This is a genomic window from Stenotrophomonas sp. 610A2 (genome assembly GCF_030549615.1).
GTDB lineage: Bacteria > Pseudomonadota > Gammaproteobacteria > Xanthomonadales > Xanthomonadaceae > Stenotrophomonas > Stenotrophomonas pigmentata.
Map to the genome: position 1 here is coordinate 1,411,640 of NZ_CP130832.1, position 57,671 is coordinate 1,469,310.

Below are 57,671 nucleotides of genomic sequence, written 5' to 3' on the forward strand. Positions count from 1 at the left end.
CCAGCGAGGTCAGCAGTCCGGCGAGTTGGCCGATGCGCGCCTGCAGGGTGCGGTAGTTGAAGCGGACCCTGTCGCCGTAGACGATCTCCTGATCGGGATTTACCGCCAGTGGTGTATGCAGCAGCTGCTTGATCAGCAGCGGGTAGGCGTAGGCGCTGGATTCGGCGGAGCTTGCGTCGGCTGCGAATGACATCTGTATATCCTGGTTGCCAGCGGGTCAGCGGCCGGAGGTTGCGGGAATGGACAGCTGCGCGCGCTGCAACGGCGCTTCCGCACGTGGGGTCGGCTGGATCAAGGCATCCTGCGGCAGGGCGTGCGTTGGATTCTCGAGGTGATCCCACATCTGATCCATTGCCGCGAACATATAAGGCAGCAACGGCACATAGCGCTTGCGGTAATCCGGGAAGGCCAGCAGCGAGTCGAAGTGCTGGCCATTGCTCACCCGCCAGTAGGCGATCTGCGCGCCAGCCTTGCGTGCAAGCGGCACATAGCGGTCGCTGGTCATGCTGATCGGCACCAGCCCGTCGTCGGTGCCGTGGATGACGACGATTGGCAGGCCGCGACGCGGCGCCTTGGCGGCAGCATCCGCGATGCCGGCGCGCACGCGCTTGGCATCGGCGCTGTCACCCAGGCCGAGTGCACGCAGGCAGTTCAGCCCGCGCAGCGGATCCTCCGCCGACTGGGCGGCATTGCCGTCCACCAGCACAACGCCACTGCCCGGTGGAATGCCGCTGCCTTCGCTCCACCAGCTTGCACGCAGCTCGGCGGCGGCAGGAACAGGCTTGCCGTCCGCACCGACAGCGGAATAGCTGTAGGCGCAGGGGTATTCGCCGGCGCCGTAGCGACCATAGGCCGAGGCATAGGTCACCGCGATTGCACGCCACAGGTCGAAACCGGTCGAGAACGCACCGGCGCGCAGCGCGCCATCGCTGAGCCCCGCGTCGGCGAGTTGCTGGCGCGCCGACTGTGCCTGTGCGGCGGTGTCATCGCCGTGCACCAGCCCGGCCGATTTCAGGACGGCACAGCGCTGCGTCCATGCCGGTGCTGCCTGTGCCTGCATCGGTGGTTGCGGCAGATCATCCAGCGCAAGCAGCGCGCAGGGCATCAACAGTGCGGATTGGGTGACGAAGTCGTAGAGCGGTGGTGCGTCGGCTACCGAGACATTCGGCTCGCCTGCGACCATCGCATCGAACCAGTCGCCCTCGATCTCCGCCGCACGCAGTACCGCGCCACCGCCATTGGAAACACCTGCGCCCAGCGTGCGCGTATTGGCCGGGGTGAACGGTGCCGATTGCGGATAGGCGCGATCCAGTGCCTGCAGGCCGAACTGCAGCGCCTGCAGAAGATGTTGGCCCCAGTCTGCTTCCGGGTTGTCACCGGAATGGGCGTGTTTGAAGGCGATGCCATGCGTGGCTTTGGCATCGGTTGGAGCGAACGCCAGTGCGCCTTGCGTCGCAGGCGTGCCGTCGGCCTGGAAGCCGCTCCTGGCATCCAGGTCGTAATAGTCGCTGCCGGTGCCCTTGTCGGTATATGCGACCGCGCAACCGTGGGCCAAGCCCCAGCTGCCGGCGACCGAAATCGCGCCATAGATGCCGCGCGAGCCGGAGGAGGCCGCCGCTACCAGGCAGCGCTTTGCTGGGACGAAATTGTCGGGAACCTGCACCAGCACGCGATGCGGCTGGCGGGCGCCGGGGATGCGCGCATAGGCAGAGAACTCCCGGCCTGGCGCAGCCTTCAGATTGCCGTAGACATCGCCGAAGCCGCCGCCGGGGGTGAGGTCGGCGATGCCGCGCCAGCTGCTCCAGATCGCGCGGCGGCGGGTTTCTTCGGCGGTCGGCTGGGCCGCGCTGGCGAATGCCGGTGCGGTGGTGGCGCGCAGGCCATCGAGTCCCAGGCCAGCGGTCAGCAGATCATCGCTGCCGCGGTGCTCGGTTTCGCGCCATTGCTCGAACGTTGGAGCCGCAGCACTCGCGGCGCGCTTGGCGGCAGTGGCGACGGAAACGCAGCCCAACAGCGGCAGCGCGGCGCAAAGCAGGGTAACGGGGCGGGGGATGTTCATTGCCACACACTAACAAGCCAGTGTGTATGTGCCAGCGTACCTAGGTACCCGTGCCCGGTAGCTGGCTAATTTGCTAACCTCGCCTGGACATGCCGACCCTGCTCATTGCCGACGACCACCCCTTGTTCCGCGCCGCCTTGCATCGCGCGGCCGAAGAGGCGGTTGATGACCTGCAGATCAGCGAGGCCGATTCGCTGGACAGCGTGCTGGAAGCGATCGAGAGCGAGCAGATCGACCTGATGCTGCTGGACCTGCATATGCCGGGCAACCATGGTCTTGCCGGTCTGGCGACGATCCGCGCCCTCCAACCCGGGCTGGCGATCATCATCGTCTCGGCCAATGAAGAGCCGCATGTGATCCGCCGCGCCATCGACCTTGGTGCTGCCGGCTACCTGCCCAAGAGCTCGGGGCTGGTGGACCTGCAGCAGGCCCTGCAGACCGTGCTCGATGGCGAGCGCTGGATACCGGCGATGCTGCGCGAAACCGTTGCCCGGGTTGCGCCCTTCAGCAAGGACGCCGATCTGGCTGCGCGCCTGTCCAGCCTGTCCGCGCACCAGTACAAGGTATTGAGCCTGGTCGCCGAAGGCCTGCTCAACAAGCAGATCGCCGATCGCCTTGGTGTGCAGCTGCGTACGGTCAAGGCGCATATGACCCGCATCATGGGCCGGCTGGGCGTGCGCAACCGCGCGCAGGCGATCCGCGTGCTGCACGAAATGGGCCTGAACGATCCATCGCGGCAGATCGAAGAGACACAGGACGCCTGAGCTGCGGCGCGGCCTGCGGCCGGCCGGTTCAACGGCGTCTGCGGTATCAGCCCTCGACCGTGCTGCGGGTTGCCAGCAGGTGGTTGATCGCCCAGCGCAGCGCCAGTGGCTTGAACGGCTTGTTCAACAGCGACAGCCCGACTTCGCGCACCGCCTCGCGCGTATCGCTGCCGGTGTCTGCGCTGAGGATCACGGTGGGGCGCTGCCGGCGCGCGCCATCCAGCCGCTTCCACAGTTGGACGCCGGTATCGCCGTCATCAAGGTGGTAATCGAACAACCATAGGTCCGCTTCGTGTGCGGATGCATCGATGTCCTTGCCGTCGCTGTAGGCGATCACCTCGCAGCCCCAGGCCAACAGCATCTGCCGCATCGCCTGCAGCGCATCGGCATCGTTGTCGACCACCAGCACCCGGGTGCCCTTGATGGTGCTGTTGCCAGCGGCAGGTAGTTCATTGCGTGTTGCCGGCGGCGGCGTTGCCCGTGACACGGTGATGGAGAACGCCGAGCCGCGGTTGACCACGCTGTGCAGGCCCAACGGCGCATGCAGCAGGCCGGCGATACGGTGCGCAATCGCCAGGCCAAGGCCGAGGCCCTGGCCGTTGCTGCGGTCGCCGCGATGGAATTCCTCGAACACCACGCTCTGTTGTTCGGGCGTGATACCTGGGCCGCTGTCGTGCACGCCGATTGCCAGCTTTTCGCCGTGGCGACGCACGCCGAGCAGCACGCCACCACTGCGGGTGTAGCGGATGGCGTTGGCGAGGAAGTTCTGTAGCACGCGGCGCAGCAACAGCGGATCGCTGTGTACCCAGACGCGGCTGCGCACGTAGCGGAACTGCAGGCCGCGCGCGGCCGCCAACACGGCGAATTCCTGTGCCAAGGGATCAAGTACGGTCGACAAGGCGAACGGGCGCGGATCGGCGACCAGTCCACCGGCTTCCAGTCGCGATATGTCCAGCAGGCCAGACAGCAGATCATCGGTGGAATCCAGGGCGCCGCGGATCTGGCGCAGGAAGCTGTCCAGGAATTCCGATTCGATGTGCTGCGACATCGCATCGGTGAGCAGCTGTGCGGCGTGCAGGGGCTGGATCAGATCGTGGCCGACCGCGGTGAGGAAGCGGGTCTTGGCCACGTTCGCGCGCTCTGCTTCGTGCACGGCCTGTTCCAGCCGAGCGGTGCGGTCCTGCACGCGCAGCTCCAGGGTCTCGTTACTGCGCTTGAGCGCATCCTCGGCCATGCGGAAGGCGGTGACATCGGTGAAGGTGGCGACGTAGCCGCCGCCGGGCATCGGGTTGCCACGGATTTCGACGATGGTGTTGTCGGGGAAGATGCGTTCGGACAGATGCGGCGTGCCACGGCGCATATGCGCGATGCGACGGTTCAGCGCCTTGCCGACGTTGTCACCCGGGGCCTCGCCGATCTTCAGTTCGCCCAGCGCCCATGCGGTCAGGTTGGCGACCGGCTGCCCGACCTGCAGCAGTTCGGGCGGGAACTTGAACAGCGCGGCATAACGGCTGTTCCAGGCCACCAGCTGCAGCTGGGCATCAACCACGCTGATGCCCTGGCTCATGTTTTCCAATGCGGCTTCCAGCAGGCGCTGGTTGAAACGCAGTGCCTGCGTCGCTTCACCGACGGCGCGGGTAACCGCATCCAGCGGCGCAGCGCCGCCATCACGCGCGGCCTCGACCAGCAGCCGTGCCATGCCGGCGCCGACCACGGCGGTGAGTTCACGTTCGATGGCGGTGACCCGGTCGTCATCCAGCATCTGCCCGGCATGCCCGTCCATCAGCTGCCGTGCGCGTTCCTGGCCGAGGAAGCGGCCGGCGGTCTTGCGCAATGAGGCAGCGGCTACCGCATCGCGTTGCAGCGGTAGCGAAGGGCGGATCGCGCGTGACACCAGCGCAACGGTGATCAGGTTGACCGCCAGGCTGGCGCCCATGCTGATGGCGATGTGGCCGGGCTGCATGCGCAGCGAGAACAGCGCCAGCCAATGCAAACCTTCGCTGCCCACGGCTGGATCCGGTGCAGGTATCACCATCGGCAGCAATACCAGCCACAGCCAGACCAGCGAACCCAACACGATGCCGGCCATGATCGCGGGCGAGGGTGTGCGCGGCCGATACACCGCCAGCAGCACTGCCGGTGCCAGCTGCGACAGGGCGGTGAACGACATCAGCCCGAAATCGCTCAGCGCTTCGGTACCGCTCATCGCGCGGCTGTACAGCCACGACATCAGGAACACAGCGAGGATGCCGGCGCGACGGAAGGCCAGCACGCGCGGGCGCAGGTCGGCACCGGCATCGTTGCCGCCGCTGTTCATGCCGCCGAGCAGATGCGAACCAAAGCCGTGGTTGCCGAGCATGATCGACAAGGTCAGGCCGGACAGGATCATCATGCCGGTGGCTGCGCTCAGGCTGCCCAGGTAGGCAAGCAGCGCCAGCAGGTGGTGGCCGCGTTCCTGCGGCAAGGCCAGTACGTACAGATCCGGCGATACCGACGCCGGCAGTTGTGCAGCACCGGACAAGGCCATCGGCACCGACGGCAGGCCAATCAGCAGCAGGTAGAGCGGGAACAGCCAGCGTGCGGTCTTCAGATCAGAGGACTGGCGCAGCTCGACGACGCCGACATGGAACTGATGGGGCAGGGTGAATGCCGCCATCGCACCCAGCGCGACCATGGTCAGGAAATCGGGGATTACCGCTGGCGGCGGCAGATGCGCCATCTTCTCCAGCAACGGCGTGCCTGCCTGCTGCACGGATACCGCTGCATACAGGCCAATCGCCAGCAGTGCCGCGAGCTTGAGCAGCGACTCCAGGCCCAGCGCGACCACGATGCCGCGGTTGTGCTCGGTGGCAGAGGCCTTGCGCGCGCCGAACAGCATGGTGAAGGCCGCCATTGTCAGTGCGAACCAGAACGACACGTCCAGCTGCCAGCCGCTGGCGGCGAACTGGTCACCGAGCAGTGCGGCCAATCCCTGCCCAACGGCTTTGAGCTGCAGGGCGATGTAGGGAATGATGCCCAGCAGCGCCACCAGGGTGATGGTGATGCCCAAGCCTTGGTCGGTGCGCAGTCGTGCAACCACCAGGTCGGCGATGGTGGCGCTGTTGTGCTGCTTGGCCAGCCTGCCCAGGCGCGCGAGGAAGGGCAGGCCAAAAGCGAAGATCAGTGCCATGCCGATCAAGGTCGGCGGAATCGGGAAGCCCCATTGCACGCCTTGCGAAGCGGCGCCGTAATACGTCCACGCGGTGCAGTGCACGGCCAGTGACAGCGCATAGATGGCTGGCCAGATCCTGCCGAGGCGGTGGCCCTGGCGCTCGCCCCACAGGGCAACGCCGAACAGCAGCACGGTCCACGCGATGCAGGCGAACAGGACGATGGAGGGCGTCAACATCGCTCCAGTGTAGAGAGAACCGTGGCCGGCGTGCTGGATGCCGGCCGGCTGCTTGCCGTGCGGGTATTCGTCAGGGCGCGATCACGACCAGTGACAGCTGCTCGGCGGCCAACGCCACCTCGCCGCCGGGCTGCAGTTCCACGCTCTTGTGCTGGGTCAGCAGCCATTGCCCGGGCTGGCGCGGTTCCAGTGAAACCAAGCGTGAGCGTACGCGGATGTCGGAGCCGCTGGGAACCGGCGCCAGAAAGCGCACCTTGTTCAAACCGTAGTTCAGTACGTGGGCGATGCCGGGAAAGCCGACCAGGGCGGCTACATCTTCTTCGACCGTGAGCGAGAGCAGCAGGAAGCCATGGGCGATGGTCGTCCCGCCCGGCAAACCTGCCTGCGCACGGACCGGATCAACGTGGATCCAGTTGTGGTCACCGGTGGCCTCGGCGAAGGCGTCGATGCGCGCCTGCGCGATGTGGGTGGACCTGCCAAGGCGTTCGCTTGCGGCCCATTGCTGCAATGCCTGCAGGGCTTCCGGCAATTCCCGGGTCGTGTCACCGCCGCTCATTGCAGGCGTCCAAGCAAGGCCAGGATCGCATCACGCGCCTCGGGCTCGGACAACGTCGGTGCGTGACCAACATCCGGCACGACGACCAGGCTGGCGTTTGGCGACGTAGCCGCCATCTGCTGGGCGACATCGGCCGGCAGGATGTCCGACAACGCACCACGCACCACCAGCACAGGCACCCGCGCGGTCAGTCCGCGCACCGCGCGCCACAGCACCGGCCGCAGCAGCCACAGCACCCACGGCCGGGTGGTGCGGATGATGGCTGGGTCATAGTCCAGTTCCAGCAGCCCATCGTCGCGCTGGCGGAAGCTGCGCGAGGCCATCGCCCGCCAGTCTTCGGCGGTGAAGCGCGGGAAGGATGCTTTGCCGATGGATTCGGCGTAGGCAGCTGCCTGATCCAGATCCATCGGTGGCAGTGGCTTGCCGGCGTACTTGCCGATCCGCGCCAGGGCTTCGCGTGGCACCTTAGGGCCGGCGTCGTTGAGCACCGCTGCTGCGATCAGCTCCGGTGCACGCGAGGCCAGGGTGATGGTGACCAGCACGCCCAGTGAGGTGCCGATGAACACCGCCTTGGCGATGTTCTGCGAACGCAGTAGCGCCACCATGTCGTCGGCGTAGGTGCGCGGGTTGTAGCTGGTCGGGTCGGGCGCACGTGCCGAACCCGCACGGCCGCGCAGGTCGACCGCAAGCACGCGCCAGCCGACATCAGCCAGCGTTTTGGCCAGCGCATCGAAATCAGCGGCATTGCGGGTCAGGCCGGGAATGCAGACCACCGTGCCGCGGGGCGATTGCCCCGCGGCCGGTGCATGGTCGCGCGCGTGCAGGCGCAGGCCATCGTTGCTGCTCCAGTACAGATCATCGTAAGACTGGGTCATGCAGGTGTTTCCTAGAAATCGTAGCGGACGCTGAGACTGTACTGGCGCGGCGGGCCATAGAAACCGATGAGGGTGCCGACCGCCGGAATGTTGTAGCCGGTGGTGCGGTATTCCTTGTCGGCCAGGTTGGTGCCCTGCAGCGAGAAGGTCCAGGCGTCATTGAGCTTCCAGATCACGCCGGCATTGACCAGCCCGTAGCCGTCCTGCTTGATCACCGGGCTCAGGTCGGTGGTTGGCCATACTTCGCTCTGGTAGCTGTAACCCACGCGGGCGGACAGGTTGCTGCCATTGGCCAGCTCGGTGCGGTATTCGACGTTCAGCGCACCCGAGAAATCCGGTGCATTGGTGAACTTCATCTGGTCGGCGACGTTGACGCCACGGTCCATGTACTCGTCGTACTTGGTGTCCAGCCAGGCCAGGTTGCCGGAGATCAGCCAGTTGGCGGTGGGCAGGAACTGGTACTCGATTTCCAGGCCGTTGACGGTGCCCTTGCCGGCATTGGTGAAGTCGCCGAAGAAGGCATCGTTGACGCCGTCACCATTGGTATCGATGCCGGTGAACACCGACAGCTGGATGTCCTTGTACTTGTTGTGGAAGGCCGACAGGTTCAGGAACAGGCGCGAGTCGAGGAAGCCCATCTTGCTGCCGATCTCGAAGCTGTCGACGGTCTCGTCGTCGAACGGCTCGGCCGAGCGCGGTACCGCCACGGCATTGGCACGGATGTTGTAACCGCCGGACTTGAAGCCACGCGTGGCCAGGCCATAGACCATGATGTCCGGGGTGATCTGGTAATCCAGCGACACCTTCGGCGAAACGTTCTTGAAATTGGTGGTCTTGTCGAAATCGGCTGCAACTGCGATCGGGCGGCTGAAGGTCGCGTCCGAGTAGAAGCGGTTCAATACGATGGCGCGCTTGTCCTCGTCGGTGTAGCGGGCGCCGACATCGAGCTTGAGCTTGTTGGTCAGGTCGAAGGTCCAGTCGGCATACAGCGCGATGCTGTCGGTCAGCACCTTGCCGCGGGTATCGCCGAACTGCAGGTTGAAGAAGTTGTTGCGGATCTGGCCACCGGCCTCGCCACTGAACTGGTACAGGCCAACCACGCCGCGTACTCGGCCGCCGGCGTCGTAGTTCAACTGCAGCTCGTTGCTGACCTGGTTGTCCTCGTAGAAGCCGCCGACATCGGCCAGCTTGACCGGCGTGGTGTCGAAGTCGATGTTGGAGTGGCTGTCCGATTCGCGCTTGGCGACCACGTACTTCAGTGCGATGTCGTCGTTGGGACGCCAGTTCACCGTGGCCGAGGCGCCCTTGGTCTCGACGCTGTTGAGGTTCTGCATGCCCGAGCGGATGTCGTAGCGGTCATCCATCGGCGGGTAGGCCGGGGTGAACGGGTTCGGTGCCAGCATCTTCGAACCACGCATGCCGGACTGGTCATCGATCCAGTCCAGGGCGAACTGCACATCGAAGTCGTCGCCTGCATAGGCGCCAAGGTTCAGGCGTGCGGCATTGATCTGCTTGTCGCTGATCGGCTGGCCGGTCAGCGTGTTCTCGCCGAAGCCGTCGCGGTTCATGCTGGCCACGGCGATGCGTCCGCGCAGGCCGCTGTCGGCGCCGCCCAGCGGGCCGCCGATGGCGGCCTTGGCATCAAGCTGGTTGTAGTTTCCGGCGGTGACCTGGGCATAGCCCTCGACCTGCGTGGGCAGGCCGCGCGAGATGTACTTGATCGCGCCGCCAATGGTGTTCTTGCCGTACAACGTGCCCTGCGGGCCGCGCAGTACTTCGATGCGTGAGACGTCGAACACGTCCAACAGGGCACCCTGCGGGCGCGCGATGTAGACGTCATCCAGATAAATGCCCACGCCCGGGTCCGCGCCCCAGGTGGGATCGGACTGGCCGACGCCGCGGATGTAGGCGGTGACCGTGCTGCTGGCGCCGCGCGCCGCGTAGATGGTCAGGTTGGGTACCTGTGAGTCGAGATCGGCGATGTCCTGCACGTTCAACTTGTCCAGCGCTTCGGAGGTGAAGGCGGTGACCGCGACCGGCACTTCCTGCAGGGTTTCCTCGCGCTTGCGCGCGGTGACGGTGATGCTGTCCAGGTTGGTGGCCGAAGCGGCCTTGCCCTCCGTCGCCGCAGCCGGTTGTGCTTCCTGTGCCAATACCGGCCCGGAGGCCAACAGCGCGCCGATCATCAGGCTCAAACAATTCCGCTTCATTCGGTCCTCCCCAGGCAAGTGCGTTGTAGATGGCCGCATGCCACCCTCGGAGCCAAGGCTAGCGACGCAGGTGTGCACCAGCGAGTGGACCTAGGTCCAGTCGGCAGCGGCCATCAGATCAGGATACTGGGCGCCTCTCCACTCGGAAGCGCCGTATGTCGTTACTGATCGTACTTGCAGCGCTGGGTTTCCTCATGCTGGTGGCCTACCGCGGTTACAGCGTGATCCTGTTCGCGCCGATCGCCGCGCTCGGCGCGGTGTTGCTGACCGACCCGTCGCTGGTGGCGCCGATGTTCACCGGCTTGTTCATGGACAAGATGGTCGGCTTCCTGAAACTGTACTTCCCGGTGTTCCTGCTGGGTGCGGTGTTCGGCAAGCTGATCGAGCTGTCCGGGTTTTCCAAGTCGATTGTTGGCGCGGCGATCCGCCTGTTCGGCCCGCAACGGGCGATGCTGTCCATCGTGCTGGTATCCGGCCTGCTCACTTACGGCGGGGTTTCGTTGTTCGTGGTGGTGTTCGCGGTCTACCCGTTTGCTGCCGAGATGTTCCGCCAGAGCAATATCCCCAAGCGGCTGATTCCAGCGACGCTGGCGGTGGGCGGTTTCAGCTTCACCATGGATGCGTTGCCGGGTACGCCGCAGATCCAGAACATCATTCCGACCACGTTCTTCGGCACCGATACCTGGGCCGCACCGGTGCTCGGCATCCTTGGCAGCATCTTCGTGCTGGCGGTGGGCATGGCCTACCTGGAATGGCGCCGCCGTGTTGCCGTGCGCAACGGTGAGGGCTATGGCGATCCGGCGACGTTGGTCAACGAGCCGGTGCCGTTTACCGGCACCAACCTGGCGCATGCGGGTATTGCGGTGTTGCCGCTGCTGCTGGTGTTCGTATCGAACAAGCTGTTCACCCTGGGCATTCCGCATTGGTATGGCGCCGAGCACAGCTTCGTGCCGTCCATCCTCGGCAAGTCGGCGCCGGTGGTGCAGGAGGTGCCGAAGATAGCTGCGATCTGGGCGGTGGAGGGGGCGTTGCTGGTTGGCATCCTGTCGGTGATGGTCTTGGCCTGGCGGCCGGTCGTGACCCAGTTTGCCGATGGCACCAAGACCGCGATCAGTGGCGCCTTGTTGGCCGCGATGAACACTGCCTCGGAGTATGGCTTTGGCGCAGTGATTGCTGCATTGCCGGGCTTCATGGTGGTAGCCAATGCCCTGGGCTCGATCAAGGACCCGCTGATGCATGAAGCCGTTACCGTGACTGGACTGGCCGGTGTCACCGGCTCCGCCTCGGGCGGCATGAGTATCGCTCTGGCGGCGATGTCGGAGACCTTCATCGAGAACGCGCAGGCAGCCGGCATTCCGATGGAAGTGCTGCACCGGGTTGCCTCGATGGCCTCTGGCGGCATGGACAGCCTGCCGCACAACGGTGCCGTCATCACCTTGCTGATGGTGACCGGGCTGACCCATCGCCAAGCCTACAAGGATATTTTCGCCGTGACCATCATCAAGACCCTGGCGGTGTTCGTGGTGATCGGCATCTATTACGCCACCGGCTGGGTTTGACAGCGGCGTCGCAACACCCTCTGGAAGGCTGGTCCACGAGGATTTCCGGTACGACTTCATCCACGACTCACGCATGAGGATCTGGCTATGAAATCTGGAATCGTTTCAATCAAGGCTGTTGTACTGCTGCTGTGCAGCTGGCTGGCGGCGGGCAGCGCGTTCGCGCAAAGCGCTGCAGGCCATTGGGATTTCGGTGTGTACGGCAACCTTTTCGGCGCCCGCGAGTACCAGGTATGGGTGCCGGCGGGCTATGAGGCAGGCAAGCCATTGCCGGTGCTGCTGGTACTGCATGGCTGCGTCAACGGGCCCAACCTGATGGGCGAAGCCTCGGGCTTCAATGATGTCGCCGATGTCGAAGGCTTCATCGTGGTCTATCCGCGGCAGAACGTTACCTCCAACCCGACGCGCTGCTGGAACTGGCAGCTGCCGATCAACCAGGCGCGTGGAAGCGGTGAGGCTTCAATCCTGGCCGGGATAGTCGATGCGGTGAAGGCCGGCTACGCGGTCGATCCGCGCCGGGTGTATGTCACTGGCATTTCCGCTGGCGGTGCGATGACCTCGATCATGCTGGCCTGCTATTCGGACGTGTTCGCTGCCGGTGCCATCCATTCCGGCGGCATGTACAAGGGCGCAACCACCATATCTGGCAGCGCCTATGCGTTGTTGGCGGGCAGCATCTATTCGCCGGAGAGCAATGGCAAGCTTGCCTGGCAGTGCTCCGGCTCGCCGTCGCCGCGCCCGTTGCCGGTGCTGGTGTTCCATGGCAGCGCCGATGCCACGGTCAACCCGGTCAACGGCCAGCAGGCGGTGCGTCAGTTCCTGCAGACCAACGATCTTGCTGATGACGGGCTGGACAATGATTCGGTCAAGTACGTGCCGACCAGCACCATCGCAGGCCAGGTTCCGGGTGGACGCGCGTACACGGTCAAGAACTACACCTACGGCGGCAAGACCCTGGTCCAGGACTATCTCGTGCACGGGATGGGGCATGCCTGGAGCGGCAGCCAGTCAGGCCTGCCGTTCACTGACCCGAAGGGGCCGGATGCGACCTTGATTACCTGGTTGTTCCTGAAGGACCAACTACGCTGAGCGCCTGCAGCGCAGGAGCTGATTGAAGCGTGTCGTCGCCAGCGTGGGAGCCGATTGCTCTCGCGCTGGCGTTCTGCTTCAAGGGCTTCCAGGTTGGCAATGCCATCGAATTGAAACCTTGTGAAGTGATGATCTGCGCGCCTCATGCCGCGCAGTCAGCCCTATCCGGGCTGAGCGCAATCATCAACTGCCAACCAAGGCCATTCCATGCAGCGTCACCGCATCACTTCTGCAGTTACCCGCGTTACCCACGACTTCCCGCGTCGCTCGCTGCTGGCCCAGGCCTGCGCGCTGTTGATCCTGCCGCTGGCCGCACAGACCGCGCTGGCCCAGGATGCCGCGCCGGCGGAGGCGCGCAGCGCCGCCACGGCGCTGGATACCATTACCGTCACCGCCGAGCGCCGCGAGCAGAACCTGCAGGACGTGCCGGTGTCGGTGGGCGTGGTGCAGGGCGAAGCCCTGCGCAGCTATACCGAAGGTGCCGACGATACGCTGCTGGCGCTGTCCGGCCGGGTGCCCAGCTTCTATGCCGAGACCACCACCGGGCGCATCTTCCCGCGCTTCTACATCCGTGGCCTGGGCAACATCGACTTCTACCTCGGTGCCTCGCAGCCGGTCTCCATCATCCAGGACGACGTGGTGCTCGAGCATGTGGTGCTCAAGTCCAACCCGGTCTACGACGTGGACCAGGTCGAAGTGCTGCGCGGCCCGCAGGGCTCCTTGTTTGGCCGCAATACCACCGCCGGCATCGTCAAGTTCGATACCGCCAAGCCCAGCCAGGACCCGAGTGGCCGGGTCAACGTGAGCTACGGCAGTTACAACACCGTCGCCATCGACGGCGGCATGGGCGGCGCGATCAATGATGTGCTGTCCTACCGCGTGTCGACCCTGTACCAGCACCGCGATGATTGGGTGGACAACACCTATCGCGGCCCCAGCGCCGACGGCACGGTGACGCCGAAGAACGACACCATGGGTGGCTACGACGATCGCAACCTGCGCCTGCAGCTGCTGTACAAGCCGAACGAACAGTTCTCGCTGCTCGGTTCCGTGCACACCCGCGACTATGAAGGCACCTCCACCCTGTTCCTGCGCAATGCGCTGGTGAAGGGCAGCAATCGCACTGACGTGCCGCGCGACAAGGTTGCTTTCGACGAGGCTGACAACAACCCGCAGGCCTACAAGACTCATGGCGGCTCACTGAAGGCCACTTATGATTTCGGCAACACCACGCTGACCTCGATCAGCGCCTACGAGACTACCTCCGGCTACAGCCGCGGTGATACCGATGGCGGTGCCGCGGCGAACTACCCGGTCAATGGCCTGCCCAATGGTTACGGCCAGTCGATGGGGCAGGTGCAGGACCTGGATCAGTTCACCCAGGAGCTGCGTCTGGCCTCCAATGACACTGATCCGCTGTCGTGGCAGGTTGGCGCGTTCTACTTCGACGGGCGTGATACCACCGATTTCTACCAGCGCGCCTGGTTCCTCAACGCACCGGCACGCAATCCGAACAACTGGGTGCGCCTGCGCAACATCAATACCTCGTGGGCAGGCTTTGGCCAAGTGAGCTGGAAGGCCACCGATGCGCTGACCTTGACCGCGGGTGTCCGCGCCACCAAGGACGAGAAGAGCACGCGCCTGCTGAAGACCGCCGACACCGCCGCCGGGCTGGTGACCTACAAGGGCCGCCACAACGTCGAGATGTCGGATACCCAGCCGAGCTGGGACCTGAGCGCGATGTATGAGGTCAGCCCGGAGCTGAGCCTGTACGCACGCGTGGCGCGCGGCTTCCGTGGCCCGACCATCCAGGGCCGCTCGGCGGTATTCAATGCCGATTTCACCACCGCCGATTCGGAAACCATCCTGTCCTGGGAAGCCGGCATCAAGAGCAGCCTGTTCGACAACCGCCTACGCCTGAACGTCAGTGGCTTCACCTATACGGTCAACGACATCCAGCTCAACGGCAACGATTCCAACGGCAACGGCGTGTTGTTCAATGCCGACAAGGCGCGTGCCTATGGTCTGGAAGCCGACATGGATTGGCGTCCGATCCCGAACCTGTCGCTGACCGCCGGCTTGAGCCTGCTGCACAGCGAGATCCAGGACAAACGCGTCTATGCGCAGGTCTGCGCGTTGAATGGTGTTGTGGTGTGTACGGTCAACGACCCGACCATCAAGATCGGCAGCAACGTCTACGCCCAGATCGATGGCAACCCGTTGCCGAACGCACCCAAGTACAACCTGAACCTGGCTGCGCGTTACGACATTCCGGTAGGTGATGATGGCGCGGTGTTCTTCGCCACCGATTGGAACAAGCAGGGCGAAACCCAGTTCGTGCTGTACGACAGCAAGGAGTTCTACTCAAAGGGCAACTTTGAAGGTGGCCTGCGTGTTGGCTACACCGGCGGCTACGGCGCCTGGGAAGTGGCGGCGTTCGCCCGCAACATCACCAACGAGAAGAACCTCAAGGGTGTGATCGAGAACTACATGGCGGCGGTCTACAACGATCCGCGCATCATTGGTGTTTCGTTCAACTACAACTGGCGGTAAGCCGCTTTAGCTTTGCTTGGAGCCCCTCTCCCGCGAGCGGGAGAGGGGTTGGGGTGAGGGGGCGGCGCGTAGCGCCGTGCAGTTTCGCTTTACCTCGGCATGCAGCAGGCGAAGCAGAAGCTACAAGCCAAGAGCTGCCCTCATCCGCCCCTGCGGCGCACCTTCTCCCGCATGCGGGAGAAGGGAAAAGGCCAGGGCCGAAGCCAAAGCCGAAGCCAAAGCCAAAGCCAAAGCCAAAGCCCAAAGCCCAAAGCCCAAAGCCCAAAGCCCAAAGCCCAAAGCCAAAGCCGCCTCCAGATGCCTGATCAGGCCATCCCCGCACCCACGGTCGCCCGGACCGGAATCCCCGCCGGATCAAACTCCTCCAGGCAGAACACATTCACCCCGAAGTAGTCCGGGGTAACTCGCTTGCGGTGGAACGGATAGATGCCGCAGGTGCCGCAGAAATAGTGGTGTGCGGTCATCGTGTGAAACTGATACTCCACCAATGCGTCCTGTCCGGACAGCAGCTCGAAGGCGGACTCATGCACTTTCACCATCAAGGCGTTCTTGCGCCGGCAGATCGAGCAGTCGCAGGTGGTCAGCTCCGGGAAGTCGGTTTCAATGCGGAAGCTGACAGCGCCACAGTGGCAGCTGCCCCGGTAGGTCTGCAGGGGGCGGTGGGACACGCGGATCTCCAGAAAGAAGGCAAGCGACAAGGCAAGGCTTGGATCATACTCAGCCAATCATCGGACGGGTGGGGAGAGGGTGATGCGCGCATTCCTGAGAGGCTTGCTGGCGGTGGTGCTGGGCTTGATCGCCGGCAGTGCGGTGAACATGGGGCTGATCCTGCTCGGCGGGCATCTGGTGCCACCACCTGCCGGTACGGACACCAGTACGACTGAAGGCCTGCAAGCCGCAATGCCCTTGTTCGAGGCCCGTCACTTCCTGTTCCCTTTCCTCGCCCATGCATTGGGCACGTTGGCTGGAGCGTTGCTGGCAACCTGGATCGTCGGCCGCAGCAGCAAAGTGCCGGCCCTGCTGATCGGCTTGCTGTTCCTGGCCGGCGGCATCGCCAGCTGCTTCATGCTGCCAGCACCGCGTTGGTTCGAGGTGCTGGACGTGCTGCTGGCCTACATCCCGTTCGCCTGGTTGGGCTACCAGATTGCAAAAAAACCAGCTGGGACTGTGGGAGCGGCGTGAGCCGCGAAGCTGATGATGCAGCTGCAATCGCTTTGTTTGCGATTGCAGTTGTCGGCCTGCCTGTCCCGGTACGGGCTTCACGGCTTACGCCGTTCCCACATCCCCCGCCGGCTGCGGCAACGCCTGCCCGAAACACAGCACATTGCCCGCCGGATCGGTGACGCTGAAATCGCGCATGCCATAGGGCCGGTCGCCAATGGCAACGGTGATGGCAACGCCGGCAGCCAGCAGCTGCGCGTGATAGTCGTCGATGCCATCGATGTGCAGGTACAACCTGCTGATACCCCCGGGCTTGGCATCGGCACGGTTGGCAAGCGTCAGCTCTACCTGATCGCGACACACAGCCGCCAGCTCTGCGGGTTGGCCCCATTCCCAGGCCAGGGAAAAGCCGAGCTTGTCGAGATAGAACGCCAAAGTGGCAGGCAAGTCTTCGGTAGCAAGGAAAGGCGAGACGGAGTAAAAGTGAACAGGCATCATGCTGTTGATCCCATGGCAGGTCTGCCGCGATAGTGGCACGGCCGGGGCATGGGATGGCTCCCGGAACCGGCGCGCCAATAGGGAAGTGCAGATATCAAGGAGATGCTGTGATGCCGTTTCCTGTGTTCTTTGCAAGAACGTCCATGTTGCTGTGCCTGGTCATGCTGTGCGCCTGCGCCTCGATCCCTTTGTCCACCGCGCTGCGCCTTTCTTCATTGGATGAACGTGCCTTGGTCCAATTGGATCCTGCGGGTATCCGGGTCAAGGTGGCGGTTCCCCGCGGCAATACCTTGAACCCGGAGGCCACCCGCCTGACCTTGAAGCTGCAGCCAGAAGGGCAGGCTGCGCGCGTAGCGGCGATGCCGCTGCGGTTGATGGGCAGCACCCAGGGCGAGCGCAGTCCCGGTGTGCTCAGCAGGAACATCGCAGTGACAACCTATGAGTTGGCACTGACCGCAGAAGGCGCCAGCCAGCTGCGTAACCTGCAGCGCGAAGTGCTGAGCTCGCGTGGCGATAGGGGAAAGGTGGAGCTCAGCGTCAATACCTCGTTCTCCGAGTTTGTACCCGGGACCAAGGAAATGATTTTCTGGGTAGACGTCAAACTGCGCGCAAATGATGCCTATCTCACCTTGTTTGATGGTGCGAAGGTCACGTTCAAGATGGCCGAGAGCTGAGCGTCACGGCGCGCGGTCCTGCGGACTGAAGCGCCTTCAGCAGGAGTTTCGTCGCTGCGGGTATTCGCTCAGGTCTCTGCCTGGATCACGGCTTTTGCGTAGCTTTCACGATCGATGTCGACAATTTCGGCGCTGATCTGCAGCTCCATTCCGCCAGCGGCGATGGCAGATTCAAGCGCGGCCAGCAGCGTGTCGGCCAACTCGCGTTTGATTTCGCTACTGCGACCACTGAGTATTGCCAAGCGCGCGGCCACAAAGCCGCGTGGGCTGTCAGTGGTTCCGATCGCGACGCAATCAAACCCCAGCGCACGCGATTTGATGTCGGCCTCCTCGAATTGGCCTGTGCCGAGCAGCGCAAGGTTGAGGGTGCGCAGCACGGCTGGAGTAATGGCGGTGGCGAGGTTGTTGCTGTATTCGATGGTCAGGTGGGGCATGGCGAACTCGTTGTCAGGGCTGCGCGGATGGCAGTAGCGCATTGATGCGCTGGATCATCGCATCCGGGTAGTGGATGTGTGTGGGTGTGTCGGCAAGCGGCGCGCGCTCGTCAGCATCGCGCAGACTTGCTTCAAGCCCGCTTCTGGGTAGATAGATCGGCGCTTCCACCGAGAAGCCATGCTCCGGCAAGCGGCCATGGATGGCGCGAAAGAGTTGGATGGCATCGAGCAGGGTCAGCGCCGGGCCCGGGTGCATGCCGTCGGCGTCATACCACTGCAGGTCGGGAGCTGCGACCGATGCGCTACGCAGGGCTTCGGAGATTGCCACATAAGGAATGCCGGCCTGTCCGGCGGCGGCTGCTTCCTTGGCGATCAGGCGGGCAGATGCTGCTGGTTGTGCCTGGTAGCTGCCCAGCAGCAGTACGCTTGCACCGGCGTCGCTACCTGCCTTTGCCAGTGCCCTGATCGCCGACTGCGATTTCGCACAGGCGGCTTCGTCGGGCCAGCACAGCAGGGCGCCGCCTTGTTCTTGCAGTACCAGGAGTTGCGGCCGATGCTCGGCCAGCGCACGTTGAACCGAGCCATCCGCAACCCGTTCGTCGAGTAGCGCGCCGCCCTTGACGATCATCTGACTCTGCAGCGGATGGCCATTGGCTGTACTGAGCGCAGCATAGGTCGCTGGCAGGTTGCCCACGTAGATGAGGCTGTTGCCAACGAACAGTGCTTTGGATGGCTGCGCCGACGGTTCTGCAGCGCAACCGGTAAGGGCGAACAACAGCACCAGCAGTGAGATCCATCTGCGCATTCCGAACTCCTTGTCTTGATCGGCTATTGGCGAGTCTCTGACCGCATCACCAATCAATGGTTCCGCGGATCACCGTCTGCACCTGCCCACCGGACCAGACATCGCCGTGCTCGTCGATGCGCAGTTCCAGCAAGGCATCGTGACCGACTTCGCGCCCCTGGCTGGCGGTGTAGCGCTTATCCACGCCGGGCAGTGCGTTGCGCTCGTCCAGCCAGGCGGCCAACACCGCATTGGCGGCACCGGAGGCTGCATCTTCAAAACGACGACCGTTGCCTACGAAGGCGCGGACCACCAGTTGGTAGTTGTCGCCAGCAGCGCGTGCATAGGCGAACACGCCCATCGCGCCGGTGGATTCAGCGAGCGTGGCGATCGCGTCCCAGTCCGGGTGGAGCGCGCGTAGCGCATCTTCATCAGCGACTTCAACGACCCACCAACGGCGGCCGCCATCCATCAAGGCCGGCGGCAGCATGCCCAGCGACCAGCCAGTGATGGCAGGCTGCAGGCGTGGATCGTCCGCAGTGACGATCTCGGCCACCGAAGCGCGCGGGGTGCGGATGGCGATGGTGCGCACGCCGTCGTGTTCGCTGATCTGCAAAGGCAACTGGCCAGCGATGCCGTCCTGTACCAGTTGTCCGTCGATGGGTGTTGCTACGCCGCTTTCAAGCACGGCATGCGCGCTGCCGACGCTGGGATGGCCGGCGAACGGCACCTCCTTCTGCGGCGCGAACATGCGGATGCCGTAGCTGCTGCCGGGTTTGGTCGGGGCGAAGATGAAGGTGGTTTCAGGCAGGCGGGTCCAACGGGCGATGGCCTGCATGGCGGCATCGTCCAGGCCATCGGCATCGAGTACGACGGCCAGTGGATTGCCGGTGCCGGGGCGCGGGGCGAAGACGTCGAGTTGCAGGAAGCGGCGGGTGGTCATGGGATGTCCGGATGCTGTGAGGCTGTTGCTGTTTGCTGTTGCAGTTGCTTTGGCCGTGGCTGTTGCTTTGGCAGTTGCAGTTGGCTTTTGCCTTAGCCCCTCTCCCGCCTGCGGGAGAGGGGTTGGGGTGAGGGGAGGCGGACGAAGTCCGCTTGCTTGGTGCTTTTGGGTTGTTACTGTCGGCAAAGGCGAAGTCAAAGGCATGCGTGCTTCGCACGCTTCCCCTCATCCGCCCTTCGGGCACCTTCTCCCGTTAACGGGAGAAGGGAAAAGCGGGCACCGCTTGCGCCCTCACCACTCAATCTGCCCAGCAATAACCTGCTGCACCTCACCACCAATCCAGATGTTGGACTCCGCATCCACTTCCACCCGCACCTCGCCATTGCGGCCGAGCTCGCGGCCCTGGCTGGCCAGGTACTGCTGGAAGGGTTTGATCCGGCCCTGTGCCAACAACTGCGCGGCAACCAGCGCGTTTGCGCTGCCGGTTACCGGGTCTTCGTTGACACCGACGCCTGGCGCAAAGGCGCGCACCACGTACTGGTAGCCCACATCCGGTCGGTCGGCAGGTGCATATACCGCCAGCTTGCCGCGGCCTGGCATGGCGCCGATGGCCGCCAGCTCCGGCTTGTAGCGGCGCAGGGCGGCCTCGCTGCCGGCTTCCAGCAACCACCAGTCCGGGCCGTTGTTCCAGAGTTCCGGGCTGTGGCCGGGCTTGGCCAGCGCAGCCAGGCCTTCGGGCAGTGCATCGAGGGTGGTATCGCGGCGCTCCGCCTGCGGGCTGCGCACATGGATCTGGCGGAACCAGCGGCCGCCCTGTACCCGTACCGGCAGCAGACCGGCTTTGCATTGCTGGATCAGCTGGCCGTTGTCGTCGGGCGTGGCCAGACCCAGTTCCACCGCGGCCCAGGCGGCACCAACACTGGGATGGCCGGCGAACGGCAGTTCGCCCTTCGGGGTGAAGATGCGGATGTGGTAACTGGCGCCTTCATCGGGCGGCAGAAAAAAAATGGTCTCGGACAGGTTCAGCCAGGCGGCGATGGCCTGCAGCGCGGCATCATCAAGGCCTTCGCTGTCGACGATGACGCCCAGCGGGTTGCCGGTGCCTGGGCGGGCGGCGAACACGTCCAACTGCAGATAACGACGAACAGACATTGCGAATCGGTTCCAGACGACGGCTGGGCAGCTTACCAGTGCACCTGTCCGTCGATAACCGCTTGCACCTGTCCGCCTATCCAGACGCTGCCTTGCGCGTCGATCGATATCTGGACCCGGCCGTCGCGACCAACTTCGCGGCCTTGGCTGACTACGTAGCTGCCATCAGCGTTGGGTAGTTGCCCGTGTTGCTGCAGCCAGGCGGCGATCAAGGCGTTGGCGCTGCCGGTGACAGGGTCCTCGGGTACGTCGGCGGCATCGGCCGGGCAGAACGCCCGGGTCACCAGAGCGTGGTCCGCACTGGGTTCGGCGGCGAACACAGCAACACCGGTCGCGGCGGTGGCATTGCCCCAGTCGGCGATTGCGGGCATGTCCGGAACGAATGCGCGGATGCTGGCGGCGTCACGCGCGGGCAGCAGCCACCAGCCTGGGCCGTTGTCCCAGAGTTCGGGGGCGTATCCCGGCGCGAGCAAGGCCTGCAGCTGTTCCGGTACGCCGCCGGGCGCGGTTTGCCGCTGCTGGGCGGGTGGGCTGGCCAACAGGATGGTCGGGGTCTCTCTCGCTCCGCCCACCTGCACGGGTAGCAGGCCGGCAGCGCACTGCTGCAGCAGCTGGCCGTCACGCGGCGTCGCCAGGCCCGAGGTGACCGCCGCCCAAGCCGCGCCGACGCTGGGGTGGCCGGCAAAGGGCAGTTCGCTGCTGGGGGTGAAGATGCGGATGCGGTAGCTGGCGCCCTCGTCCGGCGGCAGGAAAAAGACCGTCTCGGAGAGGTTCAGCCAGGCGGCGAGGGCCTGCATGGCGGCGGTGTCCAAGCCATAGCTGTCGAGGATGACACCCAGCGGGTTGCCGCTGCCGGGGCGGGCGGCGAAGACGTCCAGTTGCAGGTAACGGCGTTGGCGCATGGTTTGCGGGTGGAGCAGGGCAGCCCAGCTTAGGCATGAGCGAGCGGAATGTCGTCATTGCCAATCCCTGGTTCGCTCCCTCCATTCACCCAAAGATGACCCGAATCGTTGCAAATGCTACTTTCTCCGCCCCGGGAAGGGAGGCCGGGCGGCGATGGTATCGCCGGTAACTCAGCCGTCCCGGCACAGCGGCCTTGGCATAGAATCGGTAGTTCCGCCCGCATTGCCGGGTCTTTCTCCCACTAGTGAATCCACAAAGCCAATGTCTGCTTCCCCAATCGCTGATCGCTGGATCGTCCTCAAGTTCGGTGGCACCTCGGTGTCCCGTCGTCATCGCTGGAACACGATCGGTCAGTTGGCGAAAAAACGTGCGGACGAGACCGGTGGCAGGGTGCTGGTGGTGGTGTCGGCCTTGTCAGGCGTCACCAACGAATTGACCGCAATTGCCGATGGCGCCGCCGACAGCCGCGAGCGCGTGGCCGCGCTGGTCACCCGCCACAATGAATTCCTCGCCGAGCTGGAGCTGGGCAGCGAAGTGCTGGCTGAACGCCTGGCCGCGCTGCAGGCGCTGCTCGACGACCCGCGCGCGGCCAGCCGTCCGCTGGACTGGCAGGCCGAAGTGCTGGGCCAGGGCGAACTGCTGTCCTCCAGCGTCGGTGCCGCCTACCTGCGCAGCAACGGCCTGGACTTCGGCTGGATGGACGCGCGTGAATGGCTGAACGCACTGCCGCCCGCACCCAACCAGACTGAGTGGTCGCAGCGTCTGTCGGTGAACTGCCAGTGGCAGGGCGGCGGCGATTTCAAGCAGCGCTTCTCGGCGCAGCCCACCCGCATGCTGATCAGCCAGGGCTTCATTGCCCGCCACGGCGACGGTGGCACCGCCATCCTCGGCCGCGGCGGCTCGGATACCTCGGCCGCTTATTTCGGCGCGCTGCTGGGCGCCAGCCGCGTTGAAATCTGGACCGACGTGCCGGGCATGTTCAGCGCCAATCCGAAGGATGTACCGGACGCGCGCCTGCTGACCCGCCTGGATTATTACGAGGCGCAGGAAATCGCCACCACCGGCGCCAAGGTGCTGCACCCGCGTTCGATCAAGCCCTGCCGCGATGCCGGCGTGCCGATGGCCATCCTCGACACCGAGCGCCCGCATATGCCGGGTACCAGCATCGACGGCGCCGCCGAGCCGGTGCCGGGCGTCAAGGCAATCAGCCGTCGCAACGGCATCGTGCTGATCTCGATGGAAGGTATCGGCATGTGGCAGCAGGTCGGCTTCCTGGCCGACGTGTTCAACCTGTTCAAGAAGCATGGCCTGTCGGTTGACCTGATCGGTTCGGCCGAGACCAACGTCACCGTGTCGCTGGACCCCTCCGAAAACCTGGTCAACACCGATGTGCTGGCGGCGTTGTCGGCTGACCTGTCGCAGATCTGCAAGGTCAAGGTGATCGTGCCGTGCGCGGCCATCACCCTGGTCGGTCGCGGCATGCGCTCGCTGCTGTACAAGCTCTCCGACGTGTGGGCCACGTTCGGCAAGGAGCGCGTGCACATGATTTCGCAGTCCTCCAACGACTTGAACCTGACCTTCGTGATCGACGAGGCCGATGCGGATGGCTTGTTGCCGATCCTGCACGCCGAGCTGATCGACAGCGGCGCGATGCCGGTTTACGAAGAGCAGGTATTCGGCCCGCGCTGGCGTGAAATCATCGGCAGCATCCGTCCGCGGCAGACGCCGTGGTGGCAGGCACCGGGTAAGCAGAAGAAGCTGCTGGAGCTGGCCGCACAGGGCACGCCGGCCTATATCTATGACCTGGACAAGGTGCGCGAGCGTGCCCGCCAGTTGAAGGCGATCCCGGCGATCGACCGCCGTTTCTACGCGATCAAGGCCAACTCGCATCCTGAGATCCTGCGCACGCTCGCTGCCGAAGGTTTCGGTCTGGAATGTGTATCCCAGGGCGAGGTGGAACTGGTGTTCGCCTCGGTGCCGGGTATCACTCCGGAGCGCGTGTTGTTCACCCCGAGCTTCGCACCGATCACCGAGTACCAGGCGGTGCTGGCCCGTGGCGTCACTGTCACCGTCGACAACGTCGAGCTGCTGAAGCATTGGCCGGAAGTGTTCCGTGGCCGCTCGCTGTGGCTGCGTATCGACCTTGGCCACGGCGATGGCCACCACAAGAAGGTGAACACCGGCGGCAAGGATTCCAAGTTTGGTCTGTCCGCGCAGCGCGTCGATGAGTTCATCGCCGCTGCCCGCGCGCTGGATATCCGCATCACCGGCGTGCACGCGCACCTGGGCAGCGGCATCGAGAACAGTGGCCACTGGAAGCAGATGGTCGATGAAATGGCCGGCTTCGCACGCCGTATCGGCAGCGTTGAAATCCTCGATATCGGCGGCGGTCTGCCGGTGCCGTACAGCGATGATGACGAGCCCTTCGATCTGGACGCCTGGGCCGCTGGCCTGGCCGACATCAAGGCGGTGCACCCGGCCTTCCAGCTGGCAATCGAGCCTGGCCGCTTCATGGTGGCCGAGTCCGGCGTGCTGCTGACCCATGCTTCGCAGGTAGTGGAGAAGGATGGCGTGCGCCGCGTTGGCCTGGATGCCGGCATGAACGCCCTGCTGCGCCCGGCGCTGTACGACGCCTGGCACGATATCGCCAACCTGTCGCGGCTGGACGCCGAGCGCGATGTTGATTTCAGCGTGGTCGGCCCGATCTGCGAATCCAGCGATGTGTTCGCCGAGCGGGTGAAGTTGCCGGCGGCGACTGCACCGGGCGATGTGATGGTCATCGCCGATGCTGGCGCCTATGGTTTCAGCATGGCCAGTACCTATAACCAACGCGCCTTGCCGCGCGAGGACGTCATTGATGAAGTGCAATGACGTCTGTTTGCTGCGAAAACCTTTGTCGTCCGTTGCGCGCTGACGCGCAACGGCCAGTTTGATTTCCGGATACGCCATGACAGCTTTTGATAAAGACCAGGTTTCCCGTTTCCGCTTCGTCCGCTGCGATTTCGCCGCGGACACCGGTGTGGCGCGGCTGGTATACGCCTTCGACGACGGTCCGGAGTTGACCGAGACCGTCACCGTGCCGGGCGCGCCGTTCCAGTTGGACGACGAGCGCACGGCAGCGGTGCAACGCGCCCTGCAGCTGCTGCACCTGATTGCAGGTGTCAGCTACTACAAGGCGGCGGTGCCGGCGCAGGTAAGCATCGACAGCTACGCCATCGACGCGGCCACCGCCGCATTGGTGGAAACGGTGTACTTCAACGGCCTGGGCGAATTCGCCTACCGCAACGGCCTGAACCTGCGCGACCGGTTCAAGCTCCCAGCTTCGCTCCCCTCTCCCGTTTACGGGAGAGGGGTAGGGGGTGAGGGCGCTTCTGCTCCCGAACTTGGCCTCTCCCACCACGCACTCGTAGCCATCGGCGGCGGCAAGGACTCGCTGGTCAGCATCGAAGCCCTGCGCAATGCCGGAGTGGCCGAAACCGTCACCTGGATCGGTGGCTCGCAGTTGATCCGTGCCTGCGCCGAGCGCACCGGCCTGCCGACCCTCAACATCGGCCGCACGCTGGCGCCGGAGCTGTTCGAGCTCAATCGCCAGGGCGCATGGAACGGGCATATCCCGGTCACCGCGGTGAACTCGGCGATCATGGTGCTGGCAGCCGTGGTGCAGGGCGTGGACCAAGTGGTGTTCTCCAACGAGCGCTCGGCCAGCTACGGCAGCCAGATTGCCGGTACCGGTGAAGTGAACCACCAGTGGTCCAAGGGCTGGGCCTTCGAGAAGGCGTTCGGCGAATATGTGCAGCAGCACATCGCCGCCGACCTGAACTATTACTCGCTGCTGCGTCCCTTGTCGGAGCTGGCGGTTGCCCGTCAGTTCGCCAAGACCGATTTCTACGACGCGCACTTCTCCAGCTGCAACCGCAACTTCCACATCCTCGGCGAGCGCCCGGTGAACCGCTGGTGCGGCGTCTGCCCGAAGTGCCACTTCGTGTTCCTGGCGCTGGCCCCGTTCATGCCGAAGATCCGCCTGGTGCGCATCTTCGGCCGCAACCTGCTGGACGATATGGAACAGGCCGGCGGCTACGACGCGCTGCTGGAGTTCCAGGATCACAAGCCGTTCGAATGCGTGGGCGAGGGTAAGGAATCACGCGCGGCAATGGCGACCTTGGCATCGCGTCCGGACTGGAAGGAAGACGTGCTGGTCAAGCGCTTCGCCAACCTGATCCAGCCGACCCTGGCGGCGGACGAACTGCAGATTGAACCGCTGCTGGTATTTGATGGCGAGCACCGCATCCCGGCAGCACTGTGGGAGCGTCTGCGTGCGAATTTCGCAGCTTGAAGGCAAACGCGTCGCGCTGTGGGGATGGGGGCGTGAGGGCCGCGCGGCCTATCACGCGCTGCGTGATCGGGAATGGGGAATGGTCAGCGGTGATTCGCAGGAGCGGTTTCCTGCGCGTTTGAGTGTGCTTTGTTCCGCTTCCGAGGCAGAAGAAATTCTTGCGCTTGGCGATGCGCACCTGCGCGTTGAAACCGAGCTCAGCGGTGAGTTGCTTGCTTCGTTCGACGTAGTGATCAAGTCGCCAGGCATCAGCCCGTACAAGCCCGAGGCGCAGCATGCCTTGGCGCAGGGCACGCAGTTCATCGGTGGCACCTCGCTGTGGTTCAGCGAGCACGCCGATGCCGATAGCGCGCTGCCGAACACGGTCTGCGTGACCGGTACCAAGGGCAAAAGCACGACCACCTCGCTGCTGGCGCATCTGCTGCGCGCGGCCGGGCATCGCACCGGCCTGATCGGCAATATCGGCCTGCCGCTGCTGGAGGCATTGGATCCGCAACCAGCGCCGGAATACTGGGCGGTGGAACTGTCCAGCTACCAGACCGGCGAAGTCGCCCGCAGCGGTACGCGGCCGGACGTCGCCATCGTGCTGAACATCTTTCCGGAACACTTGGATTGGCACGGCAGCGAGCAGCGTTACATCGACGACAAACTGTCGTTGGTGACCGGCGGTCATCCGCGCGTCGCCGTGCTCAACGCCGCCGACGAACACCTGCGCGCGTTGCAGCTGCCGCACAGCCAGATCGTCTGGTTCAACCATCCCGAAGGCTGGCATATGGTCGGCGAAGTCGTGCATCGCGGTAATCAAGCGGTGTTCGACACCTCGAACACGCCGCTGCCCGGCCGCCACAACCGCGGCAACCTGTGTGCGGTGTTGGCCGCGCTGGAAGCCCTTGGTCTGGATGCGGTTGCCTTGGCACCAGCGGTGCAGAGTTTCCGGCCATTGCCGAATCGCCTGCAGCTGCTGGGCGAGCGCGATGGCCTGCGTTGGGTGAATGATTCGATTAGCACCACGCCGCATGCGTCGCTGGCCGCCTTGGATTGTTTCGCCGGGCAGCGCATCGCTTTGCTGGTTGGCGGGCACGATCGCGGCGTGGATTGGCAGGATTTTGCCGAGCACATGCGCGACAACGCGCCGGTCGAGATCGTGACCATGGGCAACAACGGTCCACGCATCAATACCTTGCTCGCGCCATTGGCCGAGGCGGGCGGCTTTGGCCTGCACGCCGCGACCGATCTGCCGCATGCGGTGGAACTGGCGCGTGCCGCGCTTGGCGAGCAGGGCGGGGTAGTACTGTTGTCGCCGGGCGCGCCGAGCTTTGGTGCCTACAAGGACTATGTGGCGCGTGGACGGCACTTCGCCGAGCTGGCCGGGTTTGATCCGGACAGCATCAGCGCGATTCCGGGTATCGGCATCCTGTAAGGCCTTGGCCGAGGCCGAAGTGGCGCTGACTGTCAGTCGGCGCCACCGACTAGCTGCAGATCACTCCTCTTCTTCGGTGAAAGCGTAGCCGCCATCGATCAGCTGCTGCAGATAGGCATCGAAGCTGGGCGCGATCACCGCATAGCTGTCCGGGTCGTGCAGATAGCGCACGACCTGGCCACTGATGCCGCCGTCGGCAGGATCGAAATCCAGGTACAGCATCGAGGTGCCGCCGTTGTTCATGCAGTGCGAGAAGCACAGGCGCCTGCCCATCGGCACGTCGGCATCGATGCCGGCGCCGAGAATCTCCGGCTCATCGTCCAGCCATTCTTCGTAGATGGAACGGATGCTGTCGTCCCACTGCGCGCTGTCCTCGAAGATCTGCTGCACCGAGCGCAGGTAGTAGGGATAGCTGCCGTCGCCGACGTCCGAGCCAAGCATCAGCACGTTGACCTCACCTAGCGGGTAGTCCCGGTAGTGGCTGCCGTCCACCTGCGCCAGCAGTTCCAGCAGGCTTGCCGGTACCTGCGGCCACTGCAGCTGCAGGCGCTGCAGGTCGGACTCGCTTGCGCCTTCCACCCAGCGCCACATCGGGGCGTCGTCTGCAGGCAAGCGCGGCACAAGGCCGGAAAGGAAGGTATCGACAAGGCTCATGGGGCAGTGGATGCGTGGGGTATGCCTATCCAAGCACACCTGCGTAACGCCGCCAATGCACAATGCGGCACGGGAGGCGCGCGATCGAGCTGATGCCCTCCGACCTCTTCTCAGGAGCGCAGGCATGAACAAGTGGCGATGGGCTGCAGTGACAATGCTGGGACTGGCGGCAACGCCGGCATGGGCGGCAATGAAGACGCAACCGCTGGAGTGGCAGCACGACGGCACCACCTTCAGTGGCGTGCTGGTCTACGACGATGAAGGCGATGCGCGCCGCCCTGGCGTGGTGATGGTGCCGAACTGGCGTGGTGTAAACGCCTCGGCGATCGCCAAGGCCGAGCAGATTGCCGGCGATGACTATGTGGTGCTGGTTGCTGACGTCTACGGCAAGAGCCTGCGCCCCACGGACAAAGATGCGGCGGCTGCGGCTTCCAAGCCGTTGCGTGAGGACAGGGCCCTGTTGCGCGCCCGTGCGGCTGCGGCGCTGGATGCCTTGAAGGCACAGGCTGGCAAGGTTCCGCTGGATGCATCGCACATCGCTGCGGTGGGTTTCTGCTTCGGTGGCACCACCGTACTGGAAATGGCCCGTGCCGGCATGCCGTTGGCGGGCGTGGTGAGCCTGCACGGCGGCTTGTCGACCCCAGCCCCGGCAGCAGCCGGCAGCGGCAAGGTGCCGATCCTGGTGCTCAATGGCGCGGCTGATCGCGGTGTAACCGCCGAGGACATCGCCAACTTCGGCAGCGAAATGGATGCGGCCAAGGCTGACTGGCAATTCGTCAATTTCAGCGGCGCGGTGCATTGCTTCGCCGAGTCCGACGCCAACAGCCCACCGGGCTGCCTGTACGACCCGCGTGCAGCCAAGCGCGCCTGGAAGATGATGGACAACTTCCTGGAGGAGCGCCTGGGCGACTGACCGTACTGTAGTGCCGAGCCATGCTCGGCAGGGGCTTCACCAGTAAAGCATCAGGTTTGCAGGTTTGTGGGAGCGGCGTAAGCCGCGAAGCCAGAGCAAGATCAGAAGCGGTAAAGCTACCCCTCCCCAACCCTCCCCTTCGCTACGCGAAAGGGAGGGAGCGTAATGCCGAGCCATGCTCGGCAGAGGCTTCACCAGCAATCCATCAGGTTGCAGGTTTGCAGATTTGTAGGAGCGGCGTAAGCCGCGAAGCTGACTACCTGTCAGGTCGCGGCAACAGCTGTCCGCACGGGAAGCGCTGCTGGCGGTTCGCCTTTGGTAGCGCCGGGAACAACCGTGGCTTCGCGGCTGACGCAGCTCCTACAACGACGCCCGGCTCTGCGCCGCCGCTATTGCCCCGCTGATTGCCGCCCGCGCCTGCGGGCTGTTGCGCCAGCAGCTGCTGCCCAGCATGGCGGAGGCCTGGCTGACGACATCACCGGTTTCGGCCTGGGCCAGCTGCTGCAGGGAATGAAACCCCAACTGCTCCAAGCGCGAAACCACGGTGGCACCGACCCCTTTCACCGCCAACAGCACGGCGCGTTCTTCCTCGTTGAACTGCTGCAGGCCCGCCATCGCGATCAGTGACTGCGTTCGATGGCGTAACGGGCCAGTCCGCGCAGGGCGGCGACGGCATCGGTTTCCGGCAGGCCGTCCAGCGCCTGTTCGGCGGCGTTGGCATATTCCACGGCGCGCTTGCGGCTGTATTCCAGGCCGCCAGTGGCGTGGATCGCGGCCAACACTTCCGGCATCGCGCTGGCATCGCCGTCCTGCACGATCTCGCGCAGACGATTACGGACCACTTCGTCCGAGTGCGCCATGGCGTGGATCAGCGGCAGGGTGGCCTTGCCCTCGGCCAGGTCGTCGCCCAGGTTCTTGCCCAGTTCGTCGGCATTGGCGGAGTAATCCAGCACATCGTCGGCGATCTGGAAGGCATAGCCCAGGTGCATGCCGTAGTCGTAGAGCTTCTGCTGCACGGCCTCGTCGGCACCGGTGGCCAGCGCGCCCAGGCGGGTGCCGGCGGCGAACAGCACCGCGGTCTTGCGCTCGATCACCCGCAGGTAAGCGGCTTCGTCGGTATCCGGGTTATGCACGTGCAGCAGCTGCAGCACCTCGCCTTCGGCGATACGGTTGGTGGTGTCGGCCAGGATCTGCATCACCGCCATGCGCTCCAGCTCGACCATAAGCTGGAAGCTGCGGGAGTACAGGAAGTCACCGACCAGCACGCTGGGGGCATTGCCCCACAAGGCGTTGGCGGTGCTGCGGCCACGGCGCAGGTCGGATTCGTCGACCACGTCGTCGTGCAGCAGGGTGGAGGTGTGGATGAACTCGATGATCGCCGCCAGCTGGTGGTGCTCAGGGCCGGCGCCACCGACCGCATGACCGGCCAGCATCACCAGCATCGGCCGCAGGCGTTTACCGCCGGCCGAGACGATGTGGTCGGCGATCTGGTTGATCAGCACCACGTCCGAAGACAGGCGGCGACGGATCAGGGCATCGACGGCAGCCATGTCCGCTGCGGCAAGGGTCTGGATGGCAGGCAGGCCCAGCGCGGGGCGGATATGTTCAGCGATGCTCATAGGAAGACTTCAGGGGGTACCCGGGGATTATAGGCGGTGTCGGGGTAGGCGGCCCGTCAGGGCCGAAAACCGAACAGGACCGGGCCTTTGCGCAGTGAATACGTATGCAAGCAACACCGCCGGCAAAGCACCGACGCTAAGCTGACCGGCATACATTTCGCGGCCCTGAAACAGGGGCTCTGAGGCCCGTAGGGGGGCGTTCGATGTCCAAGACTCCATGGTGGCGCGGTGCCGTCATCTACCAGATTTACCCGCGCAGCTACCTGGATACCAACGGCGACGGCGTCGGCGACCTGCCGGGCATCATCGATCGCCTTGAGTACGTGGCCTCGCTGGGCGTGGATGCGATCTGGGTGTCGCCGTTCTTCAAGTCGCCGATGGCTGATTTCGGCTATGACATCGCCGACTACCGCGATGTGGACCCGCTGTTCGGCAACCTGGCCGATTTCGACCGCTTGCTGGCCAAGGCGCATGCGCTGGGCCTGAAGGTGATGATCGACCAGGTGTTCAGCCATACGTCGATTGACCATGCCTGGTTCAAGGAAAGCCGCGAGAGCCGCGACAATCCCAAGGCCGATTGGTATGTGTGGGCCGATGCACGCGATGACGGCAGCCCGCCGAACAACTGGCTGTCGATCTTCGGCGGCGTGGCCTGGCAGTGGGAGCCGCGGCGTCGGCAGTATTTCCTGCACAACTTCCTGGCCTCGCAGCCTGACCTGGATTTCCACAATCCGGCGGTGCAGCAGGCAACCCTGGATTACGTGAAGTTCTGGCTTGATCGTGGCGTGGATGGCTTCCGCCTGGATTCGATCAACTTCTGCTTCCATGACGCGCAGCTGCGCGACAACCCGCCAAAACCCGAAAGCGAGCGTATTGGCCGCGGTTTCAGCCCGGACAATCCATATGCGTTCCAGTACCACTACTACAACAACACCCGGCCGGAGAACATTGGCTTCCTCGAGCGCCTGCGTGCCTTGCTGGACCAGTACCCGCAGGCGGTGACGCTGGGTGAAATCTCTTCCGAGGATTCGCTCGCGACGACTGCCGAGTACACCGCGCCGGGCCGCCTGCACATGGGCTACAGCTTCGAGCTGCTGGTGGATGATTACAGCGCGGCCTACATCCGCGGCACCGTCGAGCGGCTGGAAGCGGCGATGGGCGAGTCCTGGCCGTGCTGGGCGGTTTCAAACCATGACGTGCAGCGTGCGGTGACCCGTTGGGGCGGGCATCCGGCCAAGCCGTCGCTGGCGAAGATGCTGGCGGCCTTGGTCTGCTCGCTGCGTGGCTCGGTGTGCATCTATCAGGGCGAAGAGCTGGGTCTTGGCGAAGCGGACGTGCCGTTCGAGGCGCTGCAGGACCCGTATGGGATTACCTTCTGGCCGAACTTCAAGGGCCGCGACGGTTGTCGTACGCCGATGCCGTGGACCGATGGGGCGTTGGCTGGATTTACTACTGGCAAGCCGTGGTTGCCGATTCCTGCCGAACATCAGGCTTTGTCGGTGCAGGCGCAGGAGGTGGATGGCGATTCGGTGCTGCACGCATTCCGCAGCTTCCTGAGCTGGCGCAAGGCGCATCCGGCCTTGGTCGAGGGTTCGATTCGTTTCCTTGATAGTGCTGAGCCGGTGTTGCTGTTCGAGCGCCAGGCCGGCGATGAGAGCTTGTTGCTGGCCTTCAATCTGTCGGGCGAGGCCGTGCGGCATGCGTTGCCGGCGGGCGAGTGGCAGGCGTTGGCGCTGCCGGGTCCGGTCGCGGGTGCGGTTGAAGGTGGCGAACTGGTATTGCCTGGGCACGCAGTGTATTGCGCGCGTCGCAGCTGAGTTTTTGTTGCTCTCTCTTTTGTGCAGGCGGAGATAACATCTCCGCCTTTTTTTTGGCTTTTGCTTTTGCTAAAGCCCCTCTCCCGCCAGCGGGAGAGGGGTTGGGGTGAGGGCGCTTTTAAAAGCAAGCCAAAGCCAAAGCTCCCCCCATCCGCCCTCCGGGCACCTTCCCCCGCAAGCGGGAGAAGGGATATTCCAGAGCAATAGTGCAAAGCGAAATCTAAAGCCAAAGCTCAAAGCTCAAAGCCAAAGCCAAAGCTCAACGCCAGATCCCCCAGGATTTGCTGTGGAGCATGCACTTGCGTCGCCTCCAATGTGATCGTCAGTGAACAACGCTCAAGGCTTATCGCGGATAACGACATATTGCTTGCGGAACTCATTGCCTTCGCCAGGCCAGCTTCTGGCGTATTCGATCAGCAAGGGTAGGGCCTCAGGGTGATCCTGGCCATTGACCCTGCAGTCCGCAGTGAACTCGCCATCGCTGTCTCGATTAACGAAAATACGGATACCCAGCACTCCCTCAGCGGCCAGGCTTGATTGGAAAGCTGCACGGCTGTTGGTGAACAGGCAGCACGGACAGAACCCATGGCCTGCTTCCTCCGCGGCAGGGCTGGCGGCGTAGCGGGCAGTAGGCCCGAACACGACTTGCCGGCAACGCGGCTGTTGCTTGGCCTGGGCAGGCAAGTCGAACTCCATCGTGGTGCAGTGCTCCGGCCGTACTGCCAGCGCATCTAGAATGGCGACAAGGTCCGTTCTGGCCCAGGTATCAAAACCATTGTGCAGTGCGCTCTCCACATTCGCGCCGCTTGCATGCTGATACTCGTATAGACCGTCAGGGAAGGCAGTGCCATGCGATGTCAGCGTGGCTGTAGCCGTCCTGACCCCGCCGTTGGGGAAAGCATGGGTTTCGATCAACTGAGTCCGTACGCTGACGCCGTTGGCGAGACGGACGTGATCGGCTTCGATCTGGGCTGAGCTGTGGTAGGTCTTGAGGGCGGCATGTAGCTGGCGCAGCTCGGCCGGGTGTTCGTCGTGCTGCTTGCGCAGCAGCCGGCGCAGAAAATCCATGAGTCATCTTCCTTGTTGACGAGCAGTTCGATTCGACATAACGCAGTTACGTTAGCGGAAAGCCTGTCTTGCCGCCAAGCTCCCTGCGGCACCGGCAAGCACTTCGGCGAACAAAAAGGCCCGCTGCGTTGGCAGCGGGCCTTCGGTCCTGCATGGGATGAATCAGAACTTGTAGTTCACACCCACCTGGTAGGTGCGGCCCCATTCCACGGTTTCCAGAGGCCGGTCCTTGGTGCCGGCATAGGTTTCGTACTTGGAGTTGGTCAGGTTGCTGGCCTGCAGGAACAGGCTCAGGCCCTTGAACATCGTGCCGTCGCCGAAGCTGTAGCCCAGCTGTGCATCCAGCACATCCTCACCCTTGACGTAACGCAGGGTGCGGGCGCCGTTGAAGTTGCCGATCTCGCCGATGAAGTCCGAACGCTTGCGCTGGTTCAAACGCACTTCAAAGCCGCTGTTCTCGTAGTAGGCGGTGAAGTTGTAAACGCGCTTGGACAGGCCCGGCAGCATGATCGGATCGCTGCCAACGCTGGAAACGGTTGCCGGATCCGGTGGGATGGTGATGTTGCTGTCATTGAAGCCGGCACTGGCTACAACGCCAAAGCCGCGCAGTGCGTCGGAGAACAGATCCAGCGGCAGTGATGCGGTCAGTTCCAGGCCACGCAGGCTGCCACCCTTGCCGTTGAACGGTGCGGTATAGGTACCGGTCTTGTCGACAACAATGCCCGGCGGCAGGCTGACGCCGTTGGCCAGCAGCCATGCGTCTACCTGGTCGGTGAAGTCGTAGCCATCACGCTTTTCGGTGAAGACGTAGGTCTTCAGGTCCTTGTAAAAGAACGCCGCAGCAACATATGCCTTGTTGCCGAAGTACTTCTCCCACGACAGGTCCACCGCGTTGGCCACCCACGGATCCAGGTTGGGGTTGCCGCCGCTGGCACCCGGCGTGCCATTGTTGGTGTCGACGCCGAACTCCATCGAGGCGCGCATTTCATCGACGCGTGGGCGTGCTACCTGGCGGGCCAAGGCGAAGCGCACGGTGTTTTCGGCCGGCAGTTCAAAGGCCAGGTTCAGGCTCGGCAGGAAGTCGAGGTACTTCTTGCCTTCGTTGATCGGAATCACCTGGCTGCCAACCGCCTGCGAGCCGTCCCAGTAGTTGGAGTGCGATGACTGATCAACGTGCTGGGCCTGGATGCCGACATTGCCGCGTACCGGGATCGAGCCGATCTGCGTGCTGATGTTGGCGCGCAGGAAGGTGGTGGTGATCTTCTCGTCCACCGTCCACTGCTTCGGAATCAGGTAGCTCTCGGTGGTGGTCGGGTTGAACACCATGTAGCGGCCAACCGCAGCAGGCACGTTCCAGGCCGGGATGTAGCCGGCGCCGGCAAAGCCCAGGTTGACCGGCTTGTACTGCAGGTCGGCGGCGATACTGGTGTCGCCCTGTGCACCCAGGTTGATGTTGCCTTCGGCCTGGGTCTTGTTCTTGCTGCGGTCGGCGTAGTTCACGCCGACGTCGAAGTCGGAGAACCAGGTGAAGCCCTCCGGCACCGGGAAGGTGGCGGCCAGCTTGAATCCCTTCAGCTCATCGTCCACATGCGGGGTCTTGCCATAGCCCGAACCGTAGATGGTATTGGTCAGGTAGAGCTTGCTGTAGTCCGAGTAATCCAGCCCCGGGGTGAACTTCGGGAAGCTACCACCCGCGAAGTTCAGTTTCACCGAATCCAGCATGGGTGCCGGCAGCAGCTGCAGGTTGTTTTCCAGGTTCAGCTCATCACGTTCGGCCTTGGACCAGCTCACGTCGGCAACCACGCGCACATCACCGAAGTTGAACTCGTTGTTCCAGCCGATGGCCTTGATGCTGTCCTCGCGGTGGTTGTACATGCCGCGCACAAGGGGGTAGACATTGTGCGCAACACCACTCTCGAAGCTACCGTTGCTGCCGACCACCACGTCGGTCAGGTTGAGCGGGTCATAGCCGCCGTTGTAGCCACCCAGATGGATTTCGATCTGGTTGGCGGTGTCGTATTCCTTGGCCTTGGTGTAGAAGGTGTCCAGCGTGCTGGTCCAGCTGTTGTTGGGCCGGAACTGCAGGGTCGCCATGACGCCGTCACGCTTGGCGTGGCCGGTACGGCGCAGTGCCTTGATGCCATCGGAATAGTAGGTGCCGCCGGGGACACCAGGGCGCCAGCCATCGTCTCCCAGTGCCTGCCAAGGCTCATACAGGCCGACCTGGTTTTCCTGCTTGGACATCTCCGAATGGGAGTAGCCAATGGCCAGACCAATAGTGTTGTCGGCGAACTTGTCGACGTAGCTGAAGTTGGCGCGGCTGCCATACGGGTCTTCGCCAGCGGCTTCGCCCAGCGAGTTCTTCTGGTAGCGGCCGCTGAGCGCGATGACGCGCTCGTTATAGCTGAGCGGGCGCACGGTTTGCAGGTCCAGGGTGCCGGACAGACCCTGGCCGACCAAGCCGGAATCCGGGGTCTTGTAGACGGTCACGCCGCTGATCAGCTCAGACGGGTACTGGTCGAACTCGACGCTGCGGTTGTCGCCGGTGCTGACCACTTCGCGGCCGTTGAGCAGGGTGGTGGCGAAGTCCGGCGACAGGCCGCGCACGCTGATCACCTGGGCACGGCCGGCAACGCGCTGGGCGGCCAGGCCGGGCAGGCGGGCGATGGATTCGGCGATGCTCACGTCCGGCAGCTTGCCGATGTCTTCGGCCGAGATGGCTTCCACGATCGAGGTCGAGTCGCGCTTGACCGAGATCGCGCTCTCGATGCCGCGGCGGATGCCGGTGACGGTGACGGTGTCCAGATTGGTGGCTTCGGCCTTGGCCTTGGCTTGTTCTTCGGCCGTCTGTGCGTGTGCGCTGGCGGCTGTCAGTGTGATGGCTGAGGCCAGTGCAACGCTCAGCAGGTTGCGCTTGGTGTTCAACATACTCCCCTCTCCCAGGTGATGTCGGTTGGTTGTGTTCTGTGCTCCCCCGTCTTGGTGTGGGGGATGCGTCGCTGTTTTTTTCGCTGCTTGCGACTGACTCGCATGGTAATCAGCGGGCAAGCCCGTGGTGCTGGGCTGCATACGTATTCAATGGGGCTTTGCGGCGGCAGATAGGTCTGAAAACGCTTTCGGCGACGGTTCTGCCATCACGCCGTCGTTTCCGCGAAGGCGGGAATCGCTGTGGCTGTGGCATCGGTTGTGGCTTTGGTTCATGCCGTCATTCCCGCCTGCGCGGGAATGACGGCTGTAGAGCAAAAGCCAAAAGCCAGACGTCCAAAGCCCCAAGCCCCAAGCCCCACAAGCCCAGAGCCTTGGCTTCAGGCCGTCCAGCCCTCACTCCACCGGCACAAAGCGCACAGCAGCACCGCCACCAGCCGCAAGCTGCAGCTTGATTCGGTCGCCACTACCCACCACCCGCGTCTCACGAGCGAACGCAAACGGTGCCGTTTCCCAGTTGGCGCCGTCACCATCGCGGTAGATCTCCGCGCGGTAACGCTTGCCTGGGGTCAGGAACGACAAGGCCACATCCAGCGACTGCGGCTTCTCGCTGCCAACGCTGCCGACAAACCATTCCTCGCTGCCACGCGCCTTGCGTGCAAACGTCACGTACTGGCCAACCTCGCCATTGAGCACATGGCTTTCCTCCCAATCCACCGCCACGTCCTTGATGAACTGGAAGGCGTCCGGGTGCTGGGCGTAGTGTTCGGGCAGATCGGCGACCATCTGCACCGGGCTGTACAGCACCACGTACAGGGCCAGCTGCTTGGCCAGGGTGCTGCGCAGGGCCAGGCCGTTGCGGCCCTTCAGGCTGACGATGCCGGGGGTGTAATCCATCGGCCCGCCCAGCATGCGGGTGAACACCAGCGTGGCTTCATGGCCCGGCGGGTTGGGCGGGTTGCCCCAGGCGTTGAACTCCATGCCGCGTGCGCCTTCGCGCGATACCCAGTTCGGGTAGGTGCGGCGCAGGCCGGTGTCCTTGATCGGCTCGTGTGAGTTGATCGCGATGTGCTTGGCGGCGGCCTGCTGGAGCACACGCAGGTTGTGGTTGCTCATCCACTGGCCTTCGTGCCATTCGCGGGTGATCGGGCCGTCGACCTGATCCTGGCGGTGGATGTCACCTGCGTCGCAGACGTAGCCGGTCTTGATCACATCCACGCCGTTGCGCGCATACAGGTCCAGCGCGGCTGGCAGCTGGCGTTCGTAATGGCTGACCGCGCAGGCGGTTTCGTGGTGACCGATCAGGTGCACGCCCTTGCCAGCGGCGTAGCTGGCGAGCTCGGGCAGGTCGAAATCCGGGGTAGCGCGGGTGAAGTCGAAGGCCTCGCCGTTGGCGAACCAGTCGCCGTCCCAGCCGATGTTCCAGCCTTCCACCAGCACGCCACGGAAGCCATTGGCGGCGGCGAAGTCGATGTAACGGCGGGTGTTTTCGGTGGTGGCGCCGTGCTTGGGGCCGGTGGCCCAGGTCTCGGTTTCCAGGTGCAGCGACCACCACACGCCGGCATATTTGGCCGGCTTGAACCAGCTCACATCGCCGATCGCATTGGGTTCGTTGAGGTTGAGGATCAGGCTGGATTCGGCCAGATCGCCGGCCTTCTCACCGATGGTGATGGTGCGCCACGGCGTGTTGAAGGGCAGGGCGCGCACGACCGGCGCGCCGCTGCTGGACGGGGTGAGCGTCGCGCGCAGGATGTCGCCATCGCCACGGGCCAGGTTCATACCGGCGTAGTCCACCAGTGCGGCTTCGTGGATGGAGATATGCAGGCCGTTGTCGCTGCGCAGGGTCAGCGGGGTCTGCGCGGTGCCGACTTCCTTCAGCGGGGTCTGGTGGTACAGGTATTCCTCGCGGTTCCACTCGAAGGCGGGAATCCACCAGGCGGTGGCCGGGCGCGCCAATGCGAACTCGGTCAGCTCGGCATGGATCTGCGCCTGCTTCATGCCGGCCTGCTGCGGGAACTCGTAGCGGAAGCCGATGCCGTCGTCATAGACGCGGAACACCACGTCAAAACGGCGCTCGTAGTTGCGGCCAGCGCCGGGCTTCTCGGTGAAGCTGGCGCGCAGTTCGTTGTAATGGTTGCGTGTCAGGCGGCGCTCGCCCCAGGGCTGCTCCCAGGTTTCATCGAAGCTGCGTTGCGACTGTCCGGTGAGGGCGACATTACGCTCCAGACGGCCGTCGCCAAGCAGCATGCCCAGCCGCGACGGTGCGATCACTGCCTGGCCATTGCGCTCAACCCGGTACGAAGGCCGGCCTTCATGCTGGGATTCGACGACCACGACAAGCTGCTTGTCGGGGGAGGTAATGCGCGCCAGATCGGCAGCGTGGGCCGGCAGGCAGCTGACCAGCAGCAGCGCGAACGCGGCCTTCAGCGACAGGCGGGCAGGGGTGGGACGTGTATCGGCCATGCGGGTCTCAACTCCGGTTTCTGGTCGGCGCGCCGGCCCTGCTGGCTGGCACGTGGCGCCACTATTCCCTGCCGGAGGCCGCCGTGGGCGTGACGGCGTATTGAATACGTATGCAACAGCGGTGCAGATCACAGGTGCGCCCTCTACCATGGCTGCAGCGCATCCGCGCCCAACATCGCATCCGTGATTCCCGGAGGGGGGAAGCGCTTGATGAATAGCAAACCGCAGCTGTCGTTCTGGCAGATCTGGAACATGTGTTTCGGCTTCCTGGGTATCCAGTTCGGCTTCGCGCTGCAGAACGCCAATGCCAGCCGCATCTTTGAAACGCTGGGCGCGCCGATGGATGCGGTGCCAGGGCTGTGGATCGCCGCACCGCTGACCGGGCTGCTGGTGCAGCCGGTGATCGGCTATCTGTCCGACCGCACCTGGACGCGCTGGGGCCGGCGCCGCCCTTATTTCATGATCGGCGCGGTGCTGACCACGCTCGCGCTGCTGGTGATGCCGAACTCGCCGACGCTGTGGATCGCCGCCGGCACGCTGTGGGTGCTGGACGCCTCGATCAATATCTCGATGGAGCCGTTCCGTGCCTTCGTCGGTGATCAGTTGTCGCCGAAGCAGCGCCCTGCCGGATTCTCGATGCAGAGCTTCTTCATCGGCGTGGGCGCGGTGGTGGCCAGTTTCTTGCCCTTCATCCTTGCCCACTTCGGTGTGGCCAATACGGCGGGACCGGGTGAAGTACCGGATACCGTGCGCTATGCCTTCTACTTCGGCGCCGGGGTGTTGCTGCTGGCAATGAGCTGGACGGTGTTCAGCACGCGCGAGTATTCGCCGGCCGAGCTGGCCAGTTTTGATGATGCGGAGCCGTCCGCTGTGCATTCGACGCAACGCGTCGGCGGCTTGCCGCAATGGAGCCAGATTGGCCTGTGGCTGGGTCTGGGCGTGTTGCTGGCAGCGTTGATCGCCTGGCGCCAAGGCGACCGCATGCTCTACGTGCTGGCCGGCCTGTGTGCCAGCTACGGCCTGTTGCTCGGCCTGGCACGGCTGCTGCCCGGCACGCATATGCTGGCCACCATCGTCGACGACCTGCGCAGCATGCCGGGCACGATGCGGCGCTTGGCCTGGGTGCAGTTCTTCTCCTGGTTCGCCTTGTTTGCGATGTGGATCTACACCACCGCAGCGGTGGCTGGCACGCACTTCGGTTCCACCGATACGCAGTCAGCTGCGTACAACGAAGGCGCGAACTGGGTCGGCGTGTTGTTCGGCGCTTACAACGGTTTCGCTGCCGTGGCGGCGCTGATCATTCCGCTGATGGTGCGGGCGATTGGCCTGCGCTGGAGTCATCTGGTCAATCTTTGGCTGGGCGGTTTGGGCCTGATCTCGCTGATGCTGATCAAGGACCCGCACTGGCTGTTGCTGTCGATGGTCGGCGTCGGCTTTGCCTGGGCCTCGATCCTGTCGCTGCCTTACGCACTGCTGTCGGACAGCGTGCCGGCGGCAAAGATGGGCGTGTACATGGGTATCTTCAATTTCTTCATCGTGATCCCGCAGTTGGTTGCCGCCAGCGCCTTGGGCTTTGCCCTGCGCAACTGGTTGGGTGGCGATCCCATCCACGTGCTGGTGCTGGGTGGTTGCAGCCTGTTCGTGGCTGGATTGTTCGTGCTGCGGGTTCCGTCGCAACAGGAGGTGGTGTGATGCGTAGTCGTTTGGCAGCAGCCGTTGGTCTGGCACTGGTGGCAGGGTCGGCCTTGGCCGACAACAGGCCGGATTACATAGGCACCACCGAGCCATTCGCCAGCGATGCGGTGTACTTCGTGGTCACCGACCGCTTCGTCAATGGCGATACCAGCAACGACCATCGCGACCAGGGCGGTGAGCATCCCACCTTCGATATCCCGGTGCCGTGCCCGGACAAGATCGACGGCAACATCGGCTACCTCGGCGGCGACTTCAAGGGCGTACTCGACAACGCCGACTACATCCGCGAGCTCGGCTTTGGCGCGGTATGGATCACGCCGATCATCGACAACCCCGATCAGGCCTTCACCGGCAGCAAGCCAATCAGCTGCACCAGCACCCTGACTGACCGCGGCAAGACCGGTTACCACGGTTATTGGGGCATCAATTTCTACAAGCTGGATGAGCATCTGCCCAGCGCAGACCTGGATTTCGCAGGCCTGACGAAAGGACTGCACGATGCCAAGCTGAAAGTGGTGCTGGATATCGTCGGCAACCACGGTTCGCCAGCCTGGACCATGCCCAAGCGGCAGCCGCAGTTCGGCCAGATCTTCGACAAGGACGGCAAGCTGATTGCCGACCATCAGAACCTTGCCCCGGACAAGCTTGATCCGAAGCACAACCCGCTGCATGCGTTCTACAACAACATCGGCCCGGTAGATGGCAGCAAGGGTTCGATCTTCGACGGCAACCTGGCCGAGCTGTCGGATTTCAATGAGCACAATCCGGCAGTGATGGATTACCTGGTGGGTGCCTACCTGCAGTGGACCGCGCAGGGTGTGGACGCCCTGCGCATCGACACCATCGGCTGGCTGCCGCATCCGTGGTGGCATGAATTCGTAAACCGCATCCGCGCCGAGCACCCGGGCATGTTCATGTTCGGCGAAGCCTTCGACTACGACGCAGCGAAGATTGCCGAGCACACCTGGCCGGCGAACGCGAATGTCAGCGTGCTGGACTTCCCGTTGCGCGGTGCGATGTCCTCGGTGTTCGGCAAGGAGCAGAAGGGCTTTGAAGCGCTGGTCGAACCGCTGCACCTGAGCGGCGGCCCGTATGCCAATCCCTATGCGTTGATGAGCTTCTACGACAACCATGACATGGCGCGTCTGGACGCCAGTGATGCGGGTTTCATCGATGCGCACAACTGGCTGTTCACCGCACGCGGCATCCCGGTGCTCTATTACGGCTCGGAAACCGGCTTCATGCGCGGCCGCGCCGAGCATGCGGGTAATCGCGCGTACTTTGGTCAGCAGCGGGTGGATGAAGCGGAAAACAGCCCGATCTTCGCGCCGCTGCAGCGCATCGCCAAGCTGCGTGAGGCTACGCCTGCATTGCAGCGCGGCTTGCAGGTGAACGAGCGGTTGCAGGGCGACGAGGCGGTGTTCTATCGCGTGCTGCAACATGGTGATACCGCGCAGACGGCGCTGGTGCTGCTGAACAAGGGTGATGCTGCACGTTCGTTCGAGGTCAGTCGCTATCTGCAAGCCGGGCAGTGGCGTGATGTGCTGGGTGGCGGTTTCTTGAAGGTGAAGCGTTCGCTGAAGACCGAAGTGCCGGCGCATGGCGTCAAGGTGTTTGTGCTGGAAGGGCAGGTGAAGCAGGCTGAGCTGCAGGGGCAGTTGGATGCTGCGATGGCGGATCAAGGCGCGCGGGATAAGAGATTGGCGCAGTAGACTGCTTAAGCCCCTCTCCCGCCTGCGGGAGAGGGGTTGGGGTGAGGGCAGCTTTAGCTCGCTACTCCAGCCCCGCTCCAAAAGCACCCCTCCCCAACCCTCCCCTTTGCTGCGCAAAAGGGAGGGGGCAGATCGCGGCGCGGCAGGGTTCGCTTGTCTCCCTCCCTTTGCCGAAGGCAAGGGGAGGGCCGGGGAGGGGTAGCTCTTGCTTCTGCACCAGAGCCTTTGCGACTCCCCAAAGCCCCACCCGCTACAATCCGCCCCCAGGCATTCCCGGCGGCACCGTATGAACCAGCTTCCCCCGCAAACCCCCATAGAAACCCTGTTGCAGACCGCAATGGACGGCAAACTGCCGATCCGCGCCTTCATGCAGGCCTTCGTCGCATCCGAGGTGGTGCTGCTCACCGGCAGCCTGGTCACGGCCGACGGCAGTGGATTCGACCCGTTGCTGTTCGACAAGCAGGGCGTGCTGCACGTGGCGGTGTTCACCGATATGGCGCGGGTCGGTTTCCACCAGCAACAGGCCCCGCACAACATCCGCATGCTGATGCTCGAAGTGTTGCGTCGCGTGCCGGGCGGCTACGGCGTGGTGATCAACCCCGGCACCCCGCTGGGCTTTGAGATATCACCGTCAGGCGTGGGCGAAATCCTCAAGGATTTCAGCTGAGTCAAGGCACGCGGCAACGTCGTAGCCCGGGTAAGCACAGCGCACCCGGGGCTTGCGTCCGACAGGTCGCAGAAGTGACTTGTCTATGGAGATGGAACCTGACGAAACTTCGTGTTCCTGCATTTCCCGGGTGCGCTGCGCTTACCCGGGCTACATGGGCTACGGCGCGAATCACACGCCGAGCGATGATTCCCGCACCACCAGCTTCACCGGGATGGTGAGGCCTTCCACCGGTTCACCGGCAATCAGGCCCAGCAGCTTGTCGACCAGCAGCTGACCGGCCTGCTTGGTGTCCTGCTGCACCGTGGTCAGCGGCGGCGATACCGATGCCGCCAACGGAATATCGTCAAAGCCGGTCACCGCGATGTCCTGCGGCACGCGTACGCCACGCTCGCGCAGGGCGCGCAATGCACCAATCGCGATCAGGTCACTGGCCGCGCAGATCGCATCGAAGTCCTTGCCGCTGTCGAGCAGGGCGATGCAGGCGGCGTGGCCGGAGTCCTCGGTGGTGATGGCGTCATGCTGCAGCGTCGGATCTGCCTTCAGGCCGCGCGCGGCCAAGGCTTCGACATGGCCGCGGTAGCGTTCCTCGAACTCGGGGTAGTGGCTGGACGCGTGGCCGAGGAACGCGATGCGCTGGCGGCCCTGCTCAAGCAGGTGCGCGCTGATATCAAAGCCGCCCTGGAAGTTGTCGCTGCCAATCGATACGCCAGGCTGGCCTGGCAAGGCCGCGCCCCAGCGTACGAAATGGGTGCCTTGCTCCACCAGCCGCTGCAGCCGCTCCACCGACTCGTGGTAGTCGCCATAGCCGAGCAGGATGATGCCGTCGGCCTTGTTGCTGTCCTCGAAGTCGGCATGCCAGTCGCTGGACAGCTGCTGGAACGAGACCAGCAGGTCCAGCCCCTTCAGCGCACAGGCGCGGGTGATCGAGCCCAGCATCGAGTGGAAGAAGGGGTTGATCAACGAGTCATCATTGGTCGGGTCCTCGAAGAACAGCAGTGCCAACGTGCCGGACTGCTGGCAGCGCAGGCTGGAGGCGTTCTTGTCGACCTTGTAGTTCAGCTGGCGGGCGATATCGAGGATGCGCTGGCGGGTTTCGGCATTGACCATCGGGCTGCCACGCAGCGCTCGCGACACCGTCGGCTGCGAGACGCCGGCCATATGCGCGATATCCAATGAAGTGGCTTTGCCCTTGATGACCATCTTGACCAGCAATCTGAACGACGTCTGGCATCATGCCATGCGGCCGTCGAAACGGGGCAGGCTGGGGCTGCGAGGCCTCGCCAGCCGGACGATTCCAGCACTGGCTGGCGCACCCTCCGGACCTCCTCCGGGCCGGCGGTAACCCCGGCAGGGCCAGCGCAAGCCTTACGCCGCAAGGGCTGCAAGGATTGGCTGCTATCTGTCGCCGGACAGATATAATACGTGGGCTATTGCCCGCATCCGGCGGGTGGACCCCAACGGAAGAGTAGGAACCTATGGCCCGCGGCATCAATAAAGTCATCCTCGTCGGCAACCTCGGCAACGACCCGGACACCAAGTACACCCAGGCCGGCATGGCGATCACCCGCATCAGCCTGGCGACCACCAGCGTGCGCAAGGACCGTGATGGCAACCAGCAGGAGCGTACCGAATGGCACCGCGTGGTGTTCTTCGGCAAGCTCGGCGAGATCGCCGGTGAATACCTGCGCAAGGGCAGCTCGGTCTATGTCGAAGGCGAACTGCGCTACGACAAGTACACCGGCCAGGACGGTGTGGAGAAGTACACCACCGATATCGTCGCCAACGAGATGCAGATGCTCGGCGGCCGTGGTGAAGGCGGCGGCGGTGGTGGTGGCGGTGGCTACGGCGGCGATCGTCCGCAGCGCCAGTCGGCCCCGCGCCAGCAGCAGGGTGGCGGCCAGGGCGGTTACGGCAACCAGGACCAGGGCGGCGGTGGCGGCTACGGCGGCGGTCAGCGCCAGCAGCAGCGCCAGGCACCCCCGCAGCAGCAGTCGGCTCCGCCGATGGACGATTTTGCCGACGACGATATTCCGTTCTGATCAACCGTCCGGACATTTGTTTCGCCCAAAGGCCACGCATTGCGTGGCCTTTGTTTTTTCCAATGTCGGGAAAGCACAACAAACCAAAGCTTCCGTCATGACGTCATGTCAATTGGCCCTTGTCCTAAAAGTAGCTGCAATTGGTTCTGAAGCAATCAGATCTGTTGGTTTGCTAAAATGGCGCGAGAGGTTGTGCTTACAGGGGCGGTTGCAGGCAGGGCAGGGGCGTGTTCCCGGTCTTGGCTGCAGTGCCGATGTTTCTCGGAATGGTGCGCAGGCCCCAATCATTCCGTGCAGCGGGACGCTGCGGTTGGACAAGGACAGTAGTTGCCATGGGATGCAATGGAGTGCGGGTGCGGGGCGTATGGATGTTGCGTGCGCGGGTGTTGGCGGTTGCTTGTTCGGCACTGCTGGGTACTGGCGCTGCGCAAGCGCAGACAGCAGACATCAACGCCCAGGAATTGCTGAGGCAACAAGAACGCGAACGTGTATTGCGTGAGCAGCAGGAGGCGCAGCCCGATGCGCGGCTGCAAGCCACGCCGGAAGAAGCGCTTGGGCGCCTGCCGGTGGACGAAGCACCGTGCTTCGTCATCAATCACATCAGCCTGGAAGGCGATGAGGCGGAGCATTTCCGCTGGGCCTTGAAGGCTGCCGATCCCAAGGACGATCCTGCTACTGGCCATTGTCTTGGTACTGCGGGCGTCGACATCGTGATGAAACGCGTGCAGAACGCGATCATCGCCCGTGGCTATGTCACCACCCGTATCCTCGCCGCGCCGCAGGATCTGAAAAGCGGCAAGCTGGTATTGACCGTGGTACCGGGTCGTATCCACGCCATCCGCTTCGCTGACAGTGCGCAGTCGCATCCAGCACTGTGGAATGCGATGCCGGCTGCGCCCGGTGATCTGTTGAACCTGCGCGATATCGAGCAGGCGCTGGAGAACTTCCAGCGCGTTCCAACGGCCTCGGTGGATATCCAGATTGCCCCGCCCACGGAGGGCGCAGAGGCCAAGCCTGGCGAAAGCGACCTGCTGATCAGCTGGAAGCAACGCTTCAAGCTGCGCACCAACATCAGCCTGGACGATTCCGGCAGCCAGTCCACCGGCAAGCTGCAGGCCGGCGCCACCGTGTCGCTGGACAACCTGGCAGGCCTCAACGACCTGTTCTACGTCAACATCGGCAAGTCGGTGTTCAACGGCAGTGGCCGCGATACGGACAGCTGGGCCGCGCACTACAGCGTACCTGTCGGCAAATGGCTGTTCGGCATCAATGCGAGCAAGTACGACTACAGCCAATCGGTTGCCGGCGCCTACGAAACCTATGTGTACAGCGGCGCCAGCCGCAATGCGGAAGCGCGGCTGACGCGCATGCTGTTCCGCAATGCCAGCTTCAAGACCAGCGGCTATGTGCGGGCCTGGTACCGCGACTCGAACAACTTCATCGATGACACCGAGATCGAGGTGCAGCGCAGGCGCATGGCCGGTTGGGAGCTGGGGCTTGCGCACAAGCAATTCTTTGGCAACAGCACGCTGGATGCCGGTGTTGCCTATCGGCGCGGAACCGCTGCTTTCGATGCGCTGCCTGCACCGGAAGAAGCCTTCGGCGAAGGCACCGCGCGTGGCCGGGTGATAACCGCTGATGCGCAGTTGATGGTGCCGTTCAAGCTGGGCAAGCAGCCGGTGCGTTACACCAGCAGCTGGCGCGCGCAGTGGAATCGGTCACCGCTGGTGCCACAGGACCGCTTCTCCATCGGCGGCCGCTACACCGTGCGTGGCTTTGACGGCGAGATGTCGTTGAGCGGCGAACGCGGCTGGTTGCTGCGCAACGAGCTGGGCTTTGCGCTCGGTGGCGGGCAGGAGGCCTATCTGGGCGCCGATTACGGGCGTATCGGTGGTCCGTCCGCGCGCTGGCAGATGGGCGATTACCTGGCTGGTGCAGCCATCGGCCTGCGAGGTGGTGTTGCGCATGCGCAATGGGACTTCTTTGTCGGCAGCCCGCTGCACAAGCCCGCTGGTTTCCCAACCGCTTACACGACGTTCGGCTTCAGCCTGAGCGCCTCGTTCTGATACCCGGCGGCCACGCTGGCCGCACGCATATGGAACCTGCCGCCTGCATCCACATGGACGGGCGGCATGTCACACATCCAAGGATAGAAAGGAAGCAATGCCATGAATCGTATTTACCGTCTGGTCTATAACCGTACTCTCGGCGTGTGGCAGGTAGCGTCGGAACTGGTGAAGGCGGCGCGCGGCGGCCGTAGCAGCAGCGCTGGTCTGTCGATGGCGGCATTGCATCCGGTGAGCTTTGGTTTGTGGCTGGCGTTGGGCTGGGTTGGCCTGGCACAGCCAGTCACCGCGCAACAGGCGCCCGGCGCACAGGCTGGTCGCATCATTGCCGACCCCAGCGCGCCCGAGCGGCAGCGCCCGACGGTGGTGACATCGGCCAACGGCACGCCGCAGGTGAATATCACCACGCCCAGCGCGGGCGGTGTATCGCGTAACACCTATAGCCAGTTCGACGTCGGCAGCGAAGGCGCCATCCTCAACAACTCGCGCGGCAATGTGCAGACCCAGCTTGGTGGCTGGGTGCAGGGCAATCCGTGGCTGGGCAAGGGCACGGCGCGGGTTATCCTCAACGAGGTCAACAGCGCCAACCCCAGCCAGCTGCACGGCTACGTGGAAGTCGCCGGTGACCGCGCGCAGGTGGTGATCGCCAACCCGTCCGGTATTTCGGTGGACGGCGGCGGCTTCCTCAATGCCAGTCGGGTCACTTTGACCACCGGTACGGCCATCGTCAATGGCGGTGTGCTGGACGGTTACCGCGTAGATGGCGGAGCGGTACGCATCAGCGGCGCTGGCCTGGATGCCAGCGAGGCCGACTACACCGACATCATCAGTCGCTCGCTGGAAGTGAATGCCAACATCTGGGCCAAGCAACTGCAGGCCAGCCTCGGCAGCAACGTGGTCAGTGCCGATCACAGCCAGGTCAGCGCACAGGAAACAAATGGCAGCGCACCGATGTTCGCACTGGACGTAGGCGCACTCGGCGGCATGTACGCCAACAAGATCTGGCTGGTTGGCAACGAGCACGGCGTGGGCATGCGCAATGCCGGCAAGATCGGTGCGCAGGCCGGTGAGCTGGTAGTTACCGCCGAAGGCCTGCTGGAAAACAGTGGCACGCTGCACTCGCAGGACAACGCACGCATCTCCTCGCAAGCTGGCATCGCCAACAGCGGCACCATCAGCGCTGCCAATGAAGCCAAGCTCAGCACTGCTGCACAACTGGACAACAGCGGCGGCATCATCAATGCCCGTCGGGTGGAGGCCAACGCGCAGTCGCTGCGCAACCATGGCGGCAGCATCGAGCAGACCGGATCGCAGTCATTGCTGATTGCAGCGGGCGGTCTCAGCAACCGCGCTGACGGGCAGATCGGCAGCGTTGAAGTTGCCGGCGCAGGTAACGGCAATGGCAATGGCAGCGGTACAGGTGGTGGAAACACCGGCGGCGAGAACGGCGCCGGTAACGGTAACGGTGGCACAGAGGGCGGCACCGGTAGCGGTACGGGCAATGGCAATGGCGCCACGCCACTTGCTGCGGGTGCACTGAACATCGCCCAGTCGTTGGACAACGACGCGGGACAGATCAACGCACTTGGCTCGCTGCAGCTGGCAGTAAGCTCCGGCCTGGACAACAGCGGCGGCAAGCTGGGTGTTGATGGCCTGCAGGTCAACGGTGGTGACCTGCTCAACGTGGCCGGCACCTTGCGGGTACAGGGCAAGGCGACGGTAGATGTGACCACCATCGACAACGCAAAGGGCACGTGGAGCGTATCGGGTACGTTTGCCCTGAACGCGCTTTCCCTGCTCAACCAAGGCGGCAGCATCGAGCAGGCCGCCAAGCAGGCGGCGACCTGGACGGTGCGCGGCTTGGTGGACAATAGCGCGGGTACTTTCCACAGCAACGCGCAGTCGCTGACGCTGGTCTTCGGTGATTTGATCAACCGCGACGGCACCTTCAGCCACGCAGGCAGCCAAGGCCTGACTCTGCACACGGGGGCGCTTGATGGCCAGGCCGGTGTCATCACCACTGCGGGTGCATTGAGCCTGAGCGCCACGAACGTAGACCATCGCGACGCAGTGCTGCAGGCACAGCAGTTGAGTGTTGATGCGACGAACTTCAACAACCGCGGCGGCACGGTCGTGGCGACCGGCCAGCAGGGCAACCGCATCACCGTGCAGGGCACGCTGGACAACAGCAGTGCTGGCACCATTGCCAGCAATGGCGATCTGTCCCTGAAGGCAGCCACGCTCGGCAATGCAGGTGGCACCGTGCAGAACGCCGGCACCGGCACGCTCGATATCGATGCCGACAGGCTGGACGGTCAGGGCGGCACTTTGTTGAGTAATGGCACGTTGAATATTTCCGGTCGGGACACCGATCTGAGCAAGGGCAGCACGTCCGCGCAACGCATCAGCATCACCAGCCAGAATCTGAGTACGGCCGGTGGGCAGCTCTCGGCCACCGGCAATGAAGCCCTGCGCTTGAACGTTGGCAACCGTCTGGACAACAACGGTGGCAGCATCGGCAGCAATGGCGCCATCAATCTCGTTGCCGGCAGTCTGTTGAACCAGCAAGGCAAGCTCATTGCCGTGGGCAATGCAGAAACCACCTTGCAGATCAGCGGCACGCTGGACAACAACGGTGGCGCTATTTCCAGCAACGGCAATCTGCATGTGCAGGCCGGGCAGGTGAGCAACATCGACGGTACGCTGTTGGCCGCGGAGGACACCGACCTTCTGCTGCAGGTGGACGGCGAGCTGGGCAACAGCGGCGGCGGCCGCATCGCAGCCGGCGGCGAGCTGACCCTGCAGGCCGACGTGCTCGACAACAAGGGCGGTGCGATTGAGCACGCGGGTAACGGCCTGCTCGATATCGCCGTCAATACGCTGCACGGCGCTGGCGGCAAGATCATCGGCAATGGCGATCTTGCACTGCAGGGCGAAACCCTGGATCTGCAGGGCGCCACCACGCAGGCCAAGCGCCTGCAGGTGCAGGCCGGTAGCCTGAGCACTGCCGGCGGTAGCTTGGTGTCCACCGGCAAGGACGTCCTGCAACTGCAGGTACGCGACATGCTGAACAACGATAGCGGAACCATCGCCGCCAACGGTGCGCTGGCACTCGCTGCTGGAACGGTATCCAACCGCGGCGGTACGATCAGCGCGGCGGGTACGGACGGCAGTTCCGTACAGGTGGATGCAGCGCTGGATAACAGCGGCGGCACCATCGCCAGCAACGCGGATACATTGACGCTGGGTTCGGGCGTCCTGGTCAACGAGGACGGCACCATCAGCCATGCCGGCGCAGATGCGTTGGTTCTGCAAACGGGCCAGCTTGATGGTCAGCGCGGCACGATTGCCAGTGCAGGTGGGTTGACGCTGACTGCTGCGAAGGTTGATCACCGCGACGCCACGCTCAGTGCCACTCAGCTCACGGTAGATGCGCGGAGCTTCGACAACCGCGGTGGCACTTTGGTCGCAACCGGGCAGCATGCCAGCACCATTACCGTGCAGGATGCGCTGGACAACGGCGACGCTGGCACCATCGCCAGCAATGGCGATCTGTCATTGAAAGCGGCAACCCTGGGTAATGCCGGCGGCACCGTACAACATGCCGGTAGCGGCACACTCAGCATCGATGCCAATACCTTGAATGGCCAAGGTGGCACCTTGCTCGGTAACGGTAGCCTGAATATCACGGGCCAGCATACCGACCTGAGCAAGGGCACCACTTCGGCCCAGCGCATCAGCATCACCACCACGGACCTGAGCAACGCCGCAGGCCAGCTCGCTGCTACCGGAACCGATGCACTGCATCTGCAGGTGGGCAACCGCCTGGACAACAGCGGCGGCAGCATTGGCAGCAATGGTGCTGTCGAGCTGAGCGCTAGTCAGTTCATCAACAACCAAGGCAAGCTGGTTGCCGCCGGCGACGGCGCCAGTACGCTGAAGGTCGGCCAGCTGCTCGACAACACCGGCGGTGTGCTGTCCAGTAACGGTGACCTGAGCGTAAACGCTGGCCAATTGAACAACGCTGGTGGCACGGTATTGACCGCAGATGAAGCCAGCCTGCAGCTGACAGTAGACGGGCTTCTGGATAACAGCAGCGGCGGCCGTGTTGCAGCCGGTGGCGACCTGAGCGTGGCAGCAGACGTCCTCGATAACCGGACCGGTACGATCGAGCACGCTGGAGAAGGCACGCTGGATATTGCTGTAAACGCGTTGCATGGCGCAGGCGGCAAGATCATCGGCAACGGCGACCTCAAGCTGCAAGGTGAAACGCTGGATCTGCAGGGCGCAACCACCCAGGCCAAGCGCCTGCAGGTGACCGCTGGCAGCCTGACAACGGCTGACGGCGTGCTGGTCTCGACCGGCGGTGATGCGCTGCAGCTGAAGGTTCGGGATCTCCTCAACAATGATCGCGGCACGATTGCCGCAAACGGCGCCTTGGCGCTTGAAGCCGGCCACCTGTCCAATCGCGGCGGAACACTCAGTGCGGCTGGCAGCGGCGATAGTGTTCTGCAGGTAGATGGTGAGCTGGACAATAGTGACGGCACCATCGCCAGCAACGCGGAATCGTTGACGCTGACATCGGGCAGCCTGGTCAATGAAGAAGGCACCGTCAGCCACGCTGGCGAAGGTGCTTTGGTCCTGCAGACCGGTAAGCTCGACGGCCAGCGCGGCACCATCACCAGCGCAGGGGCGTTGCAGTTGACCGCAGGCCAGGTGGATCACCGCGATGCCACGCTCAATGCCAAGCAGCTGACTGTAAATGCTGCGGGCTTCGACAATCGCGGCGGTACCGTGCTCGGCACGGGCCAGCAACTCAACAGCATCACGGTGCAAGGCACGCTGGACAACGGCAATGGCGGCACCATCGCCAGCAACGGTGATTTGTCGTTGAAGGCTGCCACGTTCGGTAATGCCGGCGGTACGGTACAGCATGCTGGCACCGGCACGTTGAGCATCGACGCCACTACCCTGAATGGTCAAGGCGGCACGTTGCTGGGCAACGGGGCGCTGAGCATCACCGGCCAGCACACCGACCTGGGCAATGGCACCACGTCGGCACAGCGCATCTCCATCACCACCACGGATTTGAACAATGCCGGTGGCCAATTGTCGGCGACCGGTAGCGAGGCGCTGCGGCTGCAGGTTGCCAACCGTCTGGACAACAGCGGTGGCAGCATCGGCAGCAACGGCAGCTTCGATGTGAGCGCAGCTGCCTTCATCAACAACAAGGGCAATCTGCAGGCCGCCGGTTCCGCCAGCAATCGGCTGGATGTAGCGGGCGCGCTGGATAACCGTGGTGGCAATATCCTTGCCGCCGGCGACACCCGCATCGATGCCGGTAGCGTCGACAACCGTGGTGGAACCCTGCATGCAGCGGGCGATTCGCAGTTGGTCCTCGCTGTTGATGGCCTGCTCGACAACAGCGACAAGGGAACGGTCTCCAGCGGCGGCGACGCCAGCATCAATGCAGATACGCTGAACAACGCAGGTGGCAGCATTGCGACCGGCGATGCGTTGACCGTGACCACTGGCAACGCAATCGACAATACCGCGGGTCTGATACAAGGCGGTAGCTCGCTGCAACTGGCCAGCAATGGCCTGCTCAATAGTGGCGGCACCTTGCTGGGTAATAGCGTCAGCATCGATACCCGCGGCCATGCGCTAGATAATCGCGACGGCACGCTTGCCAGCCTGGCCGGAGCATTGGACATACGCAGTGGCGCACTGGATAACAGCGCGGGTCTGATCCAATCAGCAGCGGCGCTGAGCATCGATACTGCTGGCCAGCAACTGAGCAATCTCAATTCTGGCAGCGCGGGTGGCATCGTCAGCGCGGGAACGCTTGATATCAGCAGCGGCAGTCTCGACAATCGCGCCGGTGTCGTGTTCGCGCAGGGTGAAGCGCAAGTGCATGCTGGTGCCGTCGACAACACCAGCGGTGGCTCGCTGGTGAGCGCAGGCGGCCTGCTTGTTCAAGCGCAGGAGCTTGCGAACAGCGGTGGCGAGGTTAAGTCCGGTGCCGATGCGACCATCAATCTACAGGGCGCGTTGGACAACAACGCGGGCTTGATAGCATCCAGTGGCAGCTTGCAGGTAACTGCAGCAACGGTGGACAACCGCAATACCGCCAGTACCCCAACCTTGGGGCTACAGGCCAGGAATCTGCAGCTCACTGCACATAGCCTTGACAACCGCCAAGGCCAATTGATCGCTGACAACGACGCTCGCCTGCAGCTGACCGGGCAGTTGAACAACAGCGGTGGCCAGGTGTCCACGGGCAATAACCTTGAGATGCGTGCCGATGCTGTCCTAAACACCGGCGGCACGCTGGTGTCGGGTGGCAATCTGCAGCTGGATGCCCGTCACCTGTCCGGCGACGGCAAGGTGTGGTCGCAGGGCGACGCTACCTTGAACCTCGTGGAAGGCTTCACCAACACCGATGAAGTGGCGGCCAACGGCAAGTTGACCCTCAATACCCAAGGCGCGCTCGATAACCAGGGCAAGCTGCAGGGTGGCGGCGTGGAAGTGCATGCCAGCAGCATCAACAATGCCGCCAACGCTGAGATCAGCAGTGCGGGCATTACCCATCTGGTTGCCGACGGTGCATTGGTGAACCGCGGGCTGCTGGATGGCGTGGTCAACCATCTGCAGGCAGGGCAGCTGGACAACGTGGGCAGCGGACGCATCTACGGCGACCATGTCGCTATCGAAGCAGGCAGCTTGAACAACCGCGCCGAGGTGCTCAATGGCATCACCGCTGCGGCCACTATCGCCGCTCGCGAGCGTCTGGATCTCGGCGTGCAGGGCGTCCTCAGTAACAGCGGGCAAAGCCTGATCTTCAGTGACGGTAATGCGGCGATCGGCGGCGCCCTGGATGCCAACCGGCTTGCTACCGGCGCTGCGCAGAAGATCGACAATCTGGGCTCCACCATCGAGGTGTCCGGCAACCTGGATATCGCTGCGCTGGCTGTGAACAACATCCGCGAGAACGTGATTGTCACCCAGGAGTCCAGCTCCAGCACCGCGCAGTTGAATCAGCCGAGCTGGTGGAACAATGGCAGTAACAACACCAACAACATCCGCAATTCGTCCAATTACCAGGCACATGAAATCTACTACCTGAGCCCGGATGACATTCTGGAGGACACGCCCCACATCACCCCGGACGGGTATGTGGTGCACAAGGCGGTGATCAAGGTAAATGCGCGGACGACAGCCTATTTCTTCGGCAGTGGCGCGCTTTACGGTGCCAAGGGCGAGCGTTCGCGCATTGACCTTGCAGACGGCACCATGACCATTTATTACACCGGTCGCCAGGACAACCAAAGCAATCCGGATCAGGTGAGCAACGGTGCGGATGATCCGTTTGCCGAACTCACCGTATTGGGGCCAGGGGCGCCGGCCTTCAGCTATGTCAGCGACAACCTGACCTACAGCAACGCCTATGGCACCTGTACCACCAACTGCGTGCAGCTGACTGCATGGCACGCCTACACCGACCCGGATAGCATACTTATCTACCCCAACCGCTATTCAAGCCAGAACCTCAGCGGCAACGAGCGTTACCGGTTGGCAACGCATAGCATCGTGCAGGATGTAGTGCAGTCTGCCGGCCCCGACGCCATCATCCATGCCGGTGGCAATATGCGCATCGACACCGATGCGCTGACCAACAAGTACGCGCGCATAGCTGCCGGTGGAAACCTGGCCATTGTTGGTTTGAACAAGGCCGAGTCCAGCGTGGAGAACATCGCGTTGGAGTTGTACCGCACGCATTCGTTCAAGAATGTATCGGTTACCTTCGGTGGCGCCCGCCACAACTGGACCAATCCGGACATCTCCGAGAAGACCGGTCAGCTGGGTGGCCAGATCACCGCTGGCGGCACTTTGACGGTGGATGTGGGAGACCTGAGCAACCTCAATGACGGTCGCAACCCGCCAAACGTGCAGGACGGGCTCGAGTTCGGCAGTGTCAACACTGGCGGGCCAGCCGGTGGCAACCTCGGCCCGGGGGCCGGCCAGGTGCAGGGGCCGGGCGCAAGCAACGGACAGAGTGCGGGTGTAGCGGTCGGCAACGGCCCGAAGACGGTGGCGGACAGCGGTGATGGCGGCGGCGTCGGCACTGGCCGTCTGCAGGACGTGCTCGGTAAGATCGCTGCAAAGGTCGCTTCTGACGCGCCTGATGCCGCCCAGCAGGGCGGGCAGGGGGGCGCCAACATTGGCGGCGGCGCCTCGGCGGTGACCGGTGCAACTGCCGTAAAAGCCAATGGCGATGACCCGGCGCTGATTCTTGCCGGCACGTTGGACAACACGGCACCCAGCGCCAGTCTGTTCAAGGTTGACGCCAATCGTGGCCAGCACCTGGTGGAAACCGATCCGCGCTTTGCCGATTACCGCAACTGGCTGAGCTCGGACTACCTGCTGACGCAGATGGGCTTTGACCCGGTCCACATGCAGAAGCGCCTGGGCGATGGCTTCTACGAACAGAAATTGGTGCGTGAGCAGATCGGCGAGCTGACCGGTCGTCGCTTCCTCGACGGTTACGCCAGTGACGAGGACCAGTACCGGGCCCTGCTGGAAGCCGGTGCCACCGTCGCCAGTAAGTGGGGCTTGCGTCCGGGCATTGCCCTGACCGCCGAGCAGATGGCGCAGCTGACCAGCGACATCGTCTGGCTGGTTGAGCAGACCATCACCCTGGCCGATGGCTCCACCACCACCGCGCTGGTGCCGCAGGTGTTCCTGCGCGTGCAGCCCGGCGATCTGAACGACAACGGCGCACTGCTGGCCGGTGCCAACGTCGACCTCAAGCTGCGTGGCGACTTCGTCAACCAGGGCGACGTGGCAGGGCGCAAGCTGGTGTCCATCGACGCAGGTAACATCCGCAACCTCGCTGGCGCCAACATCAATGGCGAGCAGGTGGGGCTGCAGGCCCGGCAGGACATCGACATCATTGGCAGCAAGGTTACTGCCACCGATGCGCTCAGCGTAAAGGCCGGCGGCAACGTTACCGTGGCCAGCACCACGCGCAGTTGGGAGAACGGCGGCTCGCATGCACAGAGCAGCACCAGCATCGACCGCGTGGCAGGTCTGTACGTCACCAGTCCAAGCGGTATCGGCGCGCTTAAGGTCAATGCCGGCGGCGACGTCACCCTGACCGGCGCACAGGTAATCAATGCCGGCGTGAGTGGAGCCACCGTGCTCGCCGCCGGTGGCAACCTCAATCTGGAAACCATCGCCCAGAAGCAAAGCCTCGACCTCACCACCGACAGTCGCAACTATGTGCGCAACAGCCAGACCACCCATGTCGGCAGCACCGTGAGCGGTGCCGGCAATGTGGTGCTGCAGGCAGGCAACGACGTCAATCTTGCTGCAGCCAACGTCAACGCGGGCAACGCAATCGCCATGCAGGCCGGGCGCGATATCAACAGCAGTGTCGCTGTGGATGTGAGCACGGTCGATACGAGCTATGCAGGCAAGAAGGCTTCGGGCGCAGTATCGGCCAGCGACGAAACCGTGCGCGGCACACAGATCACCGCAGGCGGTGATATCGCGCTGCAAGCTGGTCGAGACGTCACCTTGCAGGCCACCAGCGTCGCCAGCGACGAAGGCGGTATCGGTGTTTCTGCAGGCCGCGACGTCAACCTGACGGCGGCGCAGGAACAGCACGACCTGACCATCGACGAACAACGCAAGAAGAAGGGCTTCCTCAAGAGCAAGACCACGACCACGCATGATGAGTGGCATGACAGCATCGCCGTCACCAGCACGCTGAGCGGCGAGACCGTTACCGTGGCGGCGGGACGTGACCTGACCTCGCAAGGGGCGCAGATTGCCGGTACGGGAGATGTGCTGTTGGCCGCTGGGCGCGATGTGGTTCTCGATGTAGCTCAGAACTCGCACACGGAAGTGCACGACAAGACCGTCACCAAGTCCGGCTTGTTCTCCGGTGGTGGGGTGGGCTTCACCATCGGCAAGCAGCGGACGGACACTACGGCCGACATCGAAGAGAAGACACGCACGGGTAGCCTGATCGGCAGCACGGATGGTCGTGTGGATATTGCCGCTGGTCGCGATGTAACGATCACCGGCAGCGATGTGTTGAGCCGGGACGGCATTGGCATCATCGGCCAGAACGTGACCATCCAGGCGGCCGAAGACAGCACCAGCGTCACCGAAACCCAGAAGTTCAAGCAGACCGGCATCAACGTCAGCTTGAAGGGCGGTGCGGTGGATACTGCTCTTGCTGTGAAGAACAGCGTCGAGCGTGCCAGCGAGGCCAAGGACGACCGGCTCAGCGCACTGCATGCCGCAAAGGCGGGCCAGACGTTGTTCTCCAGCGGTGGTGCTGGTTTGAGTAGCTTGAAGGGCATGGGCGATCAGATCGGCCAAGCGAAGGCGGACGTAGCAAACGAGAAGCAGACCGCGGGTGGCCTCAGCCTTCGTGTCGGCATCGGTGCAAGCAAGAGCTCCAGCTCCACGGAGTACACCGCAACCACATCTTCCGGCAGCCGCATCGCCAGCGAGGGAGACGTGGTCATTCAAGCCACTGGCGATGGTCAAGGCAATGGCGGCGATTTGAAGATCATCGGTAGCAAGGTCGAAGGCGACAACGTTGCCCTCGCCGCCGCCAATGACCTGATTCTCAAATCGCAGCAGGAAACCCGTCAGCAGA

37 protein-coding genes (2 of these 37 running past the window's edge) are annotated in these 57,671 nt (G+C 63.8%); 17 read left to right on the plus strand and 20 right to left on the minus strand.

The genetic code is table 11. The features are described from left to right. Both Q5Z11_RS06400 and Q5Z11_RS06405 read right to left on the minus strand, forming a co-directional pair. A protein-coding gene (locus Q5Z11_RS06400; protein WP_303749204.1) for a fatty acid--CoA ligase crosses the window boundary here: on the minus strand, positions 1–193 show its 5' portion. It extends 1,457 nt beyond the left edge of the window; the window shows 193 of its 1,650 coding nt (coding positions 1–193); the start codon lies at positions 191–193; its stop codon lies beyond the left edge, outside the window. A 24-nt stretch (positions 194–217) separates the two neighbouring features. Then, positions 218–2,059, minus strand: coding sequence for a 3-hydroxybutyrate oligomer hydrolase family protein (locus Q5Z11_RS06405; RefSeq protein WP_303749205.1), 1,842 nt, complete (start codon positions 2,057–2,059; stop codon positions 218–220). An 89-nt stretch (positions 2,060–2,148) separates the two neighbouring features. Between Q5Z11_RS06405 and Q5Z11_RS06410 the strand changes: the two genes are divergently transcribed. Beyond that, a complete protein-coding gene (locus Q5Z11_RS06410; protein ID WP_282270318.1) occupies positions 2,149–2,823 on the plus strand; it encodes a response regulator transcription factor in 675 nt (224 codons plus the stop codon). A gap of 46 nt (positions 2,824–2,869) precedes the next feature. Here Q5Z11_RS06410 and Q5Z11_RS06415 read toward each other — a convergent pair whose 3' ends face one another. From Q5Z11_RS06415 to Q5Z11_RS06430, 4 genes are all read right to left on the minus strand, one after another. After that, positions 2,870–6,211, minus strand: a complete 3,342-nt coding sequence (locus Q5Z11_RS06415; RefSeq protein ID WP_303749206.1) for a hybrid sensor histidine kinase/response regulator — start codon at positions 6,209–6,211, stop codon at positions 2,870–2,872. Positions 6,212–6,281: 70 nt separating this feature from the next. After that, complete coding sequence (locus tag Q5Z11_RS06420) at positions 6,282–6,767, minus strand: MaoC family dehydratase (protein WP_303749207.1); 486 nt, start codon at positions 6,765–6,767, stop codon at positions 6,282–6,284. Continuing rightward, the gene (locus Q5Z11_RS06425) at positions 6,764–7,642 is read right to left on the minus strand and encodes an alpha/beta fold hydrolase (RefSeq protein ID WP_303749208.1); all 879 of its coding nucleotides are present in this window, start codon (positions 7,640–7,642) and stop codon (positions 6,764–6,766) included. The genes Q5Z11_RS06420 and Q5Z11_RS06425 overlap by 4 nt, the downstream gene beginning before the upstream one ends. Positions 7,643–7,653: 11 nt before the next feature. Then, positions 7,654–9,852 carry a TonB-dependent receptor gene (locus Q5Z11_RS06430; RefSeq protein WP_303749209.1) on the minus strand — a complete coding sequence of 733 codons (2,199 nt, stop codon included), beginning with the start codon at positions 9,850–9,852 and terminating at the stop codon, positions 7,654–7,656. Between the two features lie 155 nt (positions 9,853–10,007). Here Q5Z11_RS06430 and Q5Z11_RS06435 point away from each other — a divergent pair, with 155 nt between their 5' ends. From Q5Z11_RS06435 to Q5Z11_RS06445, 3 genes are all read left to right on the plus strand, one after another. Continuing rightward, the gene (locus Q5Z11_RS06435) at positions 10,008–11,411 is read left to right on the plus strand and encodes a GntP family permease (RefSeq protein WP_303749210.1); all 1,404 of its coding nucleotides are present in this window, start codon (positions 10,008–10,010) and stop codon (positions 11,409–11,411) included. Positions 11,412–11,498: 87 nt separating this feature from the next. Then, positions 11,499–12,500: an extracellular catalytic domain type 1 short-chain-length polyhydroxyalkanoate depolymerase gene (locus tag Q5Z11_RS06440; RefSeq protein ID WP_303749211.1), complete on the plus strand. Its 1,002-nt coding sequence runs from the start codon at positions 11,499–11,501 to the stop codon at positions 12,498–12,500. 207 nt (positions 12,501–12,707) lie between these two features. Further along, complete coding sequence (locus Q5Z11_RS06445; protein WP_303749212.1) at positions 12,708–15,053, plus strand: TonB-dependent receptor; 2,346 nt, start codon at positions 12,708–12,710, stop codon at positions 15,051–15,053. 305 nt (positions 15,054–15,358) lie between these two features. Here Q5Z11_RS06445 and Q5Z11_RS06450 read toward each other — a convergent pair whose 3' ends face one another. Continuing rightward, positions 15,359–15,721 (minus strand): GFA family protein, encoded by a 363-nt coding sequence (locus Q5Z11_RS06450; RefSeq protein WP_303749213.1) that lies wholly within the window; start codon positions 15,719–15,721, stop codon positions 15,359–15,361. Between the two features lie 82 nt (positions 15,722–15,803). On the opposite strand from Q5Z11_RS06450, the gene Q5Z11_RS06455 reads away from it, so the two are divergent. Continuing rightward, positions 15,804–16,235 (plus strand): hypothetical protein, encoded by a 432-nt coding sequence (locus Q5Z11_RS06455; RefSeq protein ID WP_303749214.1) that lies wholly within the window; start codon positions 15,804–15,806, stop codon positions 16,233–16,235. Between the two features lie 84 nt (positions 16,236–16,319). On the opposite strand, the gene Q5Z11_RS06460 is transcribed toward Q5Z11_RS06455, so the two are convergent. Next, entirely contained in the window at positions 16,320–16,712 is a 393-nt protein-coding gene (locus tag Q5Z11_RS06460) for a bleomycin resistance protein (protein WP_303749215.1), read from the minus strand. Positions 16,713–16,855: 143 nt separating this feature from the next. Here Q5Z11_RS06460 and Q5Z11_RS06465 point away from each other — a divergent pair, with 143 nt between their 5' ends. Continuing rightward, positions 16,856–17,386 carry a hypothetical protein gene (locus tag Q5Z11_RS06465; RefSeq protein ID WP_303749216.1) on the plus strand — a complete coding sequence of 177 codons (531 nt, stop codon included), beginning with the start codon at positions 16,856–16,858 and terminating at the stop codon, positions 17,384–17,386. 68 nt (positions 17,387–17,454) lie between these two features. On the opposite strand, the gene Q5Z11_RS06470 is transcribed toward Q5Z11_RS06465, so the two are convergent. The 5 genes from Q5Z11_RS06470 to Q5Z11_RS06490 form a co-directional block, all read right to left on the minus strand. Further along, positions 17,455–17,820, minus strand: coding sequence for a 5-carboxymethyl-2-hydroxymuconate Delta-isomerase (locus Q5Z11_RS06470; protein WP_303749217.1), 366 nt, complete (start codon positions 17,818–17,820; stop codon positions 17,455–17,457). Positions 17,821–17,833: 13 nt separating this feature from the next. Further along, positions 17,834–18,625 carry a hypothetical protein gene (locus Q5Z11_RS06475; protein WP_303749218.1) on the minus strand — a complete coding sequence of 264 codons (792 nt, stop codon included), beginning with the start codon at positions 18,623–18,625 and terminating at the stop codon, positions 17,834–17,836. A 46-nt stretch (positions 18,626–18,671) separates the two neighbouring features. Then, complete coding sequence (locus Q5Z11_RS06480) at positions 18,672–19,547, minus strand: PhzF family phenazine biosynthesis protein (protein WP_303749219.1); 876 nt, start codon at positions 19,545–19,547, stop codon at positions 18,672–18,674. 291 nt (positions 19,548–19,838) lie between these two features. Further along, positions 19,839–20,699 carry a PhzF family phenazine biosynthesis protein gene (locus tag Q5Z11_RS06485; RefSeq protein WP_303749220.1) on the minus strand — a complete coding sequence of 287 codons (861 nt, stop codon included), beginning with the start codon at positions 20,697–20,699 and terminating at the stop codon, positions 19,839–19,841. A 32-nt stretch (positions 20,700–20,731) separates the two neighbouring features. Next, positions 20,732–21,601 carry a PhzF family phenazine biosynthesis protein gene (locus tag Q5Z11_RS06490; RefSeq protein ID WP_303749221.1) on the minus strand — a complete coding sequence of 290 codons (870 nt, stop codon included), beginning with the start codon at positions 21,599–21,601 and terminating at the stop codon, positions 20,732–20,734. A 262-nt stretch (positions 21,602–21,863) separates the two neighbouring features. Between Q5Z11_RS06490 and Q5Z11_RS06495 the strand changes: the two genes are divergently transcribed. The 3 genes from Q5Z11_RS06495 (at position 21,864) to murD (ending at position 27,355) form a co-directional block, all read left to right on the plus strand. Continuing rightward, positions 21,864–24,473: a bifunctional aspartate kinase/diaminopimelate decarboxylase gene (locus tag Q5Z11_RS06495; protein WP_303749222.1), complete on the plus strand. Its 2,610-nt coding sequence runs from the start codon at positions 21,864–21,866 to the stop codon at positions 24,471–24,473. A gap of 76 nt (positions 24,474–24,549) precedes the next feature. Then, the gene (gene murL, locus Q5Z11_RS06500; protein WP_303749223.1) at positions 24,550–25,935 is read left to right on the plus strand and encodes a UDP-N-acetyl-alpha-D-muramoyl-L-alanyl-L-glutamate epimerase; all 1,386 of its coding nucleotides are present in this window, start codon (positions 24,550–24,552) and stop codon (positions 25,933–25,935) included. Continuing rightward, positions 25,916–27,355 carry a UDP-N-acetylmuramoyl-L-alanine--D-glutamate ligase gene (gene murD / locus Q5Z11_RS06505; RefSeq protein ID WP_303749224.1) on the plus strand — a complete coding sequence of 480 codons (1,440 nt, stop codon included), beginning with the start codon at positions 25,916–25,918 and terminating at the stop codon, positions 27,353–27,355. The genes murL and murD overlap by 20 nt, the downstream gene beginning before the upstream one ends. 60 nt (positions 27,356–27,415) lie before the next feature. Here the strand turns inward: murD and Q5Z11_RS06510 are convergent, their stop codons facing one another. Next, complete coding sequence (locus Q5Z11_RS06510; RefSeq protein ID WP_303749225.1) at positions 27,416–28,009, minus strand: SMI1/KNR4 family protein; 594 nt, start codon at positions 28,007–28,009, stop codon at positions 27,416–27,418. 124 nt (positions 28,010–28,133) lie between these two features. Between Q5Z11_RS06510 and Q5Z11_RS06515 the strand changes: the two genes are divergently transcribed. Continuing rightward, entirely contained in the window at positions 28,134–28,922 is a 789-nt protein-coding gene (locus tag Q5Z11_RS06515; protein ID WP_303749226.1) for a dienelactone hydrolase family protein, read from the plus strand. A gap of 360 nt (positions 28,923–29,282) precedes the next feature. Here Q5Z11_RS06515 and Q5Z11_RS06520 read toward each other — a convergent pair whose 3' ends face one another. After that, entirely contained in the window at positions 29,283–29,537 is a 255-nt protein-coding gene (locus Q5Z11_RS06520; protein ID WP_303749227.1) for a helix-hairpin-helix domain-containing protein, read from the minus strand. A gap of 5 nt (positions 29,538–29,542) precedes the next feature. Further along, the gene (locus Q5Z11_RS06525; protein WP_282270849.1) at positions 29,543–30,541 is read right to left on the minus strand and encodes a polyprenyl synthetase family protein; all 999 of its coding nucleotides are present in this window, start codon (positions 30,539–30,541) and stop codon (positions 29,543–29,545) included. A gap of 203 nt (positions 30,542–30,744) precedes the next feature. On the opposite strand from Q5Z11_RS06525, the gene Q5Z11_RS06530 reads away from it, so the two are divergent. After that, the gene (locus Q5Z11_RS06530) at positions 30,745–32,358 is read left to right on the plus strand and encodes an alpha-glucosidase (RefSeq protein ID WP_303749228.1); all 1,614 of its coding nucleotides are present in this window, start codon (positions 30,745–30,747) and stop codon (positions 32,356–32,358) included. A gap of 336 nt (positions 32,359–32,694) precedes the next feature. Here the strand turns inward: Q5Z11_RS06530 and Q5Z11_RS06535 are convergent, their stop codons facing one another. From Q5Z11_RS06535 to Q5Z11_RS06545, 3 genes are all read right to left on the minus strand, one after another. Beyond that, the gene (locus Q5Z11_RS06535) at positions 32,695–33,426 is read right to left on the minus strand and encodes a DUF6348 family protein (protein WP_303749229.1); all 732 of its coding nucleotides are present in this window, start codon (positions 33,424–33,426) and stop codon (positions 32,695–32,697) included. Positions 33,427–33,588: 162 nt separating this feature from the next. Continuing rightward, positions 33,589–36,354 (minus strand): TonB-dependent receptor, encoded by a 2,766-nt coding sequence (locus Q5Z11_RS06540; protein ID WP_303749230.1) that lies wholly within the window; start codon positions 36,352–36,354, stop codon positions 33,589–33,591. Positions 36,355–36,747: 393 nt separating this feature from the next. After that, entirely contained in the window at positions 36,748–38,814 is a 2,067-nt protein-coding gene (locus Q5Z11_RS06545) for a glycoside hydrolase family 97 protein (protein WP_303749231.1), read from the minus strand. 210 nt (positions 38,815–39,024) lie between these two features. Here Q5Z11_RS06545 and Q5Z11_RS06550 point away from each other — a divergent pair, with 210 nt between their 5' ends. The 3 genes from Q5Z11_RS06550 (at position 39,025) to Q5Z11_RS06560 (ending at position 42,888) form a co-directional block, all read left to right on the plus strand. After that, the gene (locus tag Q5Z11_RS06550; RefSeq protein WP_303749232.1) at positions 39,025–40,506 is read left to right on the plus strand and encodes an MFS transporter; all 1,482 of its coding nucleotides are present in this window, start codon (positions 39,025–39,027) and stop codon (positions 40,504–40,506) included. After that, a complete protein-coding gene (locus tag Q5Z11_RS06555) occupies positions 40,506–42,221 on the plus strand; it encodes an alpha-amylase family glycosyl hydrolase (protein WP_303749233.1) in 1,716 nt (571 codons plus the stop codon). The genes Q5Z11_RS06550 and Q5Z11_RS06555 overlap by 1 nt, the downstream gene beginning before the upstream one ends. Positions 42,222–42,507: 286 nt before the next feature. Continuing rightward, on the plus strand, positions 42,508–42,888 hold the full coding sequence (locus tag Q5Z11_RS06560; RefSeq protein WP_303749234.1) for an SseB family protein: 381 nt from the start codon (positions 42,508–42,510) through the stop codon (positions 42,886–42,888). Between the two features lie 171 nt (positions 42,889–43,059). Here Q5Z11_RS06560 and Q5Z11_RS06565 read toward each other — a convergent pair whose 3' ends face one another. Further along, on the minus strand, positions 43,060–44,091 hold the full coding sequence (locus Q5Z11_RS06565) for a LacI family DNA-binding transcriptional regulator (protein WP_303749235.1): 1,032 nt from the start codon (positions 44,089–44,091) through the stop codon (positions 43,060–43,062). A gap of 275 nt (positions 44,092–44,366) precedes the next feature. On the opposite strand from Q5Z11_RS06565, the gene Q5Z11_RS06570 reads away from it, so the two are divergent. From Q5Z11_RS06570 to Q5Z11_RS06580, 3 genes are all read left to right on the plus strand, one after another. Then, positions 44,367–44,930 carry a single-stranded DNA-binding protein gene (locus Q5Z11_RS06570; RefSeq protein WP_303749236.1) on the plus strand — a complete coding sequence of 188 codons (564 nt, stop codon included), beginning with the start codon at positions 44,367–44,369 and terminating at the stop codon, positions 44,928–44,930. Between the two features lie 368 nt (positions 44,931–45,298). Continuing rightward, on the plus strand, positions 45,299–46,996 hold the full coding sequence (locus Q5Z11_RS06575) for a ShlB/FhaC/HecB family hemolysin secretion/activation protein (RefSeq protein WP_405051681.1): 1,698 nt from the start codon (positions 45,299–45,301) through the stop codon (positions 46,994–46,996). 102 nt (positions 46,997–47,098) lie between these two features. After that, on the plus strand, positions 47,099–57,671 hold the 5' portion of the coding sequence (locus tag Q5Z11_RS06580) for a hemagglutinin repeat-containing protein (protein WP_303749238.1). It continues 2,486 nt past the right edge of the window; the window shows 10,573 of its 13,059 coding nt (coding positions 1–10,573); its start codon is at positions 47,099–47,101; its stop codon lies off the right edge, out of view.

Coding starts and splice junctions, on each gene's coding strand:
- Q5Z11_RS06480 (WP_303749219.1), bottom strand. CDS start 19,547: ATGACCACCCGCCGCTTCCTGCAACTCGACGTCTTCGCCCCGCGCCCC.
- Q5Z11_RS06495 (WP_303749222.1), top strand. CDS start 21,864: ATGTCTGCTTCCCCAATCGCTGATCGCTGGATCGTCCTCAAGTTCGGT.
- Q5Z11_RS06465 (WP_303749216.1), top strand. CDS start 16,856: ATGTTGCTGTGCCTGGTCATGCTGTGCGCCTGCGCCTCGATCCCTTTG.
- Q5Z11_RS06420 (WP_303749207.1), bottom strand. CDS start 6,767: ATGAGCGGCGGTGACACGACCCGGGAATTGCCGGAAGCCCTGCAGGCA.
- Q5Z11_RS06405 (WP_303749205.1), bottom strand. CDS start 2,059: ATGAACATCCCCCGCCCCGTTACCCTGCTTTGCGCCGCGCTGCCGCTG.
- Q5Z11_RS06455 (WP_303749214.1), top strand. CDS start 15,804: ATGCGCGCATTCCTGAGAGGCTTGCTGGCGGTGGTGCTGGGCTTGATC.
- Q5Z11_RS06525 (WP_282270849.1), bottom strand. CDS start 30,541: ATGAGCATCGCTGAACATATCCGCCCCGCGCTGGGCCTGCCTGCCATC.
- Q5Z11_RS06475 (WP_303749218.1), bottom strand. CDS start 18,625: ATGCGCAGATGGATCTCACTGCTGGTGCTGTTGTTCGCCCTTACCGGT.
- Q5Z11_RS06555 (WP_303749233.1), top strand. CDS start 40,506: ATGCGTAGTCGTTTGGCAGCAGCCGTTGGTCTGGCACTGGTGGCAGGG.
- Q5Z11_RS06515 (WP_303749226.1), top strand. CDS start 28,134: ATGAACAAGTGGCGATGGGCTGCAGTGACAATGCTGGGACTGGCGGCA.
- Q5Z11_RS06470 (WP_303749217.1), bottom strand. CDS start 17,820: ATGCCCCACCTGACCATCGAATACAGCAACAACCTCGCCACCGCCATT.
- Q5Z11_RS06510 (WP_303749225.1), bottom strand. CDS start 28,009: ATGAGCCTTGTCGATACCTTCCTTTCCGGCCTTGTGCCGCGCTTGCCT.
- Q5Z11_RS06565 (WP_303749235.1), bottom strand. CDS start 44,091: ATGGTCATCAAGGGCAAAGCCACTTCATTGGATATCGCGCATATGGCC.
- Q5Z11_RS06490 (WP_303749221.1), bottom strand. CDS start 21,601: ATGCGCCAACGCCGTTACCTGCAACTGGACGTCTTCGCCGCCCGCCCC.
- Q5Z11_RS06425 (WP_303749208.1), bottom strand. CDS start 7,642: ATGACCCAGTCTTACGATGATCTGTACTGGAGCAGCAACGATGGCCTG.
- Q5Z11_RS06560 (WP_303749234.1), top strand. CDS start 42,508: ATGAACCAGCTTCCCCCGCAAACCCCCATAGAAACCCTGTTGCAGACC.
- Q5Z11_RS06570 (WP_303749236.1), top strand. CDS start 44,367: ATGGCCCGCGGCATCAATAAAGTCATCCTCGTCGGCAACCTCGGCAAC.
- Q5Z11_RS06410 (WP_282270318.1), top strand. CDS start 2,149: ATGCCGACCCTGCTCATTGCCGACGACCACCCCTTGTTCCGCGCCGCC.
- Q5Z11_RS06430 (WP_303749209.1), bottom strand. CDS start 9,852: ATGAAGCGGAATTGTTTGAGCCTGATGATCGGCGCGCTGTTGGCCTCC.
- Q5Z11_RS06530 (WP_303749228.1), top strand. CDS start 30,745: ATGTCCAAGACTCCATGGTGGCGCGGTGCCGTCATCTACCAGATTTAC.
- Q5Z11_RS06540 (WP_303749230.1), bottom strand. CDS start 36,354: ATGTTGAACACCAAGCGCAACCTGCTGAGCGTTGCACTGGCCTCAGCC.
- Q5Z11_RS06575 (WP_405051681.1), top strand. CDS start 45,299: ATGTTGCGTGCGCGGGTGTTGGCGGTTGCTTGTTCGGCACTGCTGGGT.
- Q5Z11_RS06415 (WP_303749206.1), bottom strand. CDS start 6,211: ATGTTGACGCCCTCCATCGTCCTGTTCGCCTGCATCGCGTGGACCGTG.
- Q5Z11_RS06435 (WP_303749210.1), top strand. CDS start 10,008: ATGTCGTTACTGATCGTACTTGCAGCGCTGGGTTTCCTCATGCTGGTG.
- Q5Z11_RS06460 (WP_303749215.1), bottom strand. CDS start 16,712: ATGATGCCTGTTCACTTTTACTCCGTCTCGCCTTTCCTTGCTACCGAA.
- Q5Z11_RS06545 (WP_303749231.1), bottom strand. CDS start 38,814: ATGGCCGATACACGTCCCACCCCTGCCCGCCTGTCGCTGAAGGCCGCG.
- Q5Z11_RS06550 (WP_303749232.1), top strand. CDS start 39,025: ATGAATAGCAAACCGCAGCTGTCGTTCTGGCAGATCTGGAACATGTGT.
- Q5Z11_RS06485 (WP_303749220.1), bottom strand. CDS start 20,699: ATGTCTGTTCGTCGTTATCTGCAGTTGGACGTGTTCGCCGCCCGCCCA.
- Q5Z11_RS06520 (WP_303749227.1), bottom strand. CDS start 29,537: ATGGCGGGCCTGCAGCAGTTCAACGAGGAAGAACGCGCCGTGCTGTTG.
- Q5Z11_RS06535 (WP_303749229.1), bottom strand. CDS start 33,426: ATGGATTTTCTGCGCCGGCTGCTGCGCAAGCAGCACGACGAACACCCG.
- Q5Z11_RS06445 (WP_303749212.1), top strand. CDS start 12,708: ATGCAGCGTCACCGCATCACTTCTGCAGTTACCCGCGTTACCCACGAC.
- Q5Z11_RS06440 (WP_303749211.1), top strand. CDS start 11,499: ATGAAATCTGGAATCGTTTCAATCAAGGCTGTTGTACTGCTGCTGTGC.
- murL (WP_303749223.1), top strand. CDS start 24,550: ATGACAGCTTTTGATAAAGACCAGGTTTCCCGTTTCCGCTTCGTCCGC.